The organism is Sphingomonas melonis DAPP-PG 224, assembly GCF_000379045.1.
GTDB classification, from domain to species: Bacteria; Pseudomonadota; Alphaproteobacteria; order Sphingomonadales; family Sphingomonadaceae; genus Sphingomonas; species Sphingomonas aquatilis.
This window is the reverse complement of the sequence record NZ_KB900605.1, coordinates 1,940,172-1,993,691: the sequence shown is the minus strand read 5'-3', so window position 1 is coordinate 1,993,691 and position 53,520 is coordinate 1,940,172. Positions and strand designations below refer to the sequence as shown.

60 protein-coding genes and 1 tRNA gene (1 of these 61 cut by a window edge) are annotated in these 53,520 nt (G+C 67.4%); 26 read left to right on the top strand and 35 right to left on the bottom strand.

Annotation, left to right across the window (positions count from 1 at the left end; all coding sequences use genetic code 11):
• From SPHME3_RS0109795 to fumC, 3 genes are all read right to left on the bottom strand, one after another.
• Positions 1–156: the 5' portion of a hypothetical protein gene (locus SPHME3_RS0109795; protein ID WP_017979342.1), read on the bottom strand. Its footprint begins 45 nt before the window's first position; the window shows 156 of its 201 coding nt (coding positions 1–156); it begins with the start codon at positions 154–156; the stop codon falls past the left edge of the window.
• Positions 153–368, bottom strand: coding sequence for a hypothetical protein (locus tag SPHME3_RS0109790; RefSeq protein WP_017979343.1), 216 nt, complete (start codon positions 366–368; stop codon positions 153–155). The genes SPHME3_RS0109795 and SPHME3_RS0109790 overlap by 4 nt, the downstream gene beginning before the upstream one ends.
• Before the next feature lie 79 nt (positions 369–447).
• On the bottom strand, positions 448–1,836 hold the full coding sequence (fumC, locus tag SPHME3_RS0109785; RefSeq protein WP_017979344.1) for a class II fumarate hydratase: 1,389 nt from the start codon (positions 1,834–1,836) through the stop codon (positions 448–450).
• A gap of 61 nt (positions 1,837–1,897) precedes the next feature.
• Here fumC and SPHME3_RS0109780 point away from each other — a divergent pair, with 61 nt between their 5' ends.
• Positions 1,898–2,470, top strand: coding sequence for a hypothetical protein (locus SPHME3_RS0109780; RefSeq protein WP_017979345.1), 573 nt, complete (start codon positions 1,898–1,900; stop codon positions 2,468–2,470).
• Positions 2,471–2,535: 65 nt separating this feature from the next.
• Here SPHME3_RS0109780 and SPHME3_RS0109775 read toward each other — a convergent pair whose 3' ends face one another.
• Both SPHME3_RS0109775 and SPHME3_RS0109770 read right to left on the bottom strand, forming a co-directional pair.
• Complete coding sequence (locus SPHME3_RS0109775) at positions 2,536–3,333, bottom strand: DUF6630 family protein (RefSeq protein WP_017979346.1); 798 nt, start codon at positions 3,331–3,333, stop codon at positions 2,536–2,538.
• Positions 3,330–3,998 (bottom strand): hypothetical protein, encoded by a 669-nt coding sequence (locus SPHME3_RS0109770; RefSeq protein WP_020486547.1) that lies wholly within the window; start codon positions 3,996–3,998, stop codon positions 3,330–3,332. Before SPHME3_RS0109770 ends, SPHME3_RS0109775 begins: the two co-directional genes overlap by 4 nt.
• Before the next feature lie 109 nt (positions 3,999–4,107).
• Between SPHME3_RS0109770 and SPHME3_RS0109765 the strand changes: the two genes are divergently transcribed.
• Positions 4,108–4,473, top strand: a complete 366-nt coding sequence (locus SPHME3_RS0109765; RefSeq protein WP_017979348.1) for a hypothetical protein — start codon at positions 4,108–4,110, stop codon at positions 4,471–4,473.
• 12 nt (positions 4,474–4,485) lie between these two features.
• Here the strand turns inward: SPHME3_RS0109765 and SPHME3_RS0109760 are convergent, their stop codons facing one another.
• From SPHME3_RS0109760 to SPHME3_RS0109735, 6 genes are all read right to left on the bottom strand, one after another.
• Positions 4,486–4,950, bottom strand: coding sequence for a hypothetical protein (locus tag SPHME3_RS0109760; protein ID WP_017979349.1), 465 nt, complete (start codon positions 4,948–4,950; stop codon positions 4,486–4,488).
• Positions 4,951–5,049: 99 nt separating this feature from the next.
• Positions 5,050–5,126: transfer RNA gene (locus SPHME3_RS0109755), tRNA-Arg, on the bottom strand.
• Between the two features lie 44 nt (positions 5,127–5,170).
• Positions 5,171–5,602, bottom strand: a complete 432-nt coding sequence (locus SPHME3_RS0109750) for a DUF1178 family protein (RefSeq protein WP_017979350.1) — start codon at positions 5,600–5,602, stop codon at positions 5,171–5,173.
• Positions 5,599–6,468, bottom strand: coding sequence for a carbon-nitrogen hydrolase family protein (locus SPHME3_RS0109745; RefSeq protein ID WP_017979351.1), 870 nt, complete (start codon positions 6,466–6,468; stop codon positions 5,599–5,601). The genes SPHME3_RS0109750 and SPHME3_RS0109745 overlap by 4 nt, the downstream gene beginning before the upstream one ends.
• Complete coding sequence (grxC, locus tag SPHME3_RS0109740) at positions 6,431–6,688, bottom strand: glutaredoxin 3 (RefSeq protein WP_017979352.1); 258 nt, start codon at positions 6,686–6,688, stop codon at positions 6,431–6,433. Before grxC ends, SPHME3_RS0109745 begins: the two co-directional genes overlap by 38 nt.
• A 32-nt stretch (positions 6,689–6,720) precedes the next feature.
• The gene (locus tag SPHME3_RS0109735) at positions 6,721–7,482 is read right to left on the bottom strand and encodes a ComF family protein (RefSeq protein ID WP_017979353.1); all 762 of its coding nucleotides are present in this window, start codon (positions 7,480–7,482) and stop codon (positions 6,721–6,723) included.
• Positions 7,483–7,524: 42 nt separating this feature from the next.
• On the opposite strand from SPHME3_RS0109735, the gene SPHME3_RS0109730 reads away from it, so the two are divergent.
• The gene (locus SPHME3_RS0109730) at positions 7,525–8,367 is read left to right on the top strand and encodes a methyltransferase domain-containing protein (protein WP_017979354.1); all 843 of its coding nucleotides are present in this window, start codon (positions 7,525–7,527) and stop codon (positions 8,365–8,367) included.
• Positions 8,368–8,422: 55 nt separating this feature from the next.
• On the opposite strand, the gene SPHME3_RS0109725 is transcribed toward SPHME3_RS0109730, so the two are convergent.
• The 3 genes from SPHME3_RS0109725 to folE are packed head-to-tail and all read right to left on the bottom strand — an operon-like array spanning position 8,423 to position 10,151.
• Positions 8,423–8,773 carry a dihydroneopterin aldolase gene (locus SPHME3_RS0109725; RefSeq protein WP_017979355.1) on the bottom strand — a complete coding sequence of 117 codons (351 nt, stop codon included), beginning with the start codon at positions 8,771–8,773 and terminating at the stop codon, positions 8,423–8,425.
• Positions 8,770–9,525, bottom strand: a complete 756-nt coding sequence (locus SPHME3_RS0109720; RefSeq protein ID WP_017979356.1) for an SDR family oxidoreductase — start codon at positions 9,523–9,525, stop codon at positions 8,770–8,772. Before SPHME3_RS0109720 ends, SPHME3_RS0109725 begins: the two co-directional genes overlap by 4 nt.
• Entirely contained in the window at positions 9,525–10,151 is a 627-nt protein-coding gene (folE, locus tag SPHME3_RS0109715) for a GTP cyclohydrolase I FolE (RefSeq protein ID WP_017979357.1), read from the bottom strand. The genes SPHME3_RS0109720 and folE overlap by 1 nt, the downstream gene beginning before the upstream one ends.
• 221 nt (positions 10,152–10,372) lie before the next feature.
• Here folE and SPHME3_RS0109710 point away from each other — a divergent pair, with 221 nt between their 5' ends.
• From SPHME3_RS0109710 to SPHME3_RS0109700, 3 genes are all read left to right on the top strand, one after another.
• Complete coding sequence (locus SPHME3_RS0109710) at positions 10,373–13,333, top strand: TonB-dependent receptor (RefSeq protein ID WP_017979358.1); 2,961 nt, start codon at positions 10,373–10,375, stop codon at positions 13,331–13,333.
• A gap of 74 nt (positions 13,334–13,407) precedes the next feature.
• Positions 13,408–13,611, top strand: a complete 204-nt coding sequence (locus tag SPHME3_RS0109705) for a hypervirulence associated TUDOR domain-containing protein (RefSeq protein ID WP_024310300.1) — start codon at positions 13,408–13,410, stop codon at positions 13,609–13,611.
• 47 nt (positions 13,612–13,658) lie between these two features.
• Complete coding sequence (locus SPHME3_RS0109700; protein ID WP_018250694.1) at positions 13,659–13,919, top strand: SWIB/MDM2 domain-containing protein; 261 nt, start codon at positions 13,659–13,661, stop codon at positions 13,917–13,919.
• Positions 13,920–14,778: 859 nt separating this feature from the next.
• Here SPHME3_RS0109700 and SPHME3_RS0109685 read toward each other — a convergent pair.
• A complete protein-coding gene (locus tag SPHME3_RS0109685; RefSeq protein WP_017979362.1) occupies positions 14,779–15,264 on the bottom strand; it encodes an SspB family protein in 486 nt (161 codons plus the stop codon).
• Positions 15,265–15,366: 102 nt separating this feature from the next.
• On the opposite strand from SPHME3_RS0109685, the gene hisB reads away from it, so the two are divergent.
• From hisB to SPHME3_RS0109625, 10 genes are all read left to right on the top strand, one after another.
• Positions 15,367–15,954 carry an imidazoleglycerol-phosphate dehydratase HisB gene (hisB, locus tag SPHME3_RS0109680; protein ID WP_017979363.1) on the top strand — a complete coding sequence of 196 codons (588 nt, stop codon included), beginning with the start codon at positions 15,367–15,369 and terminating at the stop codon, positions 15,952–15,954.
• Entirely contained in the window at positions 15,951–16,271 is a 321-nt protein-coding gene (locus SPHME3_RS0109675; protein WP_017979364.1) for a YciI family protein, read from the top strand. Before hisB ends, SPHME3_RS0109675 begins: the two co-directional genes overlap by 4 nt.
• Positions 16,268–16,873 (top strand): imidazole glycerol phosphate synthase subunit HisH, encoded by a 606-nt coding sequence (gene hisH / locus SPHME3_RS0109670; RefSeq protein ID WP_017979365.1) that lies wholly within the window; start codon positions 16,268–16,270, stop codon positions 16,871–16,873. Before SPHME3_RS0109675 ends, hisH begins: the two co-directional genes overlap by 4 nt.
• Before the next feature lie 166 nt (positions 16,874–17,039).
• On the top strand, positions 17,040–17,774 hold the full coding sequence (hisA, locus tag SPHME3_RS0109660; RefSeq protein ID WP_017979367.1) for a 1-(5-phosphoribosyl)-5-[(5-phosphoribosylamino)methylideneamino]imidazole-4-carboxamide isomerase: 735 nt from the start codon (positions 17,040–17,042) through the stop codon (positions 17,772–17,774).
• A 233-nt stretch (positions 17,775–18,007) separates the two neighbouring features.
• The gene (gene hisF / locus SPHME3_RS0109650) at positions 18,008–18,778 is read left to right on the top strand and encodes an imidazole glycerol phosphate synthase subunit HisF (RefSeq protein ID WP_017979369.1); all 771 of its coding nucleotides are present in this window, start codon (positions 18,008–18,010) and stop codon (positions 18,776–18,778) included.
• A gap of 36 nt (positions 18,779–18,814) precedes the next feature.
• Positions 18,815–19,186: a hypothetical protein gene (locus tag SPHME3_RS0109645; protein WP_018250693.1), complete on the top strand. Its 372-nt coding sequence runs from the start codon at positions 18,815–18,817 to the stop codon at positions 19,184–19,186.
• On the top strand, positions 19,183–19,356 hold the full coding sequence (locus SPHME3_RS21340; RefSeq protein WP_017979371.1) for a hypothetical protein: 174 nt from the start codon (positions 19,183–19,185) through the stop codon (positions 19,354–19,356). Before SPHME3_RS0109645 ends, SPHME3_RS21340 begins: the two co-directional genes overlap by 4 nt.
• 32 nt (positions 19,357–19,388) lie before the next feature.
• Entirely contained in the window at positions 19,389–19,694 is a 306-nt protein-coding gene (locus tag SPHME3_RS0109635) for a phosphoribosyl-ATP diphosphatase (protein ID WP_017979372.1), read from the top strand.
• A gap of 126 nt (positions 19,695–19,820) precedes the next feature.
• Positions 19,821–20,198, top strand: a complete 378-nt coding sequence (locus SPHME3_RS0109630) for a histidine triad nucleotide-binding protein (protein ID WP_017979373.1) — start codon at positions 19,821–19,823, stop codon at positions 20,196–20,198.
• Between the two features lie 114 nt (positions 20,199–20,312).
• Positions 20,313–21,932 carry an amino acid permease gene (locus tag SPHME3_RS0109625; RefSeq protein ID WP_017979374.1) on the top strand — a complete coding sequence of 540 codons (1,620 nt, stop codon included), beginning with the start codon at positions 20,313–20,315 and terminating at the stop codon, positions 21,930–21,932.
• A 109-nt stretch (positions 21,933–22,041) separates the two neighbouring features.
• Here SPHME3_RS0109625 and SPHME3_RS0109620 read toward each other — a convergent pair whose 3' ends face one another.
• The 6 genes from SPHME3_RS0109620 to SPHME3_RS0109595 all read right to left on the bottom strand — a co-directional run bounded on the left by SPHME3_RS0109620 (position 22,042) and on the right by SPHME3_RS0109595 (position 28,039).
• Positions 22,042–22,746 (bottom strand): phosphocholine cytidylyltransferase family protein, encoded by a 705-nt coding sequence (locus SPHME3_RS0109620; RefSeq protein ID WP_017979375.1) that lies wholly within the window; start codon positions 22,744–22,746, stop codon positions 22,042–22,044.
• Positions 22,746–23,837: an inositol-3-phosphate synthase gene (locus tag SPHME3_RS0109615; RefSeq protein WP_017979376.1), complete on the bottom strand. Its 1,092-nt coding sequence runs from the start codon at positions 23,835–23,837 to the stop codon at positions 22,746–22,748. Before SPHME3_RS0109615 ends, SPHME3_RS0109620 begins: the two co-directional genes overlap by 1 nt.
• A complete protein-coding gene (locus SPHME3_RS0109610) occupies positions 23,834–24,694 on the bottom strand; it encodes a CDP-alcohol phosphatidyltransferase family protein (protein WP_020486548.1) in 861 nt (286 codons plus the stop codon). Before SPHME3_RS0109610 ends, SPHME3_RS0109615 begins: the two co-directional genes overlap by 4 nt.
• 42 nt (positions 24,695–24,736) lie before the next feature.
• Complete coding sequence (locus SPHME3_RS0109605; protein ID WP_017979378.1) at positions 24,737–26,785, bottom strand: NAD(+) synthase; 2,049 nt, start codon at positions 26,783–26,785, stop codon at positions 24,737–24,739.
• Between the two features lie 205 nt (positions 26,786–26,990).
• Complete coding sequence (locus tag SPHME3_RS0109600; RefSeq protein WP_017979379.1) at positions 26,991–27,359, bottom strand: hypothetical protein; 369 nt, start codon at positions 27,357–27,359, stop codon at positions 26,991–26,993.
• Positions 27,356–28,039, bottom strand: coding sequence for an EI24 domain-containing protein (locus tag SPHME3_RS0109595; RefSeq protein WP_017979380.1), 684 nt, complete (start codon positions 28,037–28,039; stop codon positions 27,356–27,358). Before SPHME3_RS0109595 ends, SPHME3_RS0109600 begins: the two co-directional genes overlap by 4 nt.
• A 256-nt stretch (positions 28,040–28,295) precedes the next feature.
• Between SPHME3_RS0109595 and SPHME3_RS0109590 the strand changes: the two genes are divergently transcribed.
• Both SPHME3_RS0109590 and SPHME3_RS0109585 read left to right on the top strand, forming a co-directional pair.
• Complete coding sequence (locus SPHME3_RS0109590) at positions 28,296–29,294, top strand: adenosine kinase (protein ID WP_017979381.1); 999 nt, start codon at positions 28,296–28,298, stop codon at positions 29,292–29,294.
• Positions 29,295–29,437: 143 nt separating this feature from the next.
• Positions 29,438–29,980, top strand: a complete 543-nt coding sequence (locus SPHME3_RS0109585) for a pseudouridine synthase (RefSeq protein WP_017979382.1) — start codon at positions 29,438–29,440, stop codon at positions 29,978–29,980.
• 127 nt (positions 29,981–30,107) lie between these two features.
• Here SPHME3_RS0109585 and SPHME3_RS0109580 read toward each other — a convergent pair whose 3' ends face one another.
• Complete coding sequence (locus SPHME3_RS0109580; protein WP_017979383.1) at positions 30,108–31,115, bottom strand: glycosyltransferase family 2 protein; 1,008 nt, start codon at positions 31,113–31,115, stop codon at positions 30,108–30,110.
• Between the two features lie 100 nt (positions 31,116–31,215).
• Positions 31,216–31,548, bottom strand: a complete 333-nt coding sequence (locus SPHME3_RS0109575) for a hypothetical protein (protein ID WP_017979384.1) — start codon at positions 31,546–31,548, stop codon at positions 31,216–31,218.
• A gap of 258 nt (positions 31,549–31,806) precedes the next feature.
• Between SPHME3_RS0109575 and otsB the strand changes: the two genes are divergently transcribed.
• The 3 genes from otsB to SPHME3_RS0109560 are packed head-to-tail and all read left to right on the top strand — an operon-like array spanning position 31,807 to position 35,734.
• On the top strand, positions 31,807–32,553 hold the full coding sequence (otsB, locus tag SPHME3_RS0109570) for a trehalose-phosphatase (protein WP_017979385.1): 747 nt from the start codon (positions 31,807–31,809) through the stop codon (positions 32,551–32,553).
• Entirely contained in the window at positions 32,550–34,331 is a 1,782-nt protein-coding gene (locus tag SPHME3_RS0109565; protein WP_017979386.1) for a glycoside hydrolase family 15 protein, read from the top strand. Before otsB ends, SPHME3_RS0109565 begins: the two co-directional genes overlap by 4 nt.
• A complete protein-coding gene (locus tag SPHME3_RS0109560) occupies positions 34,328–35,734 on the top strand; it encodes an alpha,alpha-trehalose-phosphate synthase (UDP-forming) (RefSeq protein ID WP_026151871.1) in 1,407 nt (468 codons plus the stop codon). The genes SPHME3_RS0109565 and SPHME3_RS0109560 overlap by 4 nt, the downstream gene beginning before the upstream one ends.
• Here SPHME3_RS0109560 and SPHME3_RS0109555 read toward each other — a convergent pair.
• The gene (locus tag SPHME3_RS0109555; protein WP_017979388.1) at positions 35,676–36,776 is read right to left on the bottom strand and encodes a mechanosensitive ion channel family protein; all 1,101 of its coding nucleotides are present in this window, start codon (positions 36,774–36,776) and stop codon (positions 35,676–35,678) included. The genes SPHME3_RS0109560 and SPHME3_RS0109555 overlap by 59 nt on opposite strands.
• Positions 36,777–36,933: 157 nt before the next feature.
• Between SPHME3_RS0109555 and SPHME3_RS0109550 the strand changes: the two genes are divergently transcribed.
• The 3 genes from SPHME3_RS0109550 (at position 36,934) to SPHME3_RS0109540 (ending at position 40,562) form a co-directional block, all read left to right on the top strand.
• Positions 36,934–38,574: an inorganic phosphate transporter gene (locus SPHME3_RS0109550; RefSeq protein WP_017979389.1), complete on the top strand. Its 1,641-nt coding sequence runs from the start codon at positions 36,934–36,936 to the stop codon at positions 38,572–38,574.
• 96 nt (positions 38,575–38,670) lie between these two features.
• Positions 38,671–39,537 (top strand): UDP-2,3-diacylglucosamine diphosphatase, encoded by an 867-nt coding sequence (locus SPHME3_RS0109545; protein WP_017979390.1) that lies wholly within the window; start codon positions 38,671–38,673, stop codon positions 39,535–39,537.
• Complete coding sequence (locus tag SPHME3_RS0109540) at positions 39,537–40,562, top strand: glycosyltransferase family 4 protein (RefSeq protein WP_017979391.1); 1,026 nt, start codon at positions 39,537–39,539, stop codon at positions 40,560–40,562. Before SPHME3_RS0109545 ends, SPHME3_RS0109540 begins: the two co-directional genes overlap by 1 nt.
• A 109-nt stretch (positions 40,563–40,671) precedes the next feature.
• Here the strand turns inward: SPHME3_RS0109540 and SPHME3_RS0109535 are convergent, their stop codons facing one another.
• The 3 genes from SPHME3_RS0109535 to SPHME3_RS0109525 are packed head-to-tail and all read right to left on the bottom strand — an operon-like array spanning position 40,672 to position 46,584.
• Positions 40,672–42,174: an efflux transporter outer membrane subunit gene (locus SPHME3_RS0109535; protein ID WP_029720456.1), complete on the bottom strand. Its 1,503-nt coding sequence runs from the start codon at positions 42,172–42,174 to the stop codon at positions 40,672–40,674.
• A gap of 6 nt (positions 42,175–42,180) precedes the next feature.
• Positions 42,181–45,378 carry an efflux RND transporter permease subunit gene (locus SPHME3_RS0109530; RefSeq protein WP_017979393.1) on the bottom strand — a complete coding sequence of 1,066 codons (3,198 nt, stop codon included), beginning with the start codon at positions 45,376–45,378 and terminating at the stop codon, positions 42,181–42,183.
• 6 nt (positions 45,379–45,384) lie between these two features.
• Complete coding sequence (locus SPHME3_RS0109525; RefSeq protein ID WP_024310302.1) at positions 45,385–46,584, bottom strand: efflux RND transporter periplasmic adaptor subunit; 1,200 nt, start codon at positions 46,582–46,584, stop codon at positions 45,385–45,387.
• Positions 46,585–46,684: 100 nt separating this feature from the next.
• Between SPHME3_RS0109525 and SPHME3_RS0109520 the strand changes: the two genes are divergently transcribed.
• A complete protein-coding gene (locus SPHME3_RS0109520) occupies positions 46,685–47,335 on the top strand; it encodes a TetR/AcrR family transcriptional regulator (RefSeq protein WP_226341811.1) in 651 nt (216 codons plus the stop codon).
• Positions 47,336–47,347: 12 nt separating this feature from the next.
• On the opposite strand, the gene SPHME3_RS0109515 is transcribed toward SPHME3_RS0109520, so the two are convergent.
• From SPHME3_RS0109515 to SPHME3_RS0109500, 4 genes are read right to left on the bottom strand one after another with little or no spacing between them, the layout of a single operon-like run.
• The gene (locus SPHME3_RS0109515) at positions 47,348–47,971 is read right to left on the bottom strand and encodes a TetR/AcrR family transcriptional regulator (RefSeq protein ID WP_017979396.1); all 624 of its coding nucleotides are present in this window, start codon (positions 47,969–47,971) and stop codon (positions 47,348–47,350) included.
• 55 nt (positions 47,972–48,026) lie between these two features.
• Positions 48,027–49,694 carry an NAD(P)/FAD-dependent oxidoreductase gene (locus tag SPHME3_RS0109510; protein ID WP_017979397.1) on the bottom strand — a complete coding sequence of 556 codons (1,668 nt, stop codon included), beginning with the start codon at positions 49,692–49,694 and terminating at the stop codon, positions 48,027–48,029.
• Positions 49,695–49,746: 52 nt separating this feature from the next.
• Entirely contained in the window at positions 49,747–50,115 is a 369-nt protein-coding gene (locus SPHME3_RS0109505; protein ID WP_017979398.1) for a nuclear transport factor 2 family protein, read from the bottom strand.
• 31 nt (positions 50,116–50,146) lie between these two features.
• On the bottom strand, positions 50,147–50,608 hold the full coding sequence (locus tag SPHME3_RS0109500) for an NUDIX domain-containing protein (protein WP_017979399.1): 462 nt from the start codon (positions 50,606–50,608) through the stop codon (positions 50,147–50,149).
• 91 nt (positions 50,609–50,699) lie between these two features.
• On the opposite strand from SPHME3_RS0109500, the gene dcd reads away from it, so the two are divergent.
• Positions 50,700–51,254: a dCTP deaminase gene (gene dcd, locus SPHME3_RS0109495; RefSeq protein ID WP_017979400.1), complete on the top strand. Its 555-nt coding sequence runs from the start codon at positions 50,700–50,702 to the stop codon at positions 51,252–51,254.
• 49 nt (positions 51,255–51,303) lie between these two features.
• Here dcd and SPHME3_RS0109490 read toward each other — a convergent pair whose 3' ends face one another.
• The 4 genes from SPHME3_RS0109490 to SPHME3_RS0109475 form a co-directional block, all read right to left on the bottom strand.
• The gene (locus SPHME3_RS0109490; RefSeq protein ID WP_020486549.1) at positions 51,304–51,651 is read right to left on the bottom strand and encodes a tetratricopeptide repeat protein; all 348 of its coding nucleotides are present in this window, start codon (positions 51,649–51,651) and stop codon (positions 51,304–51,306) included.
• A gap of 88 nt (positions 51,652–51,739) precedes the next feature.
• Entirely contained in the window at positions 51,740–52,177 is a 438-nt protein-coding gene (locus tag SPHME3_RS0109485) for a hypothetical protein (protein ID WP_017979402.1), read from the bottom strand.
• 137 nt (positions 52,178–52,314) lie between these two features.
• Positions 52,315–52,518 (bottom strand): hypothetical protein, encoded by a 204-nt coding sequence (locus tag SPHME3_RS0109480; RefSeq protein WP_017979403.1) that lies wholly within the window; start codon positions 52,516–52,518, stop codon positions 52,315–52,317.
• 78 nt (positions 52,519–52,596) lie between these two features.
• Entirely contained in the window at positions 52,597–52,809 is a 213-nt protein-coding gene (locus SPHME3_RS0109475) for a cold-shock protein (RefSeq protein ID WP_017979404.1), read from the bottom strand.
• Between the last annotated feature and the right edge of the window lie 711 nt (positions 52,810–53,520).

Genomic DNA, 53,520 nt, shown 5'->3' with positions numbered 1-53,520 from the left:
GGCGACATAGCCGCCGCCCAGGATCATGCCGAGCGGCCCCATGCGCCGCATCGCGCCCATCGCCAGCGCGCCGATCGCCGCGCCCTTCAGGCCGCTGTCGCCGTTGCGGCGCTCGACTTCGCGACCCACCAATGCACCGATAATCTTGCCGATCATGCTTCCACCTTTCCGAAAATCTGATCCTTCAGCTGCTCGGCGCCACGCAGCACCGCCCAGCCGACCGCGTAGGTTACCGCCAGCGGGAGCACGACCTTCAGCACGTTCGCGGTGACGGCGCCGATGATCGCGCCGTCTGCGACGCTGTCGTCATCGCCCGAGATCGAATCGATTGCCGCGCCGATCAGCGCGCCCGTGGTCGTCGTACTCACGCCATGCCCTTCGTGGTTGTTACGCCCCCAGCAAGCGCGCGAACCACGGGGAAGTTCCGCGGCGGACCCGTCCGGCCGCTCAGCGACCGATCATCGTCTCCGGACGCACGAGCCGGTCGAACGTCTCGGCATCGACCAGCCCCAGTTCCAGCCCGGCCTCCTTCAGCGTCTGGCCGTGCTGATGGGCGTGCTTCGCGATCTTGGCGGCATTGTCATAGCCGATCTCGGGCGCCAGCGCCGTCACCAGCATCAGCGACCGGTCGAGCAGTTCGGCGATACGCGCGCGATTGGCGGTCATCCCCTCCACCGTCCGTTCGGCGAAGCTGGTCATACCGACGCTGAGCAACGCGATCGAGCGCAGCACGTTGGCGCCGATCAGCGGCTTGAAGACATTGAGCTCCATATGGCCCTGCAGGCCGCCGACGGTGACGGCGACATTGTTGCCCATCACCTGCGCCGCGACCATGGTCAGCATCTCGGCCTGCGTCGGATTGACCTTGCCCGGCATGATCGAGCTGCCCGGTTCGTTGGCGGGCAGTTCCAGCTCGCCCAGGCCCGACCGCGGGCCGGAGCCGAGCAGCCGGATATCGTTGGCGATCTTGGTCAGCGCCACCGCGAGCACGTTAAGCGCGCCGTGCAGATCGACCAGGCCGTCGTTGCTGGCCAGCGCCTCGAACTTGTTCGGCGCGGTGACGAACGGCAGGCCAGTGAGGCCGGCGATCTCCGCCGCCACCTCTTCCGCAAAGCCGCCGGGCGCGTTCAGGCCGGTGCCGACCGCCGTGCCGCCCTGCGCCAGCGGCATGATGTTGCGGTCCAATGTGCCGGCGATCCGGTCGCGCGCATTGGCGATCTGCTGCGCATAGCCCGAAAACTCCTGCCCCAGCGTCAGCGGCGTCGCGTCCTGCAAATGCGTGCGGCCGATCTTCACCAGATCGCGCCATTCGACCGCCTTGGCGTCGAGTGCCGCATGCAGCCGGTCGAGCGCCGGGTAGAGCTGCTGCGTCACCGCCAGTGCGGCGGCGACGTGCAGTGCGGTGGGGAAGCTGTCGTTCGAGGACTGGCCGCGGTTGACGTCGTCATTGGGGTGGACGGGCGTCTTGCCACCGCGCGTGCCTGCCAGCGCCTCGTTGGCGTGGCCGGCAATCACCTCGTTGACGTTCATGTTCGATTGCGTGCCGCTGCCCGTCTGCCAGACGACGAGCGGGAACTGGTCATCGAGGTCGCCCGCGACGATCGCCGCCGCCGCTGCCTCGATCGCATCGGCCTTGTGCGCGTCCAGCCCGTGCCGCCGGTTCACGCGCGCCGCCGCCTGCTTCACGATGGCGAGCGCGTGGGCGATCTCCACCGGCATCCGCTCGCGTGGGCCGAAGGGGAAATTCTCCAGGCTGCGTTCGGTCTGGGCGCCCCAATAGGCGTCGGCGGGAACCTCGATCAGTCCGATCGAATCGGTTTCGGTGCGCGTGGTCATGCTGCTCCAATTCGTCAGACAAGCGCTTGTTTCAAGACAGGGGCTGTGCCAATTTTGCGACATGCTGTTCCTTGCCCTGATCGCGCAGGCCGCAATCGCTGCCGGCCCCTGCCATTACGACCGCACCGCGATGCTGGCGCTCGATCAGGCGGCGTTCGATCAGGACATGACCGGCGGCTGGCGCAAGCTGGAACAGGACGGTTGCGAGGCAGAGGCCGCCGACCTGATCCGCGACTGGCGGATCGCGCACAAGGCGCAGGATAGCATCCTGTTCTGGCACGAGGGGCAGCTGCGCGCCGACATCGGCCAGACCGCGCAGGCGATCGCGCTCTTCCGTCAGTCGTACAAGCCGGCGGCGAAGGACCGCGTCGGCTGGAACCATTATGTCGACGGCACGATCGCCTTCCTTGATCGCGACCGCACCGCGTTCGATGCCGCCCGAGCGCGCCTCGCGGCCTTGCCGCAGCCGGCCGGGTTCACGTTCAACGGCCCGGACGGCAAGCCGCTGCCGATCCGCTGGCCGCTCAACATGAACGTGTTCGAAGGCTTCGACCGGTGCTGGGGCCAGCCCTATAAGGCGGCCTATGCCTGCGCGACGCCGATGCGGGTCGTCCAGGTTCCCGACCGGAAATAGCGTTCGGGCGAACGGCCGGAGACGCGCCGGCGATGCGTCAGGCCCGGGGCGTCAGGCCCAGTGCGTCAGGCCCGCAGCGTCATATGCGGGGCGACCTCCCCCAGCAGCTGCGCGACCGTTTCAATGTCGTCGCGCGCCGCGATAGCGATCGTCGATCCGTCGCTGCCGTCTTCCAGCGAGATGATGGCATAGCCGGCTTCGGCAAGGCTGGCGGGATCGATCGTGTCCACCGATCGCACCCGTGCTGCCGCGAGCCGCTGCCGGGCGATCTCCTGGACAAGCTCGTCGACCGTCTCTTCCTTCCAGTCGACCAGCGCGACCCACCCCTCTTCGCTGAGCAGTTCGAGGAAGGAATCGATTCGCATCGACTCCGACGTATCCTCCTGATCGACGAAAAAGCCCTCGCGCAACCGCCGCCGCGCGCTGGCGAGCGACCGGCCGGACAGTCGATGGTACAGCTCGGCGAACTGCCGTTGCCACAGCGGGGTCCGTGGACCCGGCTCCGTCGGGGTGACATCGGGCAGGACCTGCTCGGCCCAGGTCATCAGCGCGGACAGGAATTTTTCCTGCCGGACGGTCAGCTCGTCGGTCTCGCGTCGCCCTTCGAGATGGTGCAGCACGACGACGGGCTCGCGGCCGAACGGGAAGCCGATCCGGAACCGGGCATGCAGCAACGCCCGACCCGTCACGTCGGATCGCAGCCCCACCTTCAGGCGCAGCTCTGCTTTGCCCCGCTTGCGCGAACAGTCGGCGAAACGCCCCGTGTCCTGCGCCTTCAACGACTTCCCAACCGGACAATGGCCGATCAGGGCGAGCACCCGACGCGCATAGCGATCGGCGAGGTCGGACGGAGCGTCGGTCATTGCGGCGGGACGATCGCGCCGACATCGTCGGCGACGGCACGGCTCGCATCCGCCGCCATGCCCGACGCCCGACGCGCGACCGCCAGGAATTCCGCTTCCGACACGGGGGCATAGTTGCAGCCGACGAACAGGCTGTCGGCGGGCGGCGGCGGCGGTGCCTTTGCCCCGAACGCCTTGGCCAGCAGCGCGGCGGTGGCATTGCCCGTCGGCGCGAACGCCCCCAGCATCGGGCCGCGCTTGGGATCGACGAAGCGATAATATTGCTCGGTGATCGCAATCGGCGCGCGCTTCAGCCCATGCGCCGCGATAAACGCCTCGGCGACCTTGCGCGGCCACAGCGTCACGATCCAATTGTTGAGGAAATAAACGCGATCGACGCGCTGTCCCATCAGCGACGCGGGCGTCGTCAGCGTATAGCCTTCGATGCCCAGCATGCCCTCGGTCGCCGTGTCGGGGGCGCCCTCCTTCATCCAGGCGGGGATTTTCGGGTCGAGGAACAGCCCGTTGGCAAAGGCCTCCAGCGCGTCGCGCGACCGGCAGGATAGCGCATCGCTCAAAAGCTCCGGCGTCAGCGCGGCCGGTGCGTCGGCCGGCACGGGCTTAGCCTGCGCCGCGGCAGACGGCGGCAGGGACAGCGTCAGCACGAGCGGCAGAACGAAGGACATGCGGCGGATCATGACGCGTGTCTGCCAGCAGAGGCGAACGGGATCAATGGTCAGAATCGGACAGGCTTGACCCGCATCCCGCGCGCCGTCACCTGTCGGGGACATGAGAGTGATCCTGTCCCTGACGCTGGCCTTCGTCCTCGCCCTGGCGGGGACCGGCGTCGCGAGGGCGATCGACCCCGGCGTGTTTGGCTCCTGCTTCGAAGGGGCGTGCGGCTATGCGGCGATGCTCGTCGCGCTGCTCGGCACTTTGCTCCTCGCGCCCGTCGTGTGGATCGGGCTGGGCTGCGCAGGGCCGCTCAGCCGGCTGTTGCTCGGCGCGATCCTATTCGCGCTGCTTGGTTGGTTTCTTCTGACGCCGCTGCTCTGGATCGCCGGCCTCGCCGCCTTCGCTTATGCCATCGTCCGGTCGATCCGCCGCGCCCGTGCGGAAGGGCGCGCAACCCGCGACCTGTTCATCATACCCCGGACCTAGACCGAACGCCGCTCAGATGGCGGTCGCCCGCTCTACGCGCAGCCCCATCGTGCCGGCCAGCGCCAGCAGCCGGTCCGTATCCGATCGGCGGACGATGACGACGTGCAGATTGTCGTCGAGACCGTTGTGCCACGACACCACTTCCCATGCGGTCGGCCGCGCGAGCAATTGCGCGTCGAGCCACGCAAAATAGTCCTTCGAGCGCACCTTTTCCTGATCCTCGCGATAGGGGAACGGCGGCAGCGGCTCGGCGAATTCGTCGCTGATCAGCTCGTGCAGCTCATCGATCTTGTCGCCGATCAGGAAGAACTCGCCCAGCGTCATCTCGACCACCAGCTGCCGGATCTCCTCGGGATCGTAATCGCGCAGCCAGTCTTCGGGGTCGGTCACCGCCGCGTCCACTTCCGCCGCCTTCTCACGCACGGCGTCGTCGTCCAGCGCCCCGGCGCTGAGCAGCCTGACGATCTCGGTGTACATTGCGCCTGCTCCTGCCGTCGAACCTCAGGCAGGCATAAAAGCGTCCGTTCCGGATGGAAAGCAGCTATCGCGATGCGGGCCGTCCGCGACCGGCAGCGATGGTGACCCCGGCGCGATTCGAACGCGCGACCTACAGATTAGGAATCTGGCGCTCTATCCTGCTGAGCTACGGGGCCACTGCCTCGCCTGATACCGGTGCGCGAGCGCAGGGTCCAGCCCGTCAGTTCGCCTCTTCGGGTGGCCGCACGGGCAGCGGCAACGGCGCGATCGGCACGCCCTCCTCCACCAGTGCCTTCGCCTCGGCGAGGCTCGCCTGGCCATGGATCGCGCTCACCGTCTCCTCGCCGTCGTGCATCGCCCGCGCCCGCGTCGCGAAGTCGCGCCCGACCCATTGCGATCCCTCCAGCGCCTTGGCCTGCAGGCCCGCCAGCTCGCGCAGCGCCGCCTTCACGACATCGGGCGACGGCGCCGCCTCGCGCGTGTTGCCCTTGGCCGGAATGCCCGGCGCCATCACCGCCTTGCCCACCCCGGTCGTGCCGCACATCGGGCAGACGACATGACCCGCGGATCGCTGCGTTTCATAGGCTGCGCTCGACTGGAACCACGCCTCGAACACATGGCCGCCGTCGCAGCGCAGGTCGAAGACGATCACGCCCGGACCACCGGCGGAATGGGCCGATGATGCTGCAGCACCGGCATGCGCGCCCGCACATCGGCGACGCGCGCCGGATCGACCTCGGCAAAGCCCAGCCCACGCGCCTCGCCCATGTCGAGCAGCACGTCGCCCCAGGGATCGACGACCAGCGAATGGCCATAGGTCGCGCGACCGTCCGCATGCGCCCCCGCCTGCGCCGCAGCGACGACGAAACACCCCGTCTCGATCGCGCGGGCGCGCAGCAGCGCGTGCCAATGCGCCGCGCCGGTCGGACGCGTAAAGGCCGCCGGGATCGACAGCATTGTCGCACCCGCCTGCGCCAGCGAGGCATACAGGCCCGCGAACCGCAGATCGTAACAGATCGACAGCCCCATGCCGCCCAGCGGCGTATCGACCACCATGGCGGTGTCGCCCGGCGCATAGCTCGCCGATTCGCGCCAGCTCTCGCCCGTCGGCAGATCCGCGTCGAACAGGTGAAGCTTGTCGTAGCGCGCGCGGATCGCGCCCGTGTCGTCGATCACGAAGCTGCGATTGGCGAGCCGCCCGTCGTCACGCCGGATCGCCAGCGACCCCAATTGCACCCAGAGCCCCGCCTTCGCCGCCGCTTCGCGCACCGTTGCCAGCACGGGGTCGTCGCCCTCGGCACGCATCGACGCGGCCGCCCGCGCGCGATCGCGATCCAGCAGGCCCGCCATCTCGGGCGCGAAGACCATGCCCGCGCCGTTCGCCTTGGCCGCGGCGATGCCGTGGCGCAGGTCCGCGGCGTTGACGGCGGGGTCGATCCCGCTCGTCATCTGCAACAGCGCGATCAGCACGGGGGTGACGTCAGCCGGCGAGCAGCGGATCGAGCCCGCCGCGCGCATCGAGCGCCGCCAGATCGTCCGACCCGCCGATATGCGCGCCATCGATGAACACCTGCGGCACGGTGGTGCGCCCGTTGGCGCGCTGGATCATCTCCTGCCGCTGCGGGCCGCCCATCGTGATGTCATATTCCACCGGCTCGACGCCCTTGTCGGCCAGCAGCCGCATCGCGCGCGAGCAATAGGGGCAGAATGCCTTGGTGTAGATTTCGACCTTTGCCATGCCCGTGGAGGTGTGATGCGGCGGCGGTCTTGTCAATCGTCGCTCTCCGCGATCACCCGCGCCCAGCACAGGATCGTCACCGATGCCGCCCTCGCGCGCAGCAGCACCGCGGTGCAGGCGTCCGTCGTCGCGCCGCTAGTATAGACGTCGTCGACCAGCCCGACATGCAGCCCGCGCACCCGCGCCGGGTCGGGCACCTCAAAGGCCCCCTTCACCGCCCGCGCCCGCGCCTTGCGCCCCATGCCGCGCAGCGCCGCGGTCCGCCGCCGCCGGGTCAGCGCAAAGGGATCATGCCGCAGCCCCGTCTCGCGCGCCAGCGCCGCCGCGATCAGCCCGGCCTGGTTGTAGCCGCGCGACCACAGCCGCCAGCGATGCAGCGGCACCGGCACCAGCAGGTCGATGTCCGCGGGCACCAGCGGCGCGATCCGCTGCGCCATCGTCGTCGCGATCCCCATCCGCCCGCCATATTTCAACCGCAACGCCAGCTGCCGTGCGATCGGACCATAAGCGACCGCCGCCCGCACCCCGCGGTGACGCGGCGGATCGGCAAGGCAGGCCGCGCACTGCACGCCTTCCCCCATCGCATGCGTGAAGGGCAGCTTACAGGTCGCGCACCACGGCGGCCCGATCAGGTGCAGGCTGCTCCAGCAGGCGGCGCAGAAGCGATGGTCCGCCGCCACCGGCTCGCCGCATCCCGGACAGCGCGGCGGCAGCGCCTGCGCCACCAATATGCCGACGCCGCCCGCCAACCCCTTCCAGGCAGACGCGGCGATGCGTGGCGCAAATCGGCTCATGCCCGCTTGTCGCCCGGCCGTCCGAAAGGCACAAGCCGGCGCGTGACCAGTCCCGCCCCCAATGCCATTTTCGACGCCGCGGCCCGCCGTCGCCGCCGCGACCGCGCCGCCGCGGGCGACTATGCCGCCCACGCCTTCCTGCGCGACACGATGGTCGACGGGCTGCTCGAACGCCTCGCCGCGGTGAAGCGCGATTTTGCCGACGTGCTCGATGTCGGCGCCAGCGACACCGCGCTCATGGTGCCCGGCGCACGGGTGGCGCGGATGGACCCCGGTTTCGCCTTCGCGCGCGCCAGCGGCGGGGTGCAGGCGGACGAAGACCGCCTGCCCTTCGCCGATGCCAGTTTTGATGCAGTGCTCAGCGCCGGCGTGCTCGATCAGGTCAACGATTTGCCCGGCGCTTTGTCGCTCATTCGCCGCACGTTGCGGCCCGATGGCGTGTTCCTGGGCGCGTTCCTCGGCGCCGGCAGCCTGCCCGCGCTCCGCGCCGCGTTCCGCGCGGCGGAAGGCGACCGACCCGCCCCCCGCCTGCACCCGCAGATCGACGTCCGCTCGGCGGGCGACCTGCTCGTCCGCGCCGGACTGACCCTGCCGGTCGCCGACGTCGAGACGCTCGACGTGCGCTATGCCAGCTTCGGCCGGCTGCTCGACGATCTGCGCGGCAGTGCGCTGGGCAATATCCTGACCGCGCGCACCGGCATGACGCGCGGCACGCTCGCCCGCGCCGCCGCCGCCTTCGCCGAAGCGGCGGGGCCGGACGGGCGGACGACGGAGCGCTTCTCGATCGTCTTCCTCACCGGCTGGGCCCCCGACGCGTCGCAGCCCCAACCCGCCCGCCGCGGCAGCGCCACCGCCAGCCTCGCAGCGGCGTTGAAGACGCCGTAAACCTCTTAAGCTCCGTCACCCCGGACTTGATCCGGGGTGACGGAAGCAAGTACGCCTACCGCCCCCGCTCGATCTCGCAGCCCACCGCCGCGTCGGGGTACACATCAAGCTTCATCGAGCGCACGCGCACCTGCCGCACGCGCGGATCGGCGAGGCACAGCGCCGCCACCGCCTCGACCAGCGTCTCCTGCAACGCAAAGCCCGGCCCATCGGCCAGCCGCCGGATACCGTCGCGCACGAAGTCGTAATCGAGCACGTCCTCGATCCGGTCGGCGCTGGGCGGCGCGGCATAATCCACCGTCATCCACACCGACAGGCGCACCCGCTGCGGCTCGGCCTCGTGCGGGTGGATGCCCAGGCGCATCGCTACCTCCAGCCCGTCGAGGATCGTGGTGTAGACGCTCATGCCTCCTCCCCGAACATTACGTCGCGCGCGCTGGGCACGAACCGCTGGCCGGCGTCGACGTACAGCGTCTGGCCGGTGACGCTGCGCGCGCCGAGCAGATACACGACCGCCGCCGCGACATTGTCCGCCCCAACCGGATGGCGCAGCAGATTGTCCGATGCGACCGCAGCGAAGTCCGCCTCGCTCTGCCCACCGCTCGGCAAGGTGATCCCCGGTGCCACCGCATTCACCCGCACGCGCGGGCTCAGCGCCTGCGCCAGCATCGTCGTCGCACCGGCGAGCGCATATTTGCTTAGGCTGTAGCTAAAGAAATCAGGGTTCGGATTGGCGAGCTTCTGGTCGAGCAGATTGACCACCGCCCCCTCAGCAACGTCATCCTGCGCCGCGAGCGCGCTCGCCAGCATCGCCGGCGTCACCGCATTGGTGGCATGCAGCCGGGCCGCGAGGTCTGCATCGATCGCCTCGGGCCGGTCGAATTCGAACGCCGACGCACTGTTCACCAGCGCTGCGATCGGCCCGCCTGCCGCCTTACGGGCGCGTGCGAACAGCGCCGTTGCCTCAGACGGATCGGACAGGTCGCCTTGCACCACCGCTCCGCCGATCTCCTCCGCCAGCGCCTGCGCTTCATCGGCGGACCGGCCGTAATGGATCACCACGCGCCATCCGGCGGCGGCGCAGGCGCGGGCGATGCACGCGCCCAGCCGCTTGCCGCCGCCCGTGACCAGCACCTGCCCCAGCGCCGGGCCGGCCATCAGCTGCGCAGGCCCATCAGCGACAGCACCTCCTTGCGGCTGCGCTCGTCATCGCGGAACACGCCCATCATCCGGCTCGTCACCATCGACACGCCGGGCGTGCGCACGCCGCGCGCGGTCATGCAGGCGTGGCTCGCCTCGATCACCACCGCGACACCCTGCGGGCGCAGATTCTTCCAGATGCAATCGGCGACCTCCGCCGTCAGTCGCTCCTGCACCTGCAACCGCCGCGCGAAGCCGTGCAGCACGCGCGCGAGCTTGCTGATCCCGACGACATGGTCCTTCGGCAGATAGGCGATATGCGCCTTGCCGATGATCGGCGCCATGTGATGCTCGCAATGCGACTGGAAGGGGATGTCCTTCAGCAGCACGATCTCGTCATAGCCGCCGACCTCCTCGAACACGCGCGACAGGTGATGCGCGGGATCGTCGCCATAGCCGGCGCAATATTCGCGCCATGCCTTGGCGACGCGGCGCGGCGTGTCGATCAGCCCTTCGCGCGTGGGGTCGTCGCCTGCCCAGCGGATCAGCGTGCGGATCGCCTCCGCCACATCCTGGGGGATCGCAGCCTCGGCCGCGGAGGCAACCAGATCCCCGTCGTCCGGTGCCGCGTGATCGTGTGACATTCCATACCCTTTCAGCCAACAGGCTCATCGCTGCGGTGCAGCAGACCTTACGTTCAATTTCGCAACTTATCGTGGTGCTCGCCCCGGCCCCGCATACGGCAGTTTCCCGCTGTACAAAACGTTTGACGACGACGAAATTCCGACGCTAACTCCACCATACCGAAGACTGGAAACCGCTCTACCGGCGCAAGACCGGATGGCGACAGGGAGACGAGGCCATCATGAAGAAATTCGAACTGCTTGCCGCATCCGCCCTCGCCATGACGGCCGCCATGCCCGCCGCCGCACAGACGGGCGCTACCACGTCCGCGCAGAATACGGCACCCACCAACGGGCCCGGACAGGAAGCGACCTCGGCGCAGAGCATCGATCCCAATGCCGCGTCCGCCGATACGGGCATCCAGGACATCGTCGTCACCGCGCAGCGCCAGTCGCAGCGGTTGCAGGACGTGCCGATCGCGGTCAGCGCCTTTTCCGCCGACAACATCGAAAAGCAGCAGATCGTCAACCCGATCGCGCTGCAACAGTCGCTGCCCAGCATCACCTTCACGAAAACGGGCTATACGACCTCCAGCTTCACGATCCGCGGCATCGGCGACCTGTGCGTCGGCGTAACGTGCGATCAGGCGACGGCGATCCACGTCAACGACATGCCGCTCGCCACGACCCGCCTGTTCGAAAGCGAATTCTTCGATCTCGAACGCGTCGAAGTGCTGCGCGGGCCGCAGGGCACGCTGTTCGGCCGCAACGCGACATCGGGCGTCGTCAACTTCATCACCGCCAAGCCCGATCTCAGCGGCGTGCATGCCGCGGGCGAATTCGAATATGGCAATTACGATTCGAAGCGCGCGAAGGCGATGTTCAACCTGCCGATCACCGACACGCTCGGCATCCGCGTCGCCGGCACGTATCTGAAGCGCGACGGCTATACCTTCAACACCTACGACAACAGCCGCATCGACGATCGCGATCTGTACGCGATCCGCGGCACGCTGTCGTGGGAGCCGTCGTCCGACACGCGCATCGACCTGATGGGCTATTATTTCCGCGAAAAGGACAATCGCAGCCGCATCCAGAAGCAGCTGTGCCATCGCGATCCGACCGGCGTGCTGGGCTGTCTGCCCGATACCAAGAGCTATGAGACGACCAACGGCCTCTCGACGCTCGCCGCGGTGCTGACCTCGACCGAATTCTTCAACGTCAACAACCCCGCGCTCGGCCGCTTCGCGCTGCAAAGCCTGTACGGGGCTGATCCCTATGCCGGTGTCGTCAATCCCGCCGACGTACGCACCGTGCGGCTCGATTATCGTCCGACCTATTTCGCGGACGAAGAGCAGTATATGGTCAAGATCTTCCACGATTTTGGCCCGGTGAACCTCAACATCACCGGCGGCTATACGCGCAACTCGGTCGACAGCACGGTCGACTATAACCTTGCGGTCGAGGCGCCGCTGGCGAACAACGCCGGCCTCGCCAACCTCAACGCGCTGGGCCGCGCCGGATCGCCCTTCGCTTTCCTGAACGGCGTTCGCCAGACGCTGATCCCGAATGGCCCGGCCGGCGGCGTCTGCCAGTCGGCGGCGGATCCGAACAATGTCGGCGTGTATGGCGGCAACGCGATCGGCTGCTTCCCGCAGAGCCTCGATTTCGACCGTTCGCGCATCCAGAACCGCCAATTCTCCGCCGAAGCGCACATCGACAGCAAGTTCGACGGCATGTTCAACTTCCTGCTGGGCGGCATTTATCTCGACAGCCTCAGCAAGAATAACGACTATTTCGTCAACGCCTTCGGCCTCGATTATGCGTCGGGCATCCTCGGCGCGGCCTCGTCGGCGGCGATCCCGGGCGTCGGCGGCAATGCCTTCCTGTCTACGCCCTTCTACCGCAACGATTCGCCGCGCTTCCGCCTGAAGTCTTATGGCATCTTCGGCGAGACCTATTTCGAATTCAGCAAGCGCGCCAAGCTGACGCTGGGTCTGCGCTACAACCATGACGACAAGTTCGTGCAGGCACGCAACCTGACGCTGAACGTCCTGACGCCGTACGGCGCCCAAGGCATTCAGAACGGCTTCAACTATGCGCAGGTCGATTTCGACCCGACGACGCCCGGCATCCAGGATTATGCGCGCCGCAACGTGTCGTTCGGCCGCCTGACCGGCCGCGCCGTCTTCGATTACAAGATCGACGACAACAAGCTGCTCTACGCCTCCTATTCGCGCGGCTATAAGTCGGGCGGCATCAACCCGCCGGTCGCCGCCACCTTCTCGGTGCCCACCACCTTCACGCCCGAACAGGTCGATGCGTTCGAAATCGGGTCGAAGAACACCTTCCTGAATGGGGCGCTGCGCCTCAACGTCACCGGCTTCTATTATAAGTACAAGGGGCTGCAGCTCAGCCGCATCGTCGCGCGTACCGCGGTGAACGACAATGTCGATGCCAATATCTATGGCTTGGAGGCCGAAGCCATCGTCGCGCCGATCCCGCGCTTCGTCGTCAACATGAACGCCAGCTATCTGCACACCGAAATCACCGGCAACAAGGCGCTGATCAACCCGCGCCTGCCCTCCGGCGGCCGGACCGACACCGTCATCATCAAGGATATCACCAACGCGTCCAACTGCGTCGTCATCCCCAATGCGGGCGGCGCGGCGGTGTCGAACGGCTTCGTCACCGCGGTGAACCGCGCGGTGGGCCTGCAGGGACCGACCGCGATCTCCGGCACCGGCACGACCGGCGCCTTCGGCATCTGCTCGGTGCTCCAGGCGCAGGCGGCCGCGACGCAGACGCCGGTAACGGTCACCGATGGCGTGCCCGTCGGGCTGAACGGCAACAAGCTGCCGCAGGCGCCGATGTACAAATGGTCGGTGGGCGCGCAATATACGATGGACTTCGGCAGCGGCTGGAGCCTCGTGCCGCGTGCCGACCTCAACTACACCGGCAATTTCTCGGCGAGCGTGTTCAACATGAACGTCGATCGCGTACCGGGCTACGAGGTGGTCAACGCGCAGGTGCAGCTCAACGCGCCCGACGACCGATTCTACCTGCGCGCCTTCGTTCAGAACCTGACCAACAACAATGCGATCACCGGCCAGGCGGTCGCGGACCAGTCGTCGGGCCTGTACACCAACATCTTCACCATCGAACCGCGCCGCTACGGCGCGGCGGTCGGCTTCAAGTTCTGATCGACCGGCGGGGCGAAGGCGCAACCCTTCGCCCCGCCGAGCGCTTGATCGCGCACCACGCAATGGAGGCGATCATGGCAGACCTGAAGAAGGGCGACGAAGTGACCTGGAAGAGCCACGGCGGCACCGCCCACGGCACGGTCGAAAAGAAGCAGACGAGCGACACGACGATCAAGGGGCACACCGTCCGCGCGTCGAAGGACGACCCGCAGTTCATTGTAAAGAGTGACAACGGCGGAAAGGCAGCGCACAAGGCGGACGCGCTCAAAAAGGCGTAACGTTTCAACGCCCCGGGCTGGACCGGGCGCAAACAGGAAGGAATGCGATGGCTACTGCACCCAAGACCGGCGGCATCCACGCCCCCGTGCAGCCGTCTCCCGAGCTGGGAGCGGTCGTCGGCAACGAGAAGCTGCCGCGCAGCCAGGTGATCAGCAAGGTGTGGGAATATATCAAGTCCAACAACCTGCAGAACCCCGAGAACAAGCGCGAGATCGTCGCCGACGACAAGCTGAAGAAGGTTTTCGGCAAGGACAAGGTGACGATGTTCGAGATGAACAAGTACATCTCGCAGCACGTCAAGGCGTAACCCCGCCTTCCCCGAATCGGGAACATCGCGCCCTCATGCGGCCGGCGATGTTCCCGATCGGTTTGGATGCCGTGCTCGGCACCGCACATGGTCGCCGAAATCAACCAGGCAATCCCGACATCGGGCACGATCACGGCCCGGCCCAAATCGCCCCGTCACCCCGGACTGACTCCGGCGTCCACCGGGCCGCAGATACGGTGCCTGCGGCGGTACGCCAGCTCGGCGGCTTCGCCACGCCCCTAAACCACCCCCGCGCGGAGAAGCGGACCCCGGAACACGTCCGAGGTGACGCGATGGCTAGGAAAGCCTCCGAACACCACGAAAAGACGGGCTGGAAAAGGTCTGCCTCATCCGCACAAACAAACCATCATCCCAGCGAAGGCTGGGATCTCCCGGTAAAAGCGCGCGTCGATAGCCGCGTAAGACCCCAGCCTGCGCCGGGGTTACGCTTCTAGCGCAGGTCTATCGCAGCAAAACCAGACACTAGCCGCCGGCCAGCATAACCGCCGACACCCGCGACCGCGTGTGCCGAAACGCGCCCGGTCAGCCCCTCAGCGCGACCGCGCCGGAACGAACGGCAGGGCGATCACCGATGCGATGATCATCAACGCGCCGGCCAGCACATACAAATAGAAGCTCAACGGACGCATGGCTTACTGCTCCGCCGCGCTGATGGCGCGCGTCGTCGTCAGGATTGCCAAAACTGCCCACGTCATGTCGATCTCCCGCCCCCGGAACACCGCCCATTAGCCATCAAATGTGGCCATAATTTTGCAGACCGGCACATGGGGGCGGCCGGCGACGCGCACAACCCTGCCCGCCCCGCCCGCATTCGCACCCGACTACCGGGCGAAGCGCCTCATTTCTTGCGCTTGAAATCCACGCTGACGACGTTCGACCCGTCTTCGGCCGGCGTGACGGTAGGGCCGTCGTTCTCCGCCTCGTCATGCGGTTCGGGGCCATCGTCCGGGCCCTCGGTCGCCTGGAAGCGCAGCTCGAAATTCACCGCCGGATCGTGGAAACCGGTGATCGCCGAATACGGGATGACCAGCTTCGACGGGACCTGGTTGAACGACAGGCCGACCGAGAATTTGCGGTCGTCGACCAGCAGATCCCAATAGCGGTTCTGCAGGACGATCGTCATCTCGTCCGGAAAGCGTTCGATCAGCCGCTGCGGGATGTCGACGCCCGGCGCCTGCGTCTTGAACGTGATGTAGAAATGATGCTCGCCCGGCAGTCCGCCCGAATCGGCGACGGAGCCGAGCACGCGTCCGACGACGGCACGCAGCGCCTCCTGAACGATTTCGTCATAGGGGATCAGGCTATCGGGCAGGCCGTCGGTCATGGCCCCTTGGGTAGCGCGATCGGCGGCGGGGTCAAGCCGCCACGATGGCCCATGAAATTTGTGTGTGACGACGTGTACTCAACCGTCCTATGGGGCACGGCCATGCGCACCGCCACGATCAACCGCTCCACCGCCGAGACGCGGATCGACGTCACCGTCAACCTCGACGGCACCGGCGTCTACAGCATCAAGACCGGCATCGGCTTCCTCGATCACATGGTCGAGCAGCTCTCGCGCCACGGCCTGATCGACATCGACCTCAAGGTGGAAGGCGACCTGCATATCGACGGCCATCACACCGTCGAGGATTCGGCGCTGGCGCTGGGTCAGGCGATCGCCAAGGCGCTGGGCGACAAGCGCGGTATCCGCCGCTACGGCGACGCCTTGAGCCCGATGGACGAAACGCTGACCCGCGTCGCGCTCGACATTTCGGGGCGGCCGTGGCTGGTGTGGAAGTCGGGTTTCACGATGCAGCGGCTGGGCGAGCTCGACACCGAGCTGATCGAACACTGGTTCCACAGCTTCGCGCAGACCGCCGGCCTGACGCTCCACGTCGAGATGCTGTACGGCAGCAACAACCACCATATCGTCGAGAGCGCGTTCAAGGGCCTGGCGCGCGCCCTTCGCACCGCGGTCGAGATCGATCCGCGCAAGAGCGACGCGATCCCCTCGACCAAGGGCGTGTTGTGAGCGAACCCTTCGCCCGCCCCGGCACGACGCTCTGCATCGTGTCGCTGACCTACGGCACGGACCTCGACGCGATCGACGCGGCGATGAGCGACCATGTCGACTGGCTGCGCGCTTGCTATGTCGAAGGGCGGCTGATCGCCTCGGGCCGCAAGCAGCCGCGCACCGGTGGCATCGTCATCGCGATCGGCACCCGCGCGGAGGTGGAGGCGATGGTGTCGCTCGACCCGTTCGTCGCACGCGGCCTCGCCACGGCCGAGATCACGCCCTTCACCGCCAGCATGGCGGCCCTGCCGCTCGAGGATATGCTGGCGTCATGAGCATCGCGCTGATCGATTACGGCGCGGGCAACCTCCATTCGGTCGAGAATGCCCTGCGCGCGGCCGGCGCGACCGACCTCGCCGTCACTGCCGACGCCGATGTGGTGGCGAAGGCCGACCGGATCGTCCTGCCCGGCGTCGGCGCGTTCGGCGCCTGTGCCAGCGCGTTGCGCGCCGTGCCCGGCATGGTCGAGGCGCTCGACCGCCGCGTGCGGGCAGAGGGCGCGCCGTTCCTCGGCGTCTGCGTCGGCATGCAGCTGATGGCGGACGTCGGCGAAGAGATGGGCGAGCATCGCGGCCTCGGCTGGATGCGCGGCCGCGTCCGCCGGCTCGAGCCCGGCACGATGGACGCCAAGGTCCCGCACATGGGCTGGAACGATGTCGTGCCGACCGGGGACAACCCGCTCGTCCCCGCCGGCGAGGCCTATTTCCTGCACAGCTACGCCTATGAGGGCGAGGACGTGATCGCCACCAGCGACCACGCCGGCCCGATCACCGCCGCCATCGCCCGCGACACGATGCTGGGGCTGCAATTCCACCCGGAAAAGAGCCAGCGCTACGGTCTGGCGATGCTGGAGAGGTTTCTCGCATGGCGGCCGTGATGCCTTCCACTCCTCCCCGGCACGGGGAGGGGGACCGCTCGGCGTCAGCCGAGTGGTGGAGGGGGGCCGCCGCGCACGACCGCTTTTCCTACATGGGACATCCTATGCCGCACTCCCCCTCCACCATGCTGCGCATGGTCCCCCTCCCCATTCCGGGGAGGATTTGATGACCCTCATCGTCTTCCCCGCCATCGACCTGAAAGGCGGCCAGGTCGTCCGCCTCGCCGAGGGTGATATGGACCGTGCCACCGTCTATGGCGACGATCCCGCCGCACAGGCGCTGCTGTTCGCCGATGCGGGCGCGCAGCACCTGCACGTCGTCGACCTCGACGGCGCCTTCGCCGGCGAATCGGTGAATGGCGAGGCGGTGCGCGGCATCGTCTCCGCCTTCCCGGGCCACGTTCAGCTGGGCGGCGGCATCCGCAACCGCGCCAGCGTGGAGCGCTGGTTCGACCTCGGCGTGTCGCGCGTCGTCATCGGCACCGCCGCGCTGGAGGACCCCGATTTCGTCCGCGAAGCCGCGCGCGATTTCCCCGGCGGCATCGTCGTCGCGGTCGACGCGAGGGACGGCATGGTCGCGACCAAGGGCTGGGCAGACGTATCAACGACAAGCGTTGTCGACCTCGCCCGCCGGTTCGAGGATGCCGGCGTCGCCTCGCTGCTGTTCACCGATGTCGGCCGCGACGGCCTGCTCAAGGGCTGCAACGTCGACGCGACCGTCGATCTCGCCCGCGCCGTCTCGATCCCCGTCATCGCCAGCGGCGGCGTGAAGGGCATCGACGACATCCATCTGCTCTCCATTCATGCCAAGGACGGCATCGAAGGCGTCATCACCGGCCGCGCGCTCTACGACGGCCGGCTGGACCTTTCCGCGGCGCTCGCCGTGGCGCAAGCGGCGTGATGATCACGCGGAGACGCGCAGGCGCGGAGACGATTTTGCGCGCAGAGGCGCAGAGGACGCAGAGGTGTTCGGTGCAAGCCGACCGCTTCAGCGGTCATCTAAGCCTTGGGTACGAAAGGAATGAGGGGGCGCTGCGCGCCGGCCTATTCCTCTCTGCGTCCTCTGCGCCTCTGCGCGCCCCCATGCTTCTTCGCGTCTTCGCGCGAACCCATTCCTGACTTCGGGACAAACCGATGACCGTCCGCGCCCGCGTGATCCCCTGCCTCGACGTCGCCGACGGCCGCGTCGTGAAGGGCGTCAACTTCGTCGAATTGCGCGACGCCGGCGATCCGGTCGAGCAGGCGCGCGCCTATGACGCCGCCGGTGCGGACGAGCTCTGTTTCCTCGACATTACCGCATCCCACGAAAACCGTGGCACAATCCTCGATGTCGTGCGCCGCACCGCCGCGGTATGCTTCATGCCGCTGACCGTCGGCGGCGGCGTGCGCACCGCCGACGACGCGCGCGCGCTGCTGCTGGCGGGCGCGGATAAGGTCGCGGTCAATTCCGCCGCGGTCGCCCGGCCCGAAGTCGTCGCCGACATCGCCGAGCGCTTCGGCAGCCAGTGCTGCGTCGCCTCGGTCGACGCGCGCCGCGTCGGGGACCGCTGGGAGGTGTTCACCCACGGCGGCCGCCGCCCGACCGGTATCGACGCGATCGAGCACGCGCTGTGCCTCGCGGACCTGGGCGCGGGCGAGTTGCTCGTCACCTCGATGGACAAGGACGGCACCCGCTCGGGCTACGACCTCGATCTCGTCCGCGCCATCGCCGATCGGGTCAGCGTGCCCGTCGTCGCCTCGGGCGGCGTCGGTGGGCTGGACGACCTCGTCGCCGGCATCCGCGACGGCCACGCCAGCGCGGTGCTTGCCGCCTCGATCTTCCATTTCGGCGAGGCAAGCATCGCCGATGCGCATAACGCACTGGCTCAGGCAGGAATTCCGGTCCGCCGGCCAGTCCTCGCTTAGCGTTTCCGCAAGGCTTGACCGCTATACAGGTCAGCCATGTACACCATTTCCTTTCGGCATGAGTACAACCTGCTGGATATCCAGTGGCAGAGGCTGTTCGATCTGGCGGGCGTCGAACGCTATGCCGCGGAACTGGTGGACCGGTTCCGCAAGGAAGGCTTCACGAACGGCTATCGCCTGCGGATCGACATGGGCGCGTGCAGCGTCCAGCCGGTGCAGGCCGCCGCGGCTATCCATGAGCGACTGGCCGGCTTCCAGCGCGCCAGCCGCATCGCCATCGTCACCGCCAGCGCGATCACCCGCCTGCAAGTGCAGCGACTAATGACCCAGCCCTATCTGCGAATCTTCGACACTGCCGAGGCATCATGGGACTGGCTGACCGCGCCGGACGCGGTCGCCGCGGCATGACGTCGCTCGCTCTGCTGTCGGTCGCGGGTGGCCATTCCGGCACCGTCCACCGCCGCACCGGCCCCGAATGGTCCGACGTCGCGCTGTTCGTCGTCGCGGCGCTCGGCGTCTGGCTCGTCCGGCGCGCGTTGCGCCGTCGCTTTGCGCACCGCAACGCCGACAAGGATTGACCCCGCCCCCTCCCCCGCGCCAAGCGGGGCCTATGGACCCGCTCGACCGCCTGGACGCCACGATCCGCAGCCGCCGCGATGCCGATGCCGGCACGTCGTACGTCGCCAGCCTGTTCGCCAAGGGCCGGCCGAAGATCGCGCAAAAGGTCGGTGAGGAAGCGACCGAAACCGTCATCGCCGCCTTGGCGGAGCCGGACAAACTGGCGTCCGAGGCGGCGGACCTCGTCTTCCACCTGCTCGTCCTGCTCGCCGACGCCGGCCTGTCACTGGACGATGTCCGCGCCGAACTGGCGCGCCGCGAGGGTGTGTCGGGCCACGTCGAAAAGGCCAGCCGGTAATACGGCCGAAACGCCGATACCGCCCCCTTCGTCACCCCGGATCAAGTCCGGGGTGACGGGATAGCGCCAACGCAAGGCTCGATCGCCCTCCACAACCCGGCTACACAGGCCAGCAGGAGGACCCGCATGCCGATCGACGCCACCCTGCCCTATGACGACCAGAACGTCTTCGCGAAGATCCTGCGCGACGAAATCCCGTCGAAGCGCGTGTACGAGGACGATTACGCCGTCGCCTTTCACGACATCGCGCCCGTCGCGCCGGTCCATATTCTGGTGATCCCGCGCGGCCCCTACGTCTCGTGGGACGATTTCAGCGCTCGCGCGTCCGATGCGGAGATCGCCGGCTTCGTCCGCGCGGTGGGGCATGTCGCGCGCGACCACGGCCTCGTCGCCCCCGGTTATCGCCTGCTCGCCAACATCGGCGGCTATGCCGGGCAGGAGGTGCCGCACCTCCACGTCCACCTGTTCGGCGGCGCACCGCTGGGCCCCATGCTCGCGCGGTAACGCCATCCACCTGCATTAAGGGGATTGCCTCCGTTTCATTTGAGACTAGCATCCCCCGCTTCACCAATGCGGCGGCGCGTTCATGACCGTTACGCACCTGGGGGGATACGCTACATGATATTCGGGCGCGTCAAACCACTCGACGCCATTCTCGCCACGGCCGAAAAAAAGGGCCTGCATCGCTCGCTCGGGGCCTTTCAGCTCACCATGCTCGGCATCGGCGCCGTCATCGGCACCGGCATTTTCGTGCTGACGTCCGAAGCCGCGCAAAAGGCGGGGCCGGGCATGCTGCTCAGCTTCCTCGTCGCCGGCTTCATCTGCGCGGTCGCCGCGCTCTGCTATTCCGAACTCGCCTCGATGGTGCCGGTGTCGGGCTCGGCCTACACCTACACCTATGCGGTGACGGGTGAGATCCTGGCCTGGATGGTCGGCTGGGCGCTGATCCTCGAATATGCGGTCGGCGCCAGCGCCGTCGCGGTCGGCTGGTCGAACCATGCGGTCGGTCTGCTCAACGGCATCGGCTTCCACGTGCCCGCCGCGATCAGCAACGCCGACGCGCTGATGGCGCACATGTACCTCGCCTTCGGCGCCGCCCCCAGCCCTGATCTGACGCAGGCGATGGCGGTGGGCGGCTGGGTCAACGTGCCCGCGATCATCGTCGTCTCGTTCGTCACCTGGCTGCTGATCATCGGCACCACCGAAAGCGCGCGCGTCAACGCCGTGCTGGTCGCGATCAAGATCACCGCGCTCACCGCCTTCGTCGCGCTGACGATTCCGGTGATGAAGGCGGACAATTTCAATCCGTTCCTGCCCACCGGCATCGGCAATCCGTTCAGTTCGTCGGGCCTCGGCGTGCTGGGTGCAGCCGCCTCGATCTTCTTCGCCTATGTCGGCTTCGACGCCGTCTCGACCGCCGCGGAAGAAACGAAGAACCCGCAGCGCAACGTGCCGATCGGCCTGATCGGCAGCCTCGCGATCTGCACCATCTTCTACATCCTCGTCGCCTCGGGTGCGATCGGGGCGATCGGCGCACAGCCGGTCACCTCGCTCGCCGGCAAGGTGCTCTCGCCCGGTACGCCGGAAATCGCCGGCCGCTGCGCCGCGATCGTCGCCAGCGGCGCGCTCGAACCGCTCGTCTGCTCGAAGGAAGCGCTGGTCCACGTCCTCGACGTGATCAACTGGCCGATGATCGGCCGCCTCGTCGGCCTCGCCGCAGTGCTCGCACTGCCGTCGGTTGTGCTGATGATGATGTTCGGGCAGACGCGCATCTTCTTCACCATGGCGCGCGACGGCCTGCTGCCGAACAAGCTTGCCTCGGTCCACCCGCGCTATCGCACGCCGCACGTCGTCACGCTGATGACCGGCGTCGCCGCGGCGGTGGCGGCGGCGATCCTGCCGGTCGGCAAGCTCGCCGATTACTCCAACGCCGGCACGCTGTTCGCCTTCTTCATGGTGGCGATCTCGGTGATGGTGCTGCGCCGTACCGACCCCAGCCGTCATCGGCCGTTCCGCACGCCGGCGGTCTATGTCGTCGCGCCGCTCGCGATCATCGGCTGCGTCGTGCTGTACCTGTCGCTGCCGTTGACCGCGAAGCTAGTGCTGCCGATCTGGGGCCTCATCGGCCTCGTCATCTACTTCGGCTACAGCCGCAGCCGCTCCTACGTCGGTCGCGGCATCATCGACGTGGTCGACGATGCGTCGATGCAGCCCGAAACGGCGCGCAAGCTCGACTGATCGGTTCGCCGGTCACGCAAAAAAGGCCGGGGGAGCGATCCCCCGGCCTTTTTGTTTGCGGGTGGCAGAGACGCCGGCCCTGCGGCGGATGCCCTCGGCCCGGCGCCGCTTACGCCGCCAGCCGCGTCATCCAGCCCTCGGCATGCGCGAAGGCCGGAGCGTCATCGACGTCCAGCCAGTCGAGGTCGCTGCAATCGACCACCTGCGCCCGGTCCTGCGCGGCGAGGATGCGCACGCCCTCGGTGAGCGATGGACTGTCGAGCCCGGCAAGCGCATCGAAGAACGCCTGCCCCACCGCGAACACGCCGGTGTCGTAGCAGTCGTGCGGCTCCAGCTCCTTGCCGATCGCGACGATCCGCTCGCCACGCGTCGCGACGCAGGTGACGTCGAGCGGATCGACCCAGGGATGCCCCAGCCGCCGATCGATGCCGAGCCGCAGCCCCTCCCCCGCACCCGCGCGGGCAAGGCGCCGGTAGTGGCGCGGCAGCACCAGATGGTCGCACATCGCCATCACCGCGCCCTCCGACCCCACCAGCGCCCGCGCGGCAAGCGCACTGACACCGTTGGGCTGGTGGAAATCGGTCATCACCGTCAGCACCTCGACCGGCCAGTCGCGGCCGGCGAGATGGGCGGCGATCGCGTCGGCGCCATAGCCCAGCGTGACGATCACGCGCGTGAGGCCCGCCGCCGCCATGCTGTCCAGCGCATGGTCGATCAGCGCCCGGCCCGCGACCGGGCACAGCGGCTTGTATGGCGTGACCGAGCGCAGGCGGGTGCCCTGACCGGCGGCAAGCAGCAGGCCCGTCGTGATCATCAGGCGGCCTTGATGAAGTCCTCGACCGCGATCTGCGCGAGATCGTCGGTCATCTGGTGGCGCGGATGCTTGCAGAAGTATGCCGAGGCCGGATCGATGACGCCGGCGATGCCGCGGTCCTTGGCGATAGCGGCGCAGCGGATCATGTCGATCGCGACGCCCGCGGAGTTCGGCGAATCCTCGACCGACAGGCGCAGCTCCAGGTTCATCGGCACGCCGCCGAACAGCTGGCCTTCCATGCGCAGGAAGCAGACCTTGTTGTCGTTCTGCCAGGGCACATAGTCCGACGGGCCGATGTGGACGTTCTCGTCCTCCAGCCGCTCGGCCGCGACCGACTGCACCGCTTCGGTCTTCGAAACCTTCTTCGACGCCAGGCGGCGATGGTTCGACATGTTGAGGAAGTCGGTGTTGCCGCCGGTGTTCAGCTGATAGGTGCGGTCCAGCTTCACGCCGCGCTTGGCGAACAGGTCGGTCAGCACGCGGTGGACGATCGTCGCGCCCAGCTGCGCCTTGATGTCGTCGCCGATGATCGCGACGCCGGCATCCTCGAACTTCTTCGCCCATTCGGGGTTCGACGCGATGAAGACCGGGATGTTGTTGACGAAGGCGACTCCGGCTTCCAGCGCGCATTCGGCGTAGAATTCGGTCGCTTCCTGGCTGCCGACGGGCAGGTAGTTCATCAGCACGTCGGTGCCGCTCGCCTTCAGGTCGGCGACGACCTGCTCCTTAGTCGGCTGCGTGTCGTTGGCGACCACGAAGGTGCGATCGTCCTTGTAGTCGCTCATATGGTCGGCGACGCCATCGAGCACGGCGCCCATCTTCACGACCGTGCCGGTCGCGGGGATGTTGGCGGCGAAGACCGCGGTGCAATTGGGCTTGGCGAAGATCGCCTCGGCGACGTCCTTGCCCACCTTGCGCGCATCGACATCCCAGGCGGCGACGACCTTGATGTCAGACGGCTTATAGCCGCCGACTTCCCAGTGCATCAGGCCGACCGTGTCGTTCGTGCCTTCGCGATAATATTCGAGTCCCTGGACCAATGAGCTCGCGCAATTGCCGATGCCGACGATGGCGATGTTGATGCTCTTCATGAATGACCCTGTTCGCTGGATAGAAGGATGGAATGCGGCGCTTGGCCGTGGACGAAGCGGCGCTCGACGCGCCGGTGACGGATGAGGCCGATAAGACAGATGGCCGACAGCGGGCCGATCTCGACCCACCAGAAAATACGCGGATTGCCGATCAGGCAGGCGAGGCAGATCGTCCAGACGCGGACGTTCGCAGTGAGCAGCGATTGGAGGCGCATCACCGGCACCGCGGCGGCGGCATATGCCGCGCCGAAGGCGGCGCGATCCTCGGCCACACCGAAGCGGCGTTCGAACGGCATCGAGATGCGATCGACGCTGCCCGCGACGCTGTCATAGACGCGCACCAGCCACGGGCCGGTCGGCACGGGCACGCTCGACAGCGCCTCCCCGCGCGCCCGGCGGTGGAAGCGGGCGCGCTCGCCCTCGTACAGGCTCGATTGCACCGCGTGGCACGCGCCCGCGGCGATCGCCAGCGCCCAGCCCCCGGCCGTGCCGACGGTATAGGCGAGCGACAGATAGATCAGCGCGAAGACGCCGTGATCGCACAGCCCGTCCAGCGTCCGCCCGAGCGCACTTGCGGTCCGCGTCGCCCGCGCGATCATGCCGTCGAGCCCGTCGGCGACCAGCCAAGCGACCGAGAAGGCGAGACCGACCAGTGCCATCAGCGGATCATGCCATTGCGCATAGGCGAAGGCGGCAACCGTCCCGCAGGCGAGCCCCGCGAGCGACACCGCATTGGCCGACACGCCGTGCCGCAAGGCAAGGGGGAGCAAGGCGTGCGACGCGGGGTGGATCAGGTAGAGGTTGGATGGGTCCTCGATCCGGCGATCGCGTGAGCCATCCCGGGGAGGCGGTGTCATCAGGGCTTCATATTGCGCCCGTATGCTACCGAAGGCAATATTCTACGGAACGTTTCGGCGCAGTTCGTTCAGCCATACTGACGCAGTGCCATCCGACGGTGCCCGCCAATCGCCCCGCGGGCTAAGTGCCCCCCCTGCCGACACTTTCGGTCCGTTGGGGATCGCCGACCGTTTGAACTGGCTGGTCTGGAAGAAGCGAACCAGAAATCGCTCGAGCCAATATTTGATCGTCGGCAGGTCGTAGGCGACGCGCGCGTCGGCCGGAACATCCTCCGGCCACCCGCCCTGCGCCGCATCGTGCCATGCATGCCAGGCGAGGAAGGCGATCTTCGATGGCGCCAGCCCGTGGCGGATCACGTAATGCGCGAAGAAGTCGTTGAGCGCATAGGGCCCGATCATCGATTCCGTCGATTGCATCGCGCCCGTATCCGCATCGGCGGGCACCAGCTCTGGCGAAATCTCCTGCGCCAGGATCGTCGCGAGGACGGTGTTGGTCGCCGCGTCATATTGGTCCGTCCGGATGCACCAGCGGATCAGGAACTGGATCAGCGTCTTCGGCACCCCGGCGTTGATCGCATAATGGCTCATCTGATCGCCGACGCCATAGGTACACCAGCCGAGCGCCAGCTCGCTGAGGTCGCCGGTGCCGAGCACGATGCCGCGACGCTGGTTGGCGAGGCGGAAAAGGTAATCGGTTCTGAGGCCTGCCTGCACATTCTCGAACGTCACGTCATAGACCGCCTCGCCGCTGGCGAAGGGGTGGCCCATGTCGGCGAGCATCTGGCGCGCGGCGGGGCGGATATCGATCTCGTCGGCGATACAGCCCAGCGCGCGCATCAGCGCCCAGGCGTTGCCCTTTGTCGCCTCGCCGGTGGCGAACCCCGGCATGGTGAAGCCGAGGATGTCGCTGCGCGGCCGCCCCATCCGGTCCATCGCCTTCGCCGCGACGATCAGCGCATGCGTCGAATCGAGCCCGCCCGACACGCCGATGACGAGCGTCTTGGAACCGGTGGCCGACAGCCGCTTCACCAGCGCCTCGACCTGGATATTGAAGGCTTCGTAGCAATCCTCGTCGCGGCGCGCGGGATCGTCTGGCACGAAGGGGAAGCGGCGGATGCGGCGGTCGAGGCCGGTGTCGCCATCGCGCGCGCCATGCGTAAAGCCGATTCGGCGGACGTCACGCTCGGGGTGCCCCGCCGCCGCCGCGCTATCGTTGAACGTGCCGTTGCGCAACCGTTCCTGCACCAGCCGCTCGCAATCGATGTCGGCTACGACGAGCTCGGCCGCGTTCGAGAAGCGGCTCGATTCGGTCAGCAATTCGCCCAGTTCGTAGATCAGCCCCTGCCCGTCCCAGGCGAGATCGGTCGTGCTCTCGCCCGGTCCCGCGGCGGAATAGACATAGGCGCAGGCGGCGCGCGCCGATTGCGCAGCCGCCAGCAGCATGCGTTCGCGCGCCTTGCCGATGACGATGTTGGAAGCGCTGAGGTTGCAGCAGATCGTCGCCCCCGCCAGCGCGCCCATCGTCGACGGCGGCGTCGGCGCCCAATAATCCTCGCAAATCTCGGCATGTACGACGAAGCCCGGCAGATCCTCCGCCGCGAACAGCAGGTCGGTGCCGAACGGCACATCGGCATCGCCCAGCCGGATCGTCAGGCCGGTCAGGCCCAGCCCCGGCGCGAACCAGCGCTTTTCGTAATATTCGCGGTAATTGGGCAGGAAGCTCTTCGGCACCACGCCCAGAATGCGCCCGCGATGCACCGCCACCGCGCAATTGTAGAGCCGCCCGTTGCGCACCAGCGCCGCGCCGACGAGCAGCAGCGGCGCCCATGCCGCGGTCCGTTCGGCAAACGCCACCACCGCCGCGTCGCTGGCCCGCTGCTGCGCCGATTGCAGGTGCAGGTCGTCGAGCGCGTAGGACGTCAGGTTGAGTTCGGGAAAGACGACGCAATCCACGCCGCGCGCATCCGCCTCCCGCGCCATCGCGACCGCCGCATCGAGGTTCGCGTCGATATCGCCGACGCTCGCGCGCGGCGTCGCCGCGGCGACGCGGACCATCTGGTGGGCGTGGATCGAATGGAAAAGCTGGGTCATGGTGGCAAGGCTAGCCGCTGCGAGGAAGGGGGGCTAGCGGCAACGGTTCGTGGGCCGGGGCGATCCGGCCATGTTAAGCCGATTCCCGCCACGTCGCACCCCCCTCCACCGTCACCCCGGGCTTGACCCGGGGTCCCGCTTCTTCCTGCGGTGGGTCGGGAAAAGCGGGACTCCAGCTCGCCGGCCGGGGTTACGGCGGAAAGCCCTACTTCCCCCCCTCGCGACGGGTCAGCGCCGCCACGCAGCTCGCACGATCGATCGTGCTGCCATCGGGCTCGCGCGCGTCGAGATAGGTGACGCGCGGCCCCTCATTCTCCTTCGGGTACAGATAGGCGTCGAGCACGCAGATCGGCCCGGCGAACTGTAGCTTCCGCGCCGCGCCCTCGCGAATGTCCGCGTCGGGCTGGCCGAACAGGCGGACGAGGCCCGCCGCATCCTGCCCGATCACCCGCTCCAACCCGGCGCTGGTATAGGGCACGACCGGCCGGCTGACCGTCGGACCGACCGCCCCCGGTGCGGCGCACGCGCCCAGCCCTGCCGCGAGCGCGAGGCTCAAGATCGTGCGCGTCGTCATGCGTGTCCCCCTCGCCCCCCGTGGAACAGGTGCGTCGCCATTGCCGCGCCCAGGATCGGCGCGAACAGATTGGCGAGCGGAACCACGAACAGTCCCGCGACGGCAAGGCCCAGCACGAACCGCTGGCCGCGAGTCGCCTTGCGCCAGCCCCGCATCGTCGCATCGTCCATGTGCCGGCTCGCCACCATGTCGCCGAGGTCGCGCCCCAGCAGCCAGCCATTGACCAGGAAAAACGCGATCGCCGGCCCGATCGCGGTGAACAGCAACGCGAGATAGACGGGCGTCATCACCAGATTGATGCCCAGCGCGCGCACCGCCGACGCGAGCGCCATCCGCCCAGACCGGACGAACCCGACGTCGCGGGCCACGGCATGCGCGGCGGGATAGTGACGCGCCTCCACCGCGGCGACGATCGCGTCGCCGAACAGCCCGATCACCGCGATCGCGACCACGCGGAACAGCAACCAGGCGGCAACGACGAACACGATTACCGTCAGCGCCCCCGCCAGCCCGTCGCCCAGCGCCGAGCCCAGATCGGCGAAGGCCGTGTGCAATCCACCGAACAACGCCAGCCCGAGCAGGACAAAGATCGCCACCGTCAGCGCCAGCGACTTCGCCAGCACCCGCAATATCGCGGCGTCGCCAAGCTGGCCGAGCGAGAGGGTGAAGGCGCGGAGCATAGAACGTGGGGTGGCGTGTGCGATGAAGGGCGTCAACGGCTGGCACGTCTCGGGCCGCCACCTTTCTCTTCGTCACCCCGGACTTGTTCCGGGGTCCACTCTGCGGCGAAGGGGACGGCTAGAGCCTCCAGCCACTCCCCCGCGGCCCGGTGGACCCCGGAACAAGTCCGGGGTGACGGCGGGGACACCCCGCCCCGCGTTGCGCGAAACCGCGCACGCCCCTAGGGAGCGACATCTGACTTTACCGGAGCTTCCCTTGTCCCACCCCACCTATGACGTCGTCGCGATCGGCAATGCGATCGTCGATATCCTCGCGCAGGCCGACGATGCGTTCATCGAGTCGATCGGCGTCGCCAAGGGCTCGATGCAGCTGATGTTTTCGCCCGAGGATGCCGACGCGCTCTACGACCGCATGGGTCCGGGGCGTGAGGTGTCGGGCGGATCGGCGGCGAACACCGTCGCCGGCATCGCGGCGCTCGGCGGCCGCACCGGCTTCATCGGCCAGGTCGCCGACGATCAGCTCGGCGAAGTGTTCGCGCACGACATCCGCGCGGCGGGCGTCGCCTTCACCACCGACGTGCGTCCCGGCCAGCCGACCACGGCGCGCTGCCTGATCTTCGTGACGCCGGACGGCCAGCGCACGATGAACACCTATCTCGGTGCCTCGCAGTTCCTGCCCGCCGCCGCGCTCGATCTCGGCATGATCGAAGACGCCGCGATCCTCTATCTCGAAGGCTATCTGTGGGACCCGGAAGAGCCGCGCGCCGCGATGCGCGTCGCGATCGAGGCCGCGCGCAAGGCGGGCCGCAAGGTCGCCTTCACGCTGTCCGACGTCTTCTGCATCGGTCGCCACGGCGGCGACTTCCGCCAGCTCATCGCGGATGGCCTGATCGACATCCTGTTCGCCAATGAAGGCGAACTGGCCGCGCTCGCCGAAACCGAGGATTTCGAGGCCGCGGTCGCCAAGATCGCAGCCCAGGTGCCGACGCTGGTCGTGACGCGCGGTGCGCACGGCGCCTGCGCGCTGCAGAACGGCACGCGTGCCGAAGTCGCGGCGGAGCCGATCGAGCGCGTCGTCGACACGACCGGCGCGGGCGATCTGTTCGCCGCCGGCTTCCTGCACGGTCAGGCGCAGGGCAAGGGCCTGGAAGAGTCGCTGAAGCTCGGTGCGATCTGCGCCGCCGAGATCATCAGCCACTTCGGCGCGCGTCCGAACGTCGACATGAAGGCGTTGATGGCCGCCAAGCTCGGCTGATCGCGCCCCTTGTAAGACGAACGGGGAGGTGCCGGCCGGCGCCTCCCTTTTCGTATGCGCGATGGACCGCCGGGCGGGCGGATCGCCATGGCCGGCATCGCCGCGCGCCGTTACAGCGGGCGTTCCTCCCTGCACGAGCCGACATGAGCCGCCTGATCCTCTTCAACAAACCCTATGACGTGCTCAGCCAGTTCACCGATCGCGGCACGCCGGCGGAGCGCGTCACGCTGTCACGCTTCATCGACGTACCCTGCGTCTATCCCGCCGGCCGGCTCGACCGCGACAGCGAAGGGCTGTTGCTGCTGACCGACGACGGCCGCCTCCAGGCGCGCATCGCCGATCCGAAGTTCAAGCTGCCCAAGACCTATCTCGTGCAGGTGGAAGGCGTCCCCGACGCCGCCGCGCTCGCCGCGCTTCGCACCGGCGTCATGCTGAAGGACGGCCCCACCCGCCCCGCCGAGGTGGAGGCGATCGAGCCGCCGGACCTGTGGCCGCGCACGCCCCCCATACGCGTGCGCCAGGCGATCCCCGACCGCTGGCTGCGCCTCACCATCCGCGAAGGCCGCAACCGCCAGGTCCGCCGCATGAACGCCGCCGTCGGCCACCCGACGCTCCGCCTGGTGCGCTGGCGGATCGGCGACTGGACGCTGGACAACCTCGCGCCGGGGGCATGGCGCGACGCCTGACGCCCCTGACGTGTGGGGTGATACATCCTCCCCCGCCAGGGGGAGGTGGCGCCGCCGAAAGGCGGTGACGGAGGGGGAGGATAGGAACGCCCCCCGTAACGCAGCGCAACCCTGACCGCCCCCTCCGCTAACCGCGCAACATCGCCAACTGCCCCCGCACCACGTCGAGGTTATGCTGGGCGAGGTGACTGCCCCGCCCCGCGACGCTGCCCTCGAGATCGGGCCGCTCGCCGATCGCGATCGCCCGCTCCCACGCCCCGCTCGCCAGCGGCAGCCATTGGTCCACCGCCCGCGCCGGATCGGCGATGGCGTGATGCAGCAGCAGGTCGCCGAGCACGAAGAAGAAATCCGGCGACTCCGCCCAGCGCGGCATCTCCGCCTCGGCCAGCGCCATCGCATCGCCCAGCCGCCCCGCCTTCGCCAGCGCGGCAATCGCGCACGTCACCAGCTCGTGCCGCCAGCCCGCGTCCGGCGGCGTCGCCGCCACCGCCTGCGCATAGCCTTCCGCCGACGCCGCGCCGTCGCCGCGCATGTCGGCATCCTTGGCGATCTGGTACAGCAGGTACGCATCCCCCGGCCGCCCGGCGAGCTCCGCCAGCAACAGCCGATGGTTGCGATCGCGCTTGCGGGCAAGCTGCGCCGCCCGATAGCCGTCATGCCCGATATGCAGCCCGGTCCGCACGCGCGGCACAGCGGAGGCGACCTGCTCATGCACCCGCCCCTCGAACCGCACGCCGCGCGGCAGCACCCGCGTAATCCAGCTCCGCGTCGTCGTCGCGCCCGCGCCATCGTCGCTCAGCACGCACGCCCGCCCCAGCCGCTCGCCCCCCGCGCACCAGTCACGCAAGGCCTCCCCGCCGCAGACAATCCATTCGTCCGCGTCGATCACCAGATGCCAGTCCGCATCGGCCAGCCCCAGCGCATGGTTGCGCGCCGCCGCGAAATCGTCAGGCCAGTCGAGCCGATGCACCTCCGCCCCGCACCCCTTTGCGATCGCAACGGTATCGTCCACCGACCCGGTATCCACCACCACCATCCGGTCGACGAACGGCGCCACACTCTCCAGGCACCGCGCGATACACCGCGCCTCGTCCCGCACGATCAGCGTCGCGGCAATGATGGGGGCAGAGGGCATGAAAGTCTTTCACTGTCGGAATAGGCAGGCAGTTGCACGGGATGGTTAATGAACCATTCGCTCCTGCTGAAGCACCCGTTCAGGCCGCCGCGAATACCCGTCATCTTCCTGGACCATCGATCGACGGTATCCTCCAATGCGCTTTGGCAAGAGCCACCGCCGATACAATGGGAAACCCCGTCTTTACGATGACTTGTCCCGTCGTCAGAACCTTGAACACGATAACGACCGGAGCCGTAAACCCAAACAGGAAGAGCAGGTCGTTAGGGTGAGTCCAGTCAATTCCGAGACCGACGAATCCGATCAGGCATCCGGCCACCCACAACGGCTTCCAGCGGAAATCGGGCGAGCGTACGACGGCAATGATAGACCAGACGCTGACCGCGATCACGATCAGCGCAAAGACGACGACCGTTATCTGAAACCCGTTCATACCCAGCCCCTCTGCGTCGACCAGCCGACCTTATAAACATCGCTGTATCAAGCCACCCCTGTCCTACACGCCCCGCCTCTGCTACCATTCCGCCATGCTCCGCGCCCTCCGCTCGCCCGCCCATCCCGCGGCGGGCCGGCGCAGGGGGCGTCTCCGAGCAAAACGTATCGTCCACTTCGTCCGCAGCCCCCGACTCGAACGCCGACTCGGGCGCCGGACCCGCTTGACCCGCTCGCCCCGATCCCGGACAGCGACGCCGTGACGCACCTGCCCCCACCCCCCGCCGACCTGTTGCGCGACGCCGCGCTGTTCCTCGATTTCGACGGCACGCTCGTCGAATTGCAGGAGCGGCCCGACGCCGTCCGCGTCGACGCGCGCCTCGCCACGCTGATCGAGCGGCTATCGCACGCGCTCGACGGCCGCGTCGCGATCATTTCCGGCCGGCCGGTCGACGGCATCCGCGCGCTGTTCGGCGCCCCCGCCTTCGCCATCTCCGGCAGCCACGGTCTGGAGGTCGCCTGGCCCGACGGCCGCGTCCACCAGGCGGAACGACCCGCCGCGCTCGACCGTATTGTCGCCGACATGCACGACTTCGCAACTGCAACACGAGGCGTCCTGGTCGAGGAAAAGCCCCTCGGCGCCGCGCTCCATTACCGCGCCGTTCCCACGGCCGAAGCCGCCGCGACGCAGCTCGCCACCCGCCTCGCCGCCGATACCGGCCTCCACCTGCAGACCGGCAAGATGATGGTCGAGGTGCGCGTCGCCGGTGCCGACAAGGGCAGCGCGCTGCGTCAGATGATGCAGGCCCCTGCCCTCACCGGTTACAAACCCGTCTTCCTCGGCGACGACGATACCGACGAACCCGCCATGGCCGCCGCCGCAACGCTCGGCGGCGCCGGCATCCTGATCGGCGCCCCCCGCGCCACCGCCGCCGCCTGGCGCCTCGACAGCGTCGCCGACACCCTCTCCTGGCTCGAAGCCGCAACCGAAAGCCTCAGTGCATGACCAGCGTAGACCTCTGGCCGATCGGCAATTGTCAGGTCAGCGCGCTGATCGATCGCGCCGGCCGCTACGTCTGGGCGTGCGTGCCGCGCGTCGATGGCGATCCGCTCTTCTCCGCCCTCGTCGGCGGTGCGGAACCGGAGAGCGGCTATTGGAGCGTCGAGATCGCCGATTCCGTGTCGGTCGAGCAGCAGTACATTCGCAACACGCCAATCCTGGTCAGCACGCATACCGACAGCGCCGGCAACGCGCTGGAGGTGATCGACTTCTGCCCGCGCTTCGATCGCCTCGGCCGCACCTACCGCCCGGTCGCCTTCGCGCGGATCGTCCGTCCGGTCTCGGGCAGCCCCCGCATGACGATGCGGCTGCGCACCACCTGCGGCTGGGGCGGTGCATGCCGCGAACAGATCGGCGGGTCGAACCACCTGCGCATCAACCTCGATACGATGCAGATGCGCCTCACCACCACCGCGCCGATCGGCATGATCCAGGAAGAGCGCATCTTCCGCCTCGAACGACCACTGCATTTCTTCCTCGGCCCCGATGAAAGCTTCAGCGGCGATCTGGCGGAATCGATGGAGGCGATGCTGACGCAGACGATCGCCGAATGGCAGGAATGGACGCGTGGCCTCGCCATCCCCCTCGAATGGCAGGACGTGGTCATCCGCTCGGCGATCACCCTCAAATTGTGCCAGCATGAGGAAACCGGCGCGATCGTCGCCGCGCTCACCACCTCGATCCCCGAACATGCCGGGTCGGAGCGCAACTGGGACTATCGCTACTGCTGGATCCGCGACGCCTATTATACCGTCCAGGCGCTGAACCGCCTCGGCGCGCTCGACGTGCTCGAGGGCTATCTCGGCTATCTGCGCAACATCGTCGACGATGCGCGCGGCGGCCATATTCAGCCATTGTACGGCGTCCTTGGCGAAGCGATGCTCACCGAACGCTTCGCGCCCGATCTGGCCGGCTATCGCGGCATGGGCCCGGTGCGCGTCGGCAACGCCGCCTACGAACAGCATCAATATGATGCCTACGGCCAGATCGTGCTGTGCAGCGTCCACGCCTTCTTCGACCAGCGCCTGCTGCGCCTCAATACGGTCGAGGATTTCCACCGCCTCGAACAGGTCGGCGAACGCGCCTGGACGCATTACGACAAGCCCGACGCCGGGCTTTGGGAGCTGCGCACGCGGCAGAGCGTCCACACCTATTCGGTCGCGATGTGCTGGGCGGCGTGCGACCGGCTCGCCAATGCCGCCCATGCGCTGGGCATGGAGGATCGCTGCACGTTCTGGCAGGATCGCGCCGACCATATTCGCAGCGTGATCGAAGACAAGGCGTGGCGGCCCGACACCAATCGCATGTCGGCGACCTTCTCGGGCGACGACCTCGACGCCAGCCTGATCCAGCTGCTCGACCTGCGCTTCTTCGAACCCACCGACCCGCGTTTCCTCGGCACGCTCGAGGCGGTCGAGCAAGGCCTGCGTCGCGGCAGCTTCATGCTGCGCTACGATACGGAGGATGATTTCGGCCTGCCCGAAACCGCCTTCAACGTCTGCACCTTCTGGCTGATCGAGGCGCTGCACGCCACCGGCCGCCACGACGATGCGCGGGCGCTCTTCGAAGAGATGCTGGCACGGCGTACCGCGTCAGGGTTGCTGTCCGAAGACATCGACCCTACGTCTCTGGAGCTGTGGGGCAACTACCCGCAGACCTATTCGCTGGTCGGCATGATCAACTGCGCCGTCCTGCTGTCCAAACCCTGGAGTTCGATCCGCTGAGCCGTCTGATCATCATTTCCAATCGTGTGTCCGCCCCCACGGGGTCCAAATCCGGGGGCGCACAGGGCGGCCTCGCCGTCGCCCTCGCCTCTGCGCTTCGCCAGTATAAGGGCATGTGGTTCGGTTGGTCGGGCGAGCGCACCGACGAATATACCGGCCAGATCACCTTCCAGCGCAGCGAAGGCGTCACCACCGCGACCGTCGACCTCGAAGAGCAGGATATCGAGGAATATTACAACGGCTACGCGAACCGCACCCTGTGGCCGCTCTTTCACTATCGCGTCGATCTGGCGGAATATGAACGCGAATTCGCCGGCGGGTACCAGCGCGTCAACGAACGCTTCGCCGACACCGTCCAGCCGCTGATCGAAGAAGACGACGCGGTCTGGATTCAGGATTATCACCTGTTCCCGCTGGGGCAGGAACTGCGCAAGCGCGGTGCGAAGAACCGCCTGGGCTTCTTCCTCCACATCCCCTGGCCGCCGCGCCGCCTGCTCGCCATCCTGCCCGAAGCAGAAGGGCTGGTCTGCAGCCTGTTCGCCTATGACGTCATCGGCTTCCACACCGACGAATGGCTGTCGTCGTTCCGCGACTATTGCACCGCCGAACTGGGCGCGACCGTCGAGGGCGACGAGCTGGTGCTGGACGATCGCCGCGTCCGCGTCATGGCCTGTCCGATCGGCATCGATGCCAAGGAATTTGCCGGCCTCGCCGTCAGCACGCGCGGCCGCCTTGCCTATCGCCAGATGCGCGACGCCGCAGTGGGGCGCGACATGATCGTCGGCGTCGACCGGCTCGATTATTCGAAGGGGCTGGAAGAACGCTTCCTTGGCTACGAACGCTTCCTCGTCGAGCATCCCGAGGAGCGCAAGGAAGTCACCTTGCTCCAGATTGCTCCGCCCAGCCGCGCGACGGTCGGCAGCTATCAGAAGATCCGCAGCAATCTCGAAGGCCTCGCGGGCCGGATCAACGGCGCCTACGCCGATATCGACTGGGTGCCGATCCGCTACGTCAACCAGGGCTATCCCCGCGACGTGCTCGCCGGCATCTACCGCGCCGCAAAGATCGGGCTCGTGACGCCGCTGCGCGACGGCATGAACCTCGTCGCCAAGGAATATGTCGCGGCGCAGAACCCCGAAGACCCCGGCGTCCTCATCCTGTCGCGCTTCGCCGGCGCCGCCTGCCAGCTGACCGACGCCGTCCTCATCAATCCCTATTCGGCCGAGGAAATGTCCGACGCGATCATGCTCGCGCTCCGCATGCCGCGCGAGGAACGCATCGAACGCTGGCAGCGGATGATGGACGTCATCATGCGCGAGGATATCGGCTGGTGGCGAAAGACCTTCACCGAGGCGCTGATGGAAGCCCCGTTGGAGATGGAGACGGAGGCGGAGCCGGCATGATGCGCGTCCGCGGCAGGGCTTCGGGCATCTCGTCGCGGATGAAGGCGTAGATCGCCTCGCGCACCTCGCACCGCAGATCGAACGCGGTGGAGGCGTCCTTGGCGGTCATCAGCCCGCGCACCTCCATCAGGCCATCCTGTTTTGAATCAGTAACTTGGCAGTTGAAGAACCGCTGGTCCCAACGGGGGCTGGCCCGGACGACCTCCTCCAGCTTCACCCTGATCCGGGCGACATCGGCGGCGGGATCGAGATACCAGAACACCGACCCCAGCAGCGCACTCGTCTCCCGGGTCCAGTTCTGGAAGCTGTTCTCGAGGAACTTCGACACCGGCACCACCAGCCGCCGGTCGTCCCAGATCCGGACCACGACATAGGTCAGCCGGATATCCTCGATCCGCCCCCATTCGTTGTCGATGATGACGACGTCGTCGATCCGGATCGGCTCGGTAAAGGCCATCTGGATGCCGGCGATCAGGTTCTTCAGCGCCGGCTGCGCCGCGGCGCCGATGGCAAGACCGGCGACGCCGGCAGAGGCCGCCAGCGTCACCCCGATCGTCCGCACCGACGGAATGCTCATCAGCATCATCATCGCCGTGATCAGGATCAGCACGAACACCCCGATTCGGTGCAGGATGCCGATCCGCGTCCGCCGCCGCCGCGCCCTCAGATTGTCGGCGGCGGTGATGTCGAACCGCACCTCGCTGATGTCCCGATAGGCGGTGAGCCCGGCGAGCAGCATCCAGCCGAAGATGCCCGGCGTCAGCAGCCCCAGCACCCGCTGCCAGATCGTCTCCCAATAGCGCGGCAGGTCCAATCCCGGACCCGATGCAGCTAGGGCGATGACGATCACCAGCCAGAAACTCGGCCGATCGAGCCGGGCGATCAGGATATCGTCGGTCTTCGTCGCGGTGCGTCCCGCCAGCCGGCGCAGCGCCGCAAACAGGATGCGATGAACCAGCGACAGCAGCAGGACGAACGCCAGCACGCCGCCAAGCTTCCCCGCCCAGTCCGGCAGGTCGATATCGAGATAGGGGATATGCATCGCCGCTAACACGCACCACGCCGGCAAAGGCTCCCCGCCCCCCTGCCCCGCCCCCTGCTCCGCCGCCCCGAACACAATGGCCGATCGGCGCGTTGTCGACACGGTTCGAATCAGCTGCTGTCACGAACTCGTCACATACAGGGTCCACCGCGGACATATGGCTACGACGCTCACCGCCGCTTCCCCCCAAACGGCTGCACGCGGCCCGCGGCTTGACGGGCACCTGCACCCTGCCGGCCGGTGGATCTTCCTGGCCGTCCTGATCGGCGCGCTGGGCTATGCCGGCGCCAGCATCCTGACGGACACGGCAGAGGTCGGCGAAACGCTCGCGACGGGCGTCTTTCTGTTCCTCGGTCTCGCGCTGCTGATCGCGCTCGGCTTCGAATTCGTGAACGGCTTCCACGACACCGCCAACGCCGTCGCCACCGTGATCTACACCCACGCCATGCCCGCGCCGCTGGCCGTCGTCTGGTCGGGCGTGTTCAATTTCCTCGGCGTGCTCGCCTCGTCCGGCGCGGTCGCCTATTCGATCATCACGCTGCTGCCCGTGGATCTGGTGATCAACACCGGCTCGGCGGGCGGGTTCGCGATGATCTTCGCGCTGCTGCTGGCGGCAGTGCTGTGGAACCTCGCGACCTGGTATGTCGGCCTCCCCAATTCGTCGAGCCACGCGCTGATCGGCTCGATCCTCGGCGTCGGCCTCGCCAATCAACTGCTCGCTCGGGGTTTGAACGGCACATCGGGTGTCGACTGGCATCAGGCGGAGAAGGTCTTTTCCGCGCTGTTCTTCAGCCCGCTGATCGGCTTCACCGCCGCCCTCGTACTCTTGCTGGTGATGAAGCGCTTCCTCCGCGACCCCAAGCTTTATCGCGAGCCCGACACGCAGGCGCCGCCGCCCAGGGGCATTCGCGCGACGCTGATCGCCACCTGCACCGCGGTCAGCTTCGCGCACGGCAGCAACGACGGGCAGAAGGGCATGGGCCTGATCATGCTGATCCTGATCGGCTGCGCGCCCACCGCCTATGCGCTGAACCGCACCGTCCCCGAAAGCGCGACGCCCGCCTTCGTGGCACAGGCGCGCTCGGCCGCAGAAATCTACGCGCGCCAGCCGGGGCCGGAACCGACGGTCGACATCGCCCGTGCGACGGTGACGCGCGGCCTCGCCGAACGCCGGGTCGATACGCCCGCCATGTATGGTGCACTCGCCTCGCTGTCGCGCGATGTCGGCGACAAGCTGGAAAGCTACGGCTCGCTCGGCAAGGTGCCCGCCGCGGCCACGCCCAATTTGCGTGGCGACATGTACCTCGTCCTCGATGCTGGCAAGCTCATCGTCGCCGATGAAGGCGCCCGCACCCACTTCACCGCCGCCGAGATCGACGGGATCAAGGCCTATGGCAGCCGGTTGGAACAGGGCACGCGCTACATCCCGCTCTGGGTGAAGATCACCGTCGCGATCGCGCTGGGCCTCGGCACGATGGTCGGCTGGCGGCGGATCGTTGTCACCGTCGGCGAACGGATCGGCAAGACCCACCTCACCTATGGCATGGGCATGTCGGCCGAGCTGGTGACTGCGGCGACGATCCTGCTTGCTGATCGCTTCGCCATGCCGGTGTCGACGACGCATATCCTGTCGTCGGGCGTCGCCGGCGCGTCGGTCGCGAATGGTGCAGGCCTGCAATGGCGCACCGTGCGCAACATGGCGCTCGCCTGGTTCATGACCTTGCCCGCCGCGATGCTGTTGTCGGGCGTGCTCTACTGGATCCTGCTCACCGTGCTGCGCACGACGATGGCCGCATAAGCGCAACACTTCCGTAACCTCGCCGTGACCGCGGCGTCACATCGGCAGGCTATGCATCGCCCATAAGGGAACAGCGGGTTCCCGAGGGGGCCACGCATGACCACCGACACGACCACCGCCGATATCCTCGCCTTCGTGCCGCAGCGGCCGACCGTGCCGGAGGCTGCGGGCGTCACGCGCCGTCGCTATCGCACGATCTGGATTTCGGACGTCCACCTCGGCACCCGCGGCTGCAATGCCGACATGCTGATCGACTTCCTCGACCATGTCGACAGCGACCAGCTCTATCTCGTCGGCGACATCATCGACGGCTGGCGCCTCAAGAAGCGCTTCTACTGGCCGGCGAGCCACAATGACGTCGTCTGGCGCCTGATGAAGCGCGCCAAGCGCGGCACCCGCGTCACCTACATCCCCGGCAACCATGACGAGGTGTTCCGCCAGTTCGCCGGCATGGACTTCGGCGGCGTCAAGATCCGCCGCAAGGCGATCCACACCACCGCCGACGGCCGCCGCCTGCTGGTGCTGCACGGCGACGAATTCGACGCGATCACGCTCGCGCACCGCTGGGTCGCGTTCATCGGCGACAGCGCCTACACCGCGCTGATGGTGGTGAACCAGTGGCTCAACGTCGCGCGACGCCGCCTCGGCATGCCCTATTGGTCGCTGTCGAAGCACGCCAAGGCGAAGGTGAAGAACGCCGTCGCCTTCATCTCGCACTTCGAAGAGGTCGTCGCCCATGCCGCGGGATCGCGCGGCGTCGATGGCGTGGTGTGCGGGCACATCCACACCGCCGAAATCCGCGATATCCAGGGCGTCGCCTATTATAACGACGGCGATTGGGTAGAGGGCTGCACCGCCCTGGTCGAACATTTCGACGGCCGCATGGAGTTGCTCCATTGGGCGGATGAGATTGCGGCACGCAATGCCCCGGCCAGCACCGATAGCGTGATCCGCGCCGCCTGATGCGCATCGCCCTCGTCACCGACGCCTGGGCGCCCCAGGTCAACGGCGTGGTCCGCACGCTCACCGCCGTCCGCGACGAGCTGGAGGCGCAGGGCCATCGATTGCTCGTGATCTCGCCCGATCGCTTCGCCAGCCTGCCCTGCCCCAGCTATCCCGAAATCCGGCTGGCGCTGGCGCGCAGCGGCACGATCGGGCGGCTGATCCGCGACTTCGACGCGGATGCCGTGCATATCGCCACCGAAGGTCCCCTGGGCCTTGCCGCGCGGCGCTGGTGCGTCGGCGACGGCGTGCGCTTCACCACCGCCTATCACACGCAATTTCCCGATTATGTCGCGGCACGCACCGGCGTGAATGCCGAATGGATCTGGCGCTATATTCGCTGGTTCCATGCCCCCGCCGACGCGATCCTCACCTCGACCCCCTCGGTCGATGCGGTGCTGCGCGCGCATGGCCTGCCGCATTTGCGCCGTTGGGGCCGCGGCGTCGACCTCGCGACCTTCACCGCCGATGGGCCGCGCGATCCCGTCATCACCGCCTTGCCAGGCCCGATCCAGCTCTACGTCGGCCGCGTCGCGGTCGAGAAGAATATCGAGGGGTTCCTCCAGTCGACGACGCCCGGCAGCAAGGTGGTCGTGGGCGACGGTCCCGCGCTGGCGATGCTGGCGGCGCGCTACCCGCAGGCGCATTTTCTGGGACCGCGCTTCGGCGCGGACCTCGCCGCGGCCTATCGCAGCGCCGACGTGCTGGTCTTCCCCAGCCGCACCGACACGTTCGGACTCGTGATGATCGAGGCGCTCGCCTGCGGCACCCCCATCGCGGCACTCCCCGCACCGGGGCCGGTGGACGTGCTGGACGAGAGCGTCGGTGCGATCGACGCCGACCTCGACGTCGCCATCCCGGGCGCGCTGACCCGCGACCGCGCAACCTGCACGGCCTATGCCGCCCGCTTCACTTGGGCGAGCAGCGCGGCGCAGTTCCTCGACAGCCTCGCGCCCCTGCGCGCGCCGGAGAGCCGCGCGGCCTAGCCGTCCACCAGCGCGAAACGTAGACGCGCTATCCCCGCCTGGCGGGGTTCACCGTGCCGCGCCTTCGATTGCTGTCCGCTCTTGCGGCACGGTGAACGGGTTAAATGGTTTACTCGAGTCCACCACCCAGCGAGCGGTATAGTTCGACAAGGTTGCTGATGCGTGTCAGTCGGGTCGTGACCAACTGCTGCTGTGCCGCATAAGCGGACCGCTGCGAATCCAGCGTGTTGAGGAACGATTCCACCCCCGCCCGATAACGCGCGTCGGAAATGCGCAGCGCCACGTTCGCCGCCCCGACACGGGCGGTCTGCGCCGCAATCTGTTCGTCGATCGTGCCGCGCTGTGCCAGCGCGTCGGCGACCTCGCGGAATGCGGTCTGCACCGTCTTCTCATAGGTCGACACCGCCGCCTGCTGCGACGCGCGGGCATAATCGACATTGCCCCGCAGCCGTCCGCCATCGAACAGCGGCAGCGATACCGACGGCGCGCCGGTATAGGTGAAGCTGCCCCCCGCGAAGAGTCCGCTCAGCGCGGTGCTGATCGTCCCCAGCGTCGCGGTCAGGGAGATGCGCGGGAACAGAGCCGCTCGCGCCGCGCCTATATTGGCATTCTGTGCGATCAGCTGATGCTCGGCCTGCAACACGTCGGGCCGACGCAGCAGGACCTCGGACGACAGGCCCGCGGGCAGCACCTGCAACGCGGCATCGCCGTTGCCCAGCCCTTGCGGCAGCAGGTCCGCCGTCACCGGCGTGCCGACCAATAGGTCGAGCGCGTTCTTGTCCTGCGCCACCCGCGTCTTCAGCACGGCGATGTCGTTGCGCGCGCTCTGATAGCTGGTTTCCGCCTGCCGCGCTTCCAGTTCGGAGGCGACACCGATGCGGAACTGGGCCCGCGTCAGCTCCAGCGATTGCTCGAACGCCTTCAGCGTCTCTTGCGAGATGCGCAGCTGGTCCTGATCCGACCCCAGGGTCGCCCAGGCCGTCGCGATCTCGGCGATCAGACTGATCCGCGCGGCGCGCTGCGCCTCTTCCGACGCGAAATATTGTTCTAGCGCGGCGCGGTTGAGGTTGCGGACGCGGCCGAACAGGTCGAGCTCGAAGGCCGAAAAACCAGCGTTGACCGAGTAGAATTCGAGGTTCGACGAATTGGACCCGACCGCCGCGCCGCCGGCCCCGGCACCCACGCCGCCACCGGTTCCCGCGCCCGCTCCGGCGCCCGCGCCGCTACCCGCGCCAGCGCCCGCCCCGGCGGAGGCGCCGCCGAAGATATTGTTGGTGTACGTCCCCGACCCCGACACCGTCGTCGACGGCACCAGGTCGGCCCGCTGGATGCGATATTGCGCCCGCGCTTGCAGTACATTGGCCGCGGCGACCCGCAGATCGCGGTTGTTCTCCAGCCCCAACGCGATCGTCTTGCGCAGCCGGTCGTCAGTGAAGAACGTCTGCCAGCCGATCTTGCTGACGTCGGGCGCATCGGTCGCCGCGGCCGGATACACGCCGCCCTGCGGCAGGGCCGCCGGCACCGCGCCTTCGGGCCGGACGTATTTCGGTGCGAGGTTGCACCCCGCGAGCGCGCTGGCGCCCAGCAGCGCGAGGACGATTTTGCGTGTCATCACCACTCAGGCTCCCTGCGGACGGGGCGCATCGCCCTCGCCGTCCGCGTCATTGCTGTCATGCTGCCTGTCCTCGACGGGCCGCTTGCCGTCATGGCCGTGCCCGAACAGACGCAGCACCACGACGAAGAACATCGGCACGAAGAAGATCGCGAGCAGCGTCGCCGACAGCATGCCGCCGACCACCGCACGACCGATCGCATTCTGCCCGCCCGCACCTGCGCCGGTCGAGATCGCCAGCGGCAACACGCCGAAGATGAAGGCGAGGCTGGTCATCAGGATTGGGCGCAGACGCAGTTTCGCCGCCTCCACCGCCGCGTCGAACGGCCGCATGCCTTCGTTGATGCGCTCTTCGGCAAACTCCACGATCAGGATCGCGTTCTTCGCCGACACGCCGATCGTCGTGATCAGACCGACCTGCAGATAGATGTCGTTGTTGAGGCCCGTCAGCCACGCCGCCAACACCGCACCCAGCACGCCGAGCGGCACCACCAGCATCACCGAAATCGGCACCGACCAGCTTTCGTACAGCGCGGCAAGGCACAGGAACACGATCAGCAGCGACAGGCCGTACAGCGCAGGCGCCTGACCACCGGACAGCCGTTCTTCGAACGACAGCCCCGTCCATTCGAGCGCGGTGCCCGGTGGCAGCTTGGCGTGGATTTCTTCCATCGCCTGCATCGCCGCACCCGTGCTGAGGCCCGGGCCCGGCGAACCCTGCAACTGCATGGCCGGCTGCCCATTGTAACGGGTCAGCTGCACCGGCGCATTGGCCCATTCCAGCGTCGCGAAGGCGGTGAACGGCACCATCTGCCCCGTGCCGTTCCGCACGTACAGATCGCCGACATCCTCCGGGCTGAGGCGATAGGGCGCATCGGCCTGGACGTAGACGCGCTTGACGCGGCCACGATCGATGAAGTCGTTGATATAGCCACCGCCCCACGCCGTCGCGATCGTCGAATTGACGTCGGCAAGGTCGAGACCCAGCGCGCGCGCCTTGTCCTCGTCGATCTTCACCTTCAGCTGCGGGGCGTCATCCAGGCTCAGCGGGCGGACCTGCGCCAGGCGCTTGTCCTGCATCGCCATGCCCAGCATCATGTTGCGGGCCTGCACCAGCTTTTCGTGACCGATGCCGCCGGTGTCGACCAACTGCGCATCGAAGCCGGTCGCGTTACCCAGTTCCTGCACGGCCGGCGGCACCAGCGCGAAGATCAGCCCGTCCTTATACTGGCTGAACGCACCCATCGCCCGTCCGACGATCGCCTGCGCCTTGTTGTCGGCCCCGCTGCGCTCGTCCCACGGCTTCAGGTTCACGAAGACCAGACCGGCATTCTGCCCCTGACCTGCGAAGCTGAACCCGTTGATCGTGAACACACCGGCGACGTTGGCACCTTCGGCTTTCATGAAGTGATCGCGGACGAGGGTCAGCCCCTTGTCCGTGCGCGCACTCGTCGCACCGGCCGGGCCCTGCACCAGCGCCAGCACCGTGCCCTGATCCTCGTCGGGCAGGAAGCCCGAGGGCAGGCGCGTGAACACCAGCACCATGCCACCGACGATCAGGGCATAGACCAACAGCGACCGCTTCCAGCTCCGCGCAGTGCGCTTCACGCCACCTTCGTACTTCTGCTGACCGCGTTCGAACCGATCGTTGAACCAGCGGAAGAAGCGCGCGAACGGCCCGTTGCCTTCCGCCTTGTTCGGGTCGTGCGGCTTCAGGATCGTCGCGCACAGCGCCGGCGTCAGGATCAGCGCGACCATGACCGATAGCACCATCGCCGACACGATCGTGATCGAGAACTGGCGATAGATCACGCCGGTCGATCCGCCGAAGAATGCCATCGGCAGGAACACCGCCGACAGGACGAGGCCGATGCCGATCAGCGCGCCGCTGATTTCGTCCATCGACTTGCGCGCTGCATCCTTGGGGCTGAGATGTTCGGTGACGATCAAACGCTCGACGTTCTCGACCACGACGATCGCGTCGTCGACCAGCAGGCCGATGGCGAGCACCATGCCGAACAAGGTCAGCGTGTTGATCGTGAAGCCCGCCACCGCCATCACCGCGAAGGTGCCGAGCAGCACCACCGGCACCGCGATCGTCGGGATCAGCGTCGCCCGCCAGTTCTGGAGGAACAGGAACATCACCAGAAAGACGAGGACGACCGCCTCGATCAACGTGTGGATCACCTGCTCCACCGACAGCCGCACGAACGGCGTGGTGTCATAGGGGTAGATGACCTTGACGTCGGCGGGCAGCGTCTTGCCGATCTCCTGCGCGCGCGCCTTCACCAGCTCCACCGTGTCGAGCGCATTGGCACCTGCGGCAAGGCGCACGCCGAAACCGGACGCGGGCTTGCCGTTATACTGGACGTCGAAGCCGTAATTCTCCGCGCCCAGCTCCACCCGCGCCACGTCGCGCAGCCGTACGACGGCGCCCGCGGTGGTGGTCTTCAGCCGGATCGCGCCGAACTGTTCGGGCGTCTGAAGCCGCGACTGTACGCTGACGGTCGCGTTCAGCATCTGCGACTTGGGAGCAGGCTGCGCGCCGATCTGACCGGCGGACACCTGCGCGTTCTGCGCCTGGACCGCGGACGTCACATCGGCGACGGTCAGCGCGTAGCTGTTGAGCTTGATCGGATCGAGCCAGATGCGCATCGCATATTGCGCGCCGAACACCTGCAACTCGCCGACGCCCGACACGCGGCTGATCGGATCCTGGAACTTCGACACGACCATGTCGGACAGGTCGGTGTTGCTGTGCGACCCATCGGTGGAGACGAGACCGACGACCAGCAGGAAGCTGGCGGAGGACTTCGTGACCTGGATGCCCTGGCGCTGCACCTCCTGCGGCAACAGCGGGGTCGCCGCCTGCAGCTTGTTCTGCACCTGCACCTGCGCGATGTCGGGGTTGGTCCCCTGTTCGAAGGTCAGCGTGATCGTCACCGTCCCCGCCGAGGAAGACGAGGACGAAAAATAACGCAGGTTGTCGATACCTTTAAGCTGCTGCTCGATGATCTGCGTCGTCGTGCGTTCCAGCGTTTCGGCATCGGCACCCGGATAGCTCGCGGTGATCGCGACCGCGGGCGGCGCGATTTCCGGAAACTGCGCCACGGGCAGGCTGCGGATCGCGATCGCGCCGGCCAGCATCATGACGATGGCGATGACCCATGCGAAGATGGGTCGATCGATGAAATAGCGTGCCATGGTTCGTTACTTCGCCTGGCCCTGCGCCTGCGGCTGCCCTTGCGGACCGCCGGCAGGCTTGGCGTTCGGATTCCACGGCTCGCCCTTCACCGGCATGCCCGGCCGCAGCATCATGCCGCCTTCGACGATCACCTTGTCGCCGGGTTTCAGCCCGCCGGTGACGAGCCAGTTGTCGCCAATCGTCCGCGTCGTCTGCAAGCTGCGCGGCTGCACCTTGCCATCGGCGCCGATCACCATCGCCGTCGCCTGACCCTTTTCGTCGCGCGTCACCGCGCGCTGCGGCACCAGCATGCCATTCTGCTTGATGCCCTGCACCAGCGACGCACGCACGAACATGCCCGGCAGCAGCAACCCGTTGGGATTGGGGAACAGCGCGCGGATCACCTGCGATCCGGTCGTCGGATCGACGGTGACGTCGGCAAAGCGCAACGTCCCCTGCGGGCCATAGGCCGTGCCGTCCTCCAGCGTCAGCTTCACGGGCGCATTGCCGTCGCGCAGCAGCTGACCGTCCATGATTTGCTGGCGCAGCTTCAGCAGGTCGGCACTCGACTGCTGGATATCGACGTACACGGGATCGAGCCGCTGGATCGTCGCCAGCGCCTCGGTCTGCGATGCGGAGACGAGCGCACCGGTCGTGAACACCGACCGGCCGATCCGGCCGCTGATCGGCGCGCGGATCGTGGTACGCGCCAGATCGATCTGCGCCGTACGCAGCGCTGCTTGCTGCGCCGCAACGTCGGCGCGCGCCTGCTGCGCGCTCGTCTGGGCGTTTTCATATTCCTGACGCGCGATGGCGTTGATTTTGACCAATTCGCCATAGCGACGGGCCAGCGCCTCGCTCGACGCGATCGCAGCACGCGCGCGAGCCAGCGCCGCACGGGCACTGGCGACCTGCGCCTGATAGGGCGCGGAATCGATGCGATACAGCGGCTGGCCTGCGCGGACCATGTCGCCTTCGGTAAACAGGCGCGCGCGGATCAGGCCGTTGACCTGCGGCCGCACCTCGGACGTTTCGAAGGCGGTGGTACGCCCCGGCAATTCGGTGGTCAGCGTCACGGGCTGTTCGCGCACGACGACATAGCCGACCGTGGGCGGCCCCTGCGGCGCCTGCTGCTGCTGTTGCCCCTTGCCGCCGCAGGCCGTGAGCGTTCCGCCCATAACCAGTGCCAACGCTAGCGTCGCCGCGCCGTGTCGCTTATCCGCCATGCCGAAATGTCCGATTTTGATTTTTGTGAGTGATCGATCACTCACGCTCTGGTACAACCGGATTCGAACGGGCGTCAACCCGTGCCGGGACGAGGATGGAATGAACGACGCGAATTTTTGTTGCACCGCACCCAGGAATAAAGCGGACGCGCGTCGTGAACGTGTGATCGAGGCTGCTCGCAAGCTCTTCATCGACAAAGGTTTTCACAGCACCGGCATCGCGCAGATCGCAAAAGAATCGGGCATCGCGGTCGGCCAGCTGTATCGCGACTTTTCGGCCAAGGAGGACATCGTTGCCGCGATCGTCGACGCCGATTGCTGCGCGTTCATGGCAGGCGACTCGCTGCGCGCCGCCATTGAAAACAATGACGCGGCCTTGGTGCGCGACTGGTTGCACCAGTTCATCACCGCCGAGGACGCCGAGGAGGACGTCGAAAATTCGCGCCTGTTCGCAGAAATCGTCGCGGAGGCGGGACGCAACGAACGGATTGCGGCGATCTTTCGCAGAATCAACGACGACGTCCGCGGCCTGATGCTCAACGCGTTGGAAATGCTCGCCCCCTCGCCGCGGATGGCGGAACGGCGTGCGGTCTTGTCGGACATGATTTCAACGATGGCGCTCGGCATGCTGCATCAGGAGTTGATCCGCCGCGATTTCGATCGCGGTCCGCTTGCACGGGCGTTCATCGTCACGGTCGACCGAGAGATCGACGCAATGCGCGCCGAGGGGACACCAGATCAGACCCCTTGAGCTGACGCTCTCCTAGCGGCTCGGCCACATCGCCAGGCTGGTGTCGACCATCCGCTCGAGTTCATCGCGCCTGGCGCCCGATCCCGCCTGCACCGCCATCCCCTGCAACAGCGCGTAAAGATAGCTGGTAAGACCGCTGATATCGACCGCCGCGGGCAGATCCCCATCTGCCTTCGCCCGCTCGAACCGTTCGACTAGTGCCGCCTGCGATGATGCGCGACGCGCGATCATCTCGCCCCGAACCGAATCGGCTTCCGATCCGCAGGGCATGGTGGCGATCACGCCCAGGCACCCCTTCGGCTCACCAGGACTGGTCTGCATCGCCAAGGCGCCGCGCAGGATCGTCTCCGCGACGCCACGCGCGGTCGGCTGCTCCAGCGCCGCGCGCATATATTCCAGCTTTTCCTGCTCGTAGAGGTCGAGCGCCTTGTGAAACAGCGCTTCCTTATTGCCGAAGGCCGCGTACAGGCTGGGGCGCGTGATCCCCATCGCCTCGGTCAAATCGGCGAGCGACGTACCTTCATACCCCTTGCTCCAGAAGACGCGCAGCGCCGCGGCGAGGGCCGTATCCGTGCAGAATTCCCGCGGACGCCCCTTCGCACACGGGCCGGGTGACGCGGTAAGAACGCTTTCCATATCGCTCAGTATAGAAAGTCTGGCGCGCCGAACAACACCGTATCGGCACTACCGCTTACGCGGCGCGCTTTCCGGGCTGGCGTTGCCGCGGAGCCGCGCTTTTCGTTCCCATGATCTGCCGCGCGACCGCCTCGGCGATCTTGATACCATCGACCGCGGCCGACAGGATGCCGCCGGCATAGCCTGCTCCCTCGCCCGCCGGAAACAGACCGATCGTATTGAGGCTCTGCAAATCCTCGCCCCGCGTGATGCGGATCGGCGACGAGGTGCGCGTTTCCACCCCCGTCATCACCACATCGGGGTGATCATATCCCGCAATCTGCCGTCCGAAGACCGGCAGCGCCTCGCGCATCGCCGCGATGACGAAATCGGGCAGGCAGGTTGCAAGGTCGGTCGGCGTCACGCCCGGCCGATATGACGGCGCGATCGATCCCAGCGCGGTCGACGGCCGCCCCGCCAGGAAATCCCCCACCCGCTGCGCCGGCGCCTTGTAGCTCGATCCGCCCGCAACGAACGCCAGTTTCTCGATCTGGCGCTGCAGCGCAATGCCGGCGAGCGGATCGCCCGGATAGTCGCGCGCCGGATCGATCGCGACGACGAAGCCCGAATTGGCGTTGCGCTCGTTCCGCGAATATTGGCTCATGCCGTTGGTGGCGACCTGCCCTTCCTCGGACGTCGCCGCCACCACCGTGCCGCCCGGGCACATGCAGAAACTGTAGACCGTCCGCCCGTTCGAACAGTGATGCGAGATATGATATTCGGCCGCGCCCAGAATGGGATGGCCGGCATTGGGGCCAAAGCGCGCCTGATCGATCCAGGATTGCGGGTGCTCGATCCGCACGCCGATCGAAAAGGGCTTGGCCTCGATATAGACGCCCGCCTCGTGCAGCATCGCGAACGTGTCGCGCGCACTGTGCCCGACGGCCAGCACCACCTGCTCCGCCTCCAGATAGTCGCCATTGTGCAGGTGCAGCCCGCGCATCCGGCGCGTGCCATCCGCGTCGACCGCGACGTCGATGCCATCGACGCGGCGTTCGAAGCGATATTCGCCGCCCAACGCCTCGATCGTCGCACGCATACTCTCGACCATCGTGACCAGCCGGAACGTGCCGATATGCGGGTGCGCCTCGGTCAGGATTTCCTCGGGCGCGCCCGCTTTCACGAACTCGGTCAGCACCTTGCGGTCGAGATGGCGCGGATCCTTGATCCGGCTGTAAAGCTTGCCGTCCGAGAACGTACCCGCCCCGCCCTCACCGAACTGGACGTTCGATTCGGGGTTGAGCTCGCTACGCCGCCACAGACCCCAGGTATCCTTGGTGCGCTCGCGCACCACCTTGCCGCGATCGACGATGATCGGGCGGAATCCCATCTGGGCGAGGATCAGGCCCGCGAACAGGCCACACGGCCCCGTCCCGATCACCACCGGCCGTGGCCCGGTGTAATCCGCAGGCGCCTTGGCAACGAAGCGATAGCCGGTGTCCGGCGTCGGCCCGACGTTGCGGTCGCGGCGGCAGCGGGCCAGCACCGTGCCCTCGTTCTTCACCGTCACGTCGACGGAATAGACGAGCTGGATGTCCATCTTGTCGCGCGCGTCATTCGCCCGCCGCGCCACCGAATAGCGCACCAGATCGCGCGGCCCGATCCGCAGCCGATCCCGGATCGCCGCCGCCAGCGCCTCCTCGGGATGATTGAGGGGGAGTTTCAGCTCATTGATGCGCAGCATGCCGCCAGGATAGCCGATGCGATGGGCGCTCGCCAGTCCGCGCCGGGATCGCCTAGCCGATGCGCGCCGCCTGCCCCGCCACGACGGCCCAGCCGCTCCCGGTCTCCCGCCAAAGGCGGGTGTAGGCATAACGTCCGTCGATCACGGCATCTGTGAACCGACCGGCGAGCGTCGCCTTCGTCGTCACGAGCACCATGTCGCCAATGACGGTATAGCGGGTGTCGGACAGGTCGAGGCGGCTCAGGTTCAGCAGGCCCTCGGCATGCGCAGCCAGATCCTGCTCCCGGTTTAGCACACTGCCGTCCGGTCCGGTGAAGACCAGCGCCGGATCGATCAGCATCGACAAGGTCGCAACGTCCCCCGCCACCATCGCCGATCGCAACCGTGCCTCGCAGCGTTCGACCTCTGCTACGCCATCCATGCCACCCTCCCGCGCAACGGCGGTAGCATCGCTACCACCGTCCATCCGATACGCTGCGGCCCAGCAGCTCGTCCACCCGCCGCCGCGTCGCGGGAGACGCCGCCGCGGGCAACGCATCGGGTGGGAAGAAGCACGCCTCGGCGAGTTCGACGCCATCGATCTGTGGCGTGTCGGCGGTCGTGCCACGGACGAGCCATACCGTATCGCGCCGTCCCTCGGCGCGCGCGTCCCATCGCCCGACGACCTCGGCCGCATCCAGCCGACACCCGGTTTCTTCCAGCAGCTCACGCAACGCCGCCGCGATCGTCGCCTCACCCCGCGCGATGCCACCGCCCGGCAGCATCCACAGATCGGACCGGCCATAGCGATGCCGCACCAGCAGCACCCGGCCCGATGCGTCGAACGCCATCACCTTCACGCCGCGCGTCCGCCACCCGACCAGCGCCATCGCGCGGCGACGCAGGCGATAGGCGAGATCGATCAGCGCACGCATTCCGCATGTTCTATCGGGTCGCGCGGGCGTCCGAAAGCTTGCCCTTGTCCGCCGAACCGGCAATGACGCGCGGGTTCAAGGGGAGCCGTTCATGTCCATCCTGTCCGACCGCTGGATTCGCGAGGCCGCGCAGACGCAGGCGATGATCGAGCCCTTCGTCGAAAGCCAGCGCCGCGACGGCTGCATCAGCTATGGCCTGTCGTCCTACGGCTATGACGCGCGCGTGGCGGACGAATTCAAGATCTTCACCAACGTCGACAGCGCGGTGGTGGACCCTAAGGACTTTGCGTCGAACAGCTTCGTCGATCGCAAGACCGACGTGTGCATCATCCCGCCCAACAGCTTCGCGCTGGCCCGCACCGTCGAATATTTCCGCGTGCCGCGCGACGTGCTCGTGATCTGCCTCGGCAAATCCACCTACGCCCGGTGCGGGATCATCGTGAACGTCACGCCGCTGGAGCCCGGCTGGGAAGGCCATGTCACATTGGAATTCTCCAACACAACCCCGCTGCCCGCCAAGATCTACGCCAATGAAGGCGCCTGCCAGTTCCTGTTCCTGAAGGGCAACGAGCCCTGCGAGACCAGCTACGCCGACCGGGCCGGCAAATATATGGGCCAGCGCGGGGTCACACTGCCCCGCCTGTAATCCGCACGGGCGCGCCCCGAGCCGCCCGGCTGCGGGGCCAACCGCCGGTTCAGCGCGTCGCGAGCGTCGTCGACGTCAGCCGTGACAGGCCTCGCGTCGCCACGTCATGCGATGAGAGCACGGCACCGTTCGGCATGTCCATTGCCACCGCCGGCCGCTCCAGCACCCCGCGATACAGCGCGCGGGCATCCGCCGTCCGCCCCGTGCGCAGATAGGCCGCCGCAAGGTTGAGCATCAGTTCGGGACGATCCGGGAAAATCCGGCGCTCTGCCTCGATCTGCTTCGCGGCCGTGGCGAAATCGCCGGCTGCGATCGCCTGATAACCGGTGCGGTCCGCCGCCAGAGCCGGCGTCGCCAGACATGCACCCGCGAGCATTGCTGCCACCATCACACGCATAGCACTATCTCCTTCCCTGCATGACGTGCAGGTTTCACTTTTATGACACTAACGTGTCACTTCGGAGACAGAGTCGCAAGCGCTTTGATCAGCCCTCGGGCGAACCGCTGACGATGCGGTCCCCCAGGCCTGCGTAGAAGCCGGCAATATCGTGCAAATGCAGCGCGCTCGGGCGCAATCGCGCGCCGATCGCATAACGGCGCAGGTCCGGCGATCCGGCATCCCGCCACCCCGATGTCAGCCAACGGGCCTGCGGCACGTCCCCGCATCCTACCCGCCCCGCATCATGAAACAGGCACAGGCGCGACCGTTCGAGGGCGCGCAGTCGCCGCTGGGCCGGGCGGACGTCCCATCCATCCGTTTCGTAAACGGCGATGCGGGTTGCGGTATCGGGCTTCAACGTCAGCAGCCGCGGCCGTGGGGCGAGGCATGTGACGTCCAGCAACACCCCCAAAAACCTGTCGAGCTCTCGCAGGCAATTGCCCACGTAGCGGGCGCGGACCACCGCCTGTGGCCCCTCCACCATGGGATCGGCCCAGGGCGCAAGTCCCGCGATATGGCGCGCGCCCTGTCGCAGCGTCGCATGGGCAAGCGCGACCGACGTTTCCGGAACGGCGGGATGTCGGGACGTTATGCGTGCGGCGACAGCCGACGCTCGGCCCGTCACGACAGGCTGGTCGGGGGGATCGCTTCGCGCGCCAGCCGGTCGGCACGCAGGCGCTCGGTCCGCTCGGCGCGGCTGGCCATCGCATCCCAGCTTGCGGCGGCGCGCTCGGACTGAAGACGGACATTGTCCAGCGTCGCTGCATCGGCGACACCACGCTGGATCATCGCCTGACGGCGGCAGAAGGCGGCATCGTTCGACATGGCTCAACCCCAGACGAGAAACGAGATGCCGACGCCGCCCCTATCGGACGGCCTCGGATCGATGTCAGGCGGCGAGGATTAGTCGACGCTGTGCAAGTTGACCGCGGCCATCTTGCCGCGGCGATCCTCTTCCAGATCATAGCCGACGCGCTGATTCTGGGTGAGCGTCGCAAAGCCGGCGCGCTCGACCGCCGAGATGTGGACGAACGCATCCGTGCCGCCGCTCTCAGGCGCGATGAAGCCATACCCCTTGTCGGCGTTGAAGAATTTGACGGTGCCGATCGTGCTCATGGGAAATCCCTTCTTTCGTGACAGGCGGAACGCGTGTCGCTGCGCCTGATGCCGGGCTGCAGGGAAAGAGGGAGAAAGGGTCGCAGAGCGCCGATAAACCGTCGATATGCGACTATAGCGAAAGGGATATGGGCGTGGGGTGCCCATTCTGCAAGGGGGGCCGGGACGAGGGGCACGTTTGCCTCTCCATCGGGGACCGGCACGTCGGGCTTCGAAGGCTCTTGCGGCGTTCGGGGCGCCTGCTGGGTAGCGAACGCGCAATAAGGTGCTCTGGCCAAGGCCGGGGGATGTTCGGCAAGGCGACAGCTTCTCCGGGCCTGAGCCAAGCCGTCAGGATAGGCGTACGGACGCCCGTTGCTCGGCCTCAAGCCCGTCGGGTGCCTACCCTCAACAAGAGAGGCTCCTGACGATCTTCGAAAACCATCGCCGCAGCGCAGGTTGGGATGTTGCGCGGCTGTCGCCTAGCGCTTGCCTGGAAATGCCAACCTCGGAGGAGACACCACAACAGCGGCTTCGCGCGGTCCTTCCTGACCGTCCCCCCAGACATATCCAAGCGGCCGCCGCGCCATGAGAGCAACAGTATCGGGACTGTGCGGGGCAGTGGATGCAGACCAAGTCCGGCATGACGGAGCGGCCCTTTGCAACCGCCTCCACGAAGGCTGGAATAGTGCCCGGCCAGGCGTGATCGGCCGAGCACCGGCTCAGCATATC

Bases quoted from the DNA above. Each gene is read 5' to 3' on its own strand.
- fumC (WP_017979344.1), bottom strand. From the start codon at position 1,836: ATGACCACGCGCACCGAAACCGATTCGATCGGACTGATCGAGGTTCCC.
- SPHME3_RS0109780 (WP_017979345.1), top strand. From the start codon at position 1,898: ATGCTGTTCCTTGCCCTGATCGCGCAGGCCGCAATCGCTGCCGGCCCC.
- SPHME3_RS0109775 (WP_017979346.1), bottom strand. From the start codon at position 3,333: ATGACCGACGCTCCGTCCGACCTCGCCGATCGCTATGCGCGTCGGGTG.
- SPHME3_RS0109770 (WP_020486547.1), bottom strand. From the start codon at position 3,998: ATGTCCTTCGTTCTGCCGCTCGTGCTGACGCTGTCCCTGCCGCCGTCT.
- SPHME3_RS0109760 (WP_017979349.1), bottom strand. From the start codon at position 4,950: ATGTACACCGAGATCGTCAGGCTGCTCAGCGCCGGGGCGCTGGACGAC.
- SPHME3_RS0109745 (WP_017979351.1), bottom strand. From the start codon at position 6,468: ATGCGCGCGGCGGGCTCGATCCGCTGCTCGCCGGCTGACGTCACCCCC.
- grxC (WP_017979352.1), bottom strand. From the start codon at position 6,688: ATGGCAAAGGTCGAAATCTACACCAAGGCATTCTGCCCCTATTGCTCG.
- SPHME3_RS0109735 (WP_017979353.1), bottom strand. From the start codon at position 7,482: ATGAGCCGATTTGCGCCACGCATCGCCGCGTCTGCCTGGAAGGGGTTG.
- SPHME3_RS0109725 (WP_017979355.1), bottom strand. From the start codon at position 8,773: ATGAGCGTCTACACCACGATCCTCGACGGGCTGGAGGTAGCGATGCGC.
- SPHME3_RS0109720 (WP_017979356.1), bottom strand. From the start codon at position 9,525: ATGGCCGGCCCGGCGCTGGGGCAGGTGCTGGTCACGGGCGGCGGCAAG.
- folE (WP_017979357.1), bottom strand. From the start codon at position 10,151: ATGTCACACGATCACGCGGCACCGGACGACGGGGATCTGGTTGCCTCC.
- SPHME3_RS0109710 (WP_017979358.1), top strand. From the start codon at position 10,373: ATGAAGAAATTCGAACTGCTTGCCGCATCCGCCCTCGCCATGACGGCC.
- SPHME3_RS0109705 (WP_024310300.1), top strand. From the start codon at position 13,408: ATGGCAGACCTGAAGAAGGGCGACGAAGTGACCTGGAAGAGCCACGGC.
- SPHME3_RS0109700 (WP_018250694.1), top strand. From the start codon at position 13,659: ATGGCTACTGCACCCAAGACCGGCGGCATCCACGCCCCCGTGCAGCCG.
- SPHME3_RS0109685 (WP_017979362.1), bottom strand. From the start codon at position 15,264: ATGACCGACGGCCTGCCCGATAGCCTGATCCCCTATGACGAAATCGTT.
- hisB (WP_017979363.1), top strand. From the start codon at position 15,367: ATGCGCACCGCCACGATCAACCGCTCCACCGCCGAGACGCGGATCGAC.
- hisH (WP_017979365.1), top strand. From the start codon at position 16,268: ATGAGCATCGCGCTGATCGATTACGGCGCGGGCAACCTCCATTCGGTC.
- hisA (WP_017979367.1), top strand. From the start codon at position 17,040: ATGACCCTCATCGTCTTCCCCGCCATCGACCTGAAAGGCGGCCAGGTC.
- hisF (WP_017979369.1), top strand. From the start codon at position 18,008: ATGACCGTCCGCGCCCGCGTGATCCCCTGCCTCGACGTCGCCGACGGC.
- SPHME3_RS0109645 (WP_018250693.1), top strand. From the start codon at position 18,815: ATGTACACCATTTCCTTTCGGCATGAGTACAACCTGCTGGATATCCAG.
- SPHME3_RS21340 (WP_017979371.1), top strand. From the start codon at position 19,183: ATGACGTCGCTCGCTCTGCTGTCGGTCGCGGGTGGCCATTCCGGCACC.
- SPHME3_RS0109635 (WP_017979372.1), top strand. From the start codon at position 19,389: ATGGACCCGCTCGACCGCCTGGACGCCACGATCCGCAGCCGCCGCGAT.
- SPHME3_RS0109630 (WP_017979373.1), top strand. From the start codon at position 19,821: ATGCCGATCGACGCCACCCTGCCCTATGACGACCAGAACGTCTTCGCG.
- SPHME3_RS0109625 (WP_017979374.1), top strand. From the start codon at position 20,313: ATGATATTCGGGCGCGTCAAACCACTCGACGCCATTCTCGCCACGGCC.
- SPHME3_RS0109620 (WP_017979375.1), bottom strand. From the start codon at position 22,746: ATGATCACGACGGGCCTGCTGCTTGCCGCCGGTCAGGGCACCCGCCTG.
- SPHME3_RS0109615 (WP_017979376.1), bottom strand. From the start codon at position 23,837: ATGAAGAGCATCAACATCGCCATCGTCGGCATCGGCAATTGCGCGAGC.
- SPHME3_RS0109610 (WP_020486548.1), bottom strand. From the start codon at position 24,694: ATGACACCGCCTCCCCGGGATGGCTCACGCGATCGCCGGATCGAGGAC.
- SPHME3_RS0109605 (WP_017979378.1), bottom strand. From the start codon at position 26,785: ATGACCCAGCTTTTCCATTCGATCCACGCCCACCAGATGGTCCGCGTC.
- SPHME3_RS0109600 (WP_017979379.1), bottom strand. From the start codon at position 27,359: ATGACGACGCGCACGATCTTGAGCCTCGCGCTCGCGGCAGGGCTGGGC.
- SPHME3_RS0109595 (WP_017979380.1), bottom strand. From the start codon at position 28,039: ATGCTCCGCGCCTTCACCCTCTCGCTCGGCCAGCTTGGCGACGCCGCG.
- SPHME3_RS0109585 (WP_017979382.1), top strand. From the start codon at position 29,438: ATGAGCCGCCTGATCCTCTTCAACAAACCCTATGACGTGCTCAGCCAG.
- SPHME3_RS0109580 (WP_017979383.1), bottom strand. From the start codon at position 31,115: ATGCCCTCTGCCCCCATCATTGCCGCGACGCTGATCGTGCGGGACGAG.
- SPHME3_RS0109575 (WP_017979384.1), bottom strand. From the start codon at position 31,548: ATGAACGGGTTTCAGATAACGGTCGTCGTCTTTGCGCTGATCGTGATC.
- SPHME3_RS0109565 (WP_017979386.1), top strand. From the start codon at position 32,550: ATGACCAGCGTAGACCTCTGGCCGATCGGCAATTGTCAGGTCAGCGCG.
- SPHME3_RS0109555 (WP_017979388.1), bottom strand. From the start codon at position 36,776: ATGCATATCCCCTATCTCGATATCGACCTGCCGGACTGGGCGGGGAAG.
- SPHME3_RS0109550 (WP_017979389.1), top strand. From the start codon at position 36,934: ATGGCTACGACGCTCACCGCCGCTTCCCCCCAAACGGCTGCACGCGGC.
- SPHME3_RS0109545 (WP_017979390.1), top strand. From the start codon at position 38,671: ATGACCACCGACACGACCACCGCCGATATCCTCGCCTTCGTGCCGCAG.
- SPHME3_RS0109540 (WP_017979391.1), top strand. From the start codon at position 39,537: ATGCGCATCGCCCTCGTCACCGACGCCTGGGCGCCCCAGGTCAACGGC.
- SPHME3_RS0109535 (WP_029720456.1), bottom strand. From the start codon at position 42,174: ATGACACGCAAAATCGTCCTCGCGCTGCTGGGCGCCAGCGCGCTCGCG.
- SPHME3_RS0109530 (WP_017979393.1), bottom strand. From the start codon at position 45,378: ATGGCACGCTATTTCATCGATCGACCCATCTTCGCATGGGTCATCGCC.
- SPHME3_RS0109525 (WP_024310302.1), bottom strand. From the start codon at position 46,584: ATGGCGGATAAGCGACACGGCGCGGCGACGCTAGCGTTGGCACTGGTT.
- SPHME3_RS0109520 (WP_226341811.1), top strand. From the start codon at position 46,685: ATGAACGACGCGAATTTTTGTTGCACCGCACCCAGGAATAAAGCGGAC.
- SPHME3_RS0109515 (WP_017979396.1), bottom strand. From the start codon at position 47,971: ATGGAAAGCGTTCTTACCGCGTCACCCGGCCCGTGTGCGAAGGGGCGT.
- SPHME3_RS0109510 (WP_017979397.1), bottom strand. From the start codon at position 49,694: ATGCTGCGCATCAATGAGCTGAAACTCCCCCTCAATCATCCCGAGGAG.
- SPHME3_RS0109505 (WP_017979398.1), bottom strand. From the start codon at position 50,115: ATGGATGGCGTAGCAGAGGTCGAACGCTGCGAGGCACGGTTGCGATCG.
- SPHME3_RS0109500 (WP_017979399.1), bottom strand. From the start codon at position 50,608: ATGCGTGCGCTGATCGATCTCGCCTATCGCCTGCGTCGCCGCGCGATG.
- dcd (WP_017979400.1), top strand. From the start codon at position 50,700: ATGTCCATCCTGTCCGACCGCTGGATTCGCGAGGCCGCGCAGACGCAG.
- SPHME3_RS0109490 (WP_020486549.1), bottom strand. From the start codon at position 51,651: ATGCGTGTGATGGTGGCAGCAATGCTCGCGGGTGCATGTCTGGCGACG.
- SPHME3_RS0109485 (WP_017979402.1), bottom strand. From the start codon at position 52,177: ATGGTGGAGGGGCCACAGGCGGTGGTCCGCGCCCGCTACGTGGGCAAT.
- SPHME3_RS0109480 (WP_017979403.1), bottom strand. From the start codon at position 52,518: ATGTCGAACGATGCCGCCTTCTGCCGCCGTCAGGCGATGATCCAGCGT.
- SPHME3_RS0109475 (WP_017979404.1), bottom strand. From the start codon at position 52,809: ATGAGCACGATCGGCACCGTCAAATTCTTCAACGCCGACAAGGGGTAT.